51 protein-coding genes and 3 rRNA genes (2 of these 54 only partly in view) are annotated in these 56,596 nt (G+C 68.2%); 39 read left to right on the top strand and 15 right to left on the bottom strand.

Translation table 11 applies throughout. The features are described from left to right. From ABXJ52_RS20625 to proC, 3 genes are all read left to right on the top strand, one after another. Window positions 1-375 carry the 3' end of an ABC transporter ATP-binding protein gene (locus tag ABXJ52_RS20625; RefSeq protein WP_367044089.1) on the top strand. Its footprint begins 462 nt before the window's first position, so the window shows 375 of its 837 coding nt (coding positions 463-837); its start codon lies off the left edge, out of view; the stop codon is at window positions 373-375. Then, window positions 372-1,109: an ABC transporter permease gene (locus tag ABXJ52_RS20630; protein ID WP_367044090.1), complete on the top strand. Its 738-nt coding sequence runs from the start codon at window positions 372-374 to the stop codon at window positions 1,107-1,109. The genes ABXJ52_RS20625 and ABXJ52_RS20630 overlap by 4 nt, the downstream gene beginning before the upstream one ends. Before the next feature lie 66 nt (window positions 1,110-1,175). Continuing rightward, entirely contained in the window at window positions 1,176-1,988 is an 813-nt protein-coding gene (proC, locus tag ABXJ52_RS20635; protein WP_367044091.1) for a pyrroline-5-carboxylate reductase, read from the top strand. A 67-nt stretch (window positions 1,989-2,055) separates the two neighbouring features. On the opposite strand, the gene trpS is transcribed toward proC, so the two are convergent. After that, on the bottom strand, window positions 2,056-3,066 hold the full coding sequence (gene trpS, locus ABXJ52_RS20640) for a tryptophan--tRNA ligase (protein WP_367044092.1): 1,011 nt from the start codon (window positions 3,064-3,066) through the stop codon (window positions 2,056-2,058). Window positions 3,067-3,961: 895 nt separating this feature from the next. Between trpS and ABXJ52_RS20645 the strand changes: the two genes are divergently transcribed. The 11 genes from ABXJ52_RS20645 to ABXJ52_RS20695 all read left to right on the top strand — a co-directional run bounded on the left by ABXJ52_RS20645 (window position 3,962) and on the right by ABXJ52_RS20695 (window position 16,296). Then, window positions 3,962-5,487, top strand: a 16S ribosomal RNA gene (locus tag ABXJ52_RS20645). A 296-nt stretch (window positions 5,488-5,783) separates the two neighbouring features. Next, window positions 5,784-8,907: ribosomal RNA gene (locus tag ABXJ52_RS20650) — 23S ribosomal RNA — on the top strand. Window positions 8,908-8,998: 91 nt separating this feature from the next. Next, window positions 8,999-9,115, top strand: a 5S ribosomal RNA gene (rrf, locus tag ABXJ52_RS20655). Together the 16S, 23S and 5S rRNA genes form the textbook arrangement of a ribosomal RNA operon. A 95-nt stretch (window positions 9,116-9,210) precedes the next feature. Continuing rightward, complete coding sequence (locus ABXJ52_RS20660; protein WP_367044093.1) at window positions 9,211-9,864, top strand: HAD family hydrolase; 654 nt, start codon at window positions 9,211-9,213, stop codon at window positions 9,862-9,864. Window positions 9,865-9,911: 47 nt separating this feature from the next. Further along, window positions 9,912-11,129 (top strand): MFS transporter, encoded by a 1,218-nt coding sequence (locus tag ABXJ52_RS20665; RefSeq protein ID WP_367044094.1) that lies wholly within the window; start codon window positions 9,912-9,914, stop codon window positions 11,127-11,129. After that, the gene (locus tag ABXJ52_RS20670) at window positions 11,080-12,255 is read left to right on the top strand and encodes an acetoin utilization protein AcuC (RefSeq protein WP_367044095.1); all 1,176 of its coding nucleotides are present in this window, start codon (window positions 11,080-11,082) and stop codon (window positions 12,253-12,255) included. The genes ABXJ52_RS20665 and ABXJ52_RS20670 overlap by 50 nt, the downstream gene beginning before the upstream one ends. Before the next feature lie 219 nt (window positions 12,256-12,474). Then, window positions 12,475-13,290: a phosphatase gene (locus ABXJ52_RS20675; protein ID WP_367044096.1), complete on the top strand. Its 816-nt coding sequence runs from the start codon at window positions 12,475-12,477 to the stop codon at window positions 13,288-13,290. A 132-nt stretch (window positions 13,291-13,422) separates the two neighbouring features. Further along, window positions 13,423-13,632, top strand: a complete 210-nt coding sequence (locus ABXJ52_RS20680; RefSeq protein ID WP_157869005.1) for a helix-turn-helix domain-containing protein — start codon at window positions 13,423-13,425, stop codon at window positions 13,630-13,632. Between the two features lie 126 nt (window positions 13,633-13,758). After that, entirely contained in the window at window positions 13,759-13,857 is a 99-nt protein-coding gene (locus tag ABXJ52_RS20685; RefSeq protein WP_003948845.1) for an AURKAIP1/COX24 domain-containing protein, read from the top strand. 286 nt (window positions 13,858-14,143) lie between these two features. Then, on the top strand, window positions 14,144-15,190 hold the full coding sequence (locus tag ABXJ52_RS20690) for an NAD-dependent epimerase/dehydratase family protein (protein ID WP_367044098.1): 1,047 nt from the start codon (window positions 14,144-14,146) through the stop codon (window positions 15,188-15,190). A 14-nt stretch (window positions 15,191-15,204) separates the two neighbouring features. Further along, on the top strand, window positions 15,205-16,296 hold the full coding sequence (locus tag ABXJ52_RS20695) for a lysophospholipid acyltransferase family protein (RefSeq protein WP_367044099.1): 1,092 nt from the start codon (window positions 15,205-15,207) through the stop codon (window positions 16,294-16,296). A gap of 62 nt (window positions 16,297-16,358) precedes the next feature. Here the strand turns inward: ABXJ52_RS20695 and ABXJ52_RS20700 are convergent, their stop codons facing one another. The 3 genes from ABXJ52_RS20700 to ABXJ52_RS20710 form a co-directional block, all read right to left on the bottom strand. After that, window positions 16,359-17,600: a DUF5667 domain-containing protein gene (locus ABXJ52_RS20700; RefSeq protein ID WP_367044100.1), complete on the bottom strand. Its 1,242-nt coding sequence runs from the start codon at window positions 17,598-17,600 to the stop codon at window positions 16,359-16,361. A gap of 278 nt (window positions 17,601-17,878) precedes the next feature. After that, on the bottom strand, window positions 17,879-18,670 hold the full coding sequence (locus tag ABXJ52_RS20705; protein WP_367044101.1) for an ECF subfamily RNA polymerase sigma factor, BldN family: 792 nt from the start codon (window positions 18,668-18,670) through the stop codon (window positions 17,879-17,881). A gap of 301 nt (window positions 18,671-18,971) precedes the next feature. Then, on the bottom strand, window positions 18,972-19,925 hold the full coding sequence (locus ABXJ52_RS20710) for an HAD-IB family hydrolase (protein ID WP_367044102.1): 954 nt from the start codon (window positions 19,923-19,925) through the stop codon (window positions 18,972-18,974). Window positions 19,926-20,050: 125 nt separating this feature from the next. On the opposite strand from ABXJ52_RS20710, the gene ABXJ52_RS20715 reads away from it, so the two are divergent. From ABXJ52_RS20715 to ABXJ52_RS20745, 7 genes are all read left to right on the top strand, one after another. Next, on the top strand, window positions 20,051-20,329 hold the full coding sequence (locus ABXJ52_RS20715) for a glutaredoxin family protein (RefSeq protein ID WP_367044103.1): 279 nt from the start codon (window positions 20,051-20,053) through the stop codon (window positions 20,327-20,329). Window positions 20,330-20,634: 305 nt separating this feature from the next. Continuing rightward, the gene (locus ABXJ52_RS20720; RefSeq protein WP_367044104.1) at window positions 20,635-21,390 is read left to right on the top strand and encodes a redox-sensing transcriptional repressor Rex; all 756 of its coding nucleotides are present in this window, start codon (window positions 20,635-20,637) and stop codon (window positions 21,388-21,390) included. Continuing rightward, the gene (locus ABXJ52_RS20725) at window positions 21,387-23,123 is read left to right on the top strand and encodes a glutamyl-tRNA reductase (protein ID WP_367044105.1); all 1,737 of its coding nucleotides are present in this window, start codon (window positions 21,387-21,389) and stop codon (window positions 23,121-23,123) included. Before ABXJ52_RS20720 ends, ABXJ52_RS20725 begins: the two co-directional genes overlap by 4 nt. Continuing rightward, window positions 23,120-24,079, top strand: a complete 960-nt coding sequence (gene hemC, locus ABXJ52_RS20730; protein ID WP_367044106.1) for a hydroxymethylbilane synthase — start codon at window positions 23,120-23,122, stop codon at window positions 24,077-24,079. Before ABXJ52_RS20725 ends, hemC begins: the two co-directional genes overlap by 4 nt. Further along, complete coding sequence (locus ABXJ52_RS20735) at window positions 24,076-25,734, top strand: bifunctional uroporphyrinogen-III C-methyltransferase/uroporphyrinogen-III synthase (RefSeq protein ID WP_367044107.1); 1,659 nt, start codon at window positions 24,076-24,078, stop codon at window positions 25,732-25,734. The genes hemC and ABXJ52_RS20735 overlap by 4 nt, the downstream gene beginning before the upstream one ends. A gap of 145 nt (window positions 25,735-25,879) precedes the next feature. Beyond that, a complete protein-coding gene (hemB, locus tag ABXJ52_RS20740) occupies window positions 25,880-26,869 on the top strand; it encodes a porphobilinogen synthase (protein WP_367044108.1) in 990 nt (329 codons plus the stop codon). A gap of 121 nt (window positions 26,870-26,990) precedes the next feature. After that, window positions 26,991-27,968 carry a zinc-binding dehydrogenase gene (locus ABXJ52_RS20745; RefSeq protein ID WP_367044110.1) on the top strand — a complete coding sequence of 326 codons (978 nt, stop codon included), beginning with the start codon at window positions 26,991-26,993 and terminating at the stop codon, window positions 27,966-27,968. Here ABXJ52_RS20745 and ABXJ52_RS20750 read toward each other — a convergent pair. After that, entirely contained in the window at window positions 27,965-28,099 is a 135-nt protein-coding gene (locus ABXJ52_RS20750; RefSeq protein ID WP_367044111.1) for a hypothetical protein, read from the bottom strand. The genes ABXJ52_RS20745 and ABXJ52_RS20750 overlap by 4 nt on opposite strands. Before the next feature lie 74 nt (window positions 28,100-28,173). Beyond that, window positions 28,174-28,704: a DUF4232 domain-containing protein gene (locus tag ABXJ52_RS20755; protein WP_367044112.1), complete on the bottom strand. Its 531-nt coding sequence runs from the start codon at window positions 28,702-28,704 to the stop codon at window positions 28,174-28,176. A gap of 203 nt (window positions 28,705-28,907) precedes the next feature. On the opposite strand from ABXJ52_RS20755, the gene ABXJ52_RS20760 reads away from it, so the two are divergent. Further along, window positions 28,908-30,320, top strand: coding sequence for a helix-turn-helix transcriptional regulator (locus tag ABXJ52_RS20760; RefSeq protein WP_367044113.1), 1,413 nt, complete (start codon window positions 28,908-28,910; stop codon window positions 30,318-30,320). 126 nt (window positions 30,321-30,446) lie between these two features. Continuing rightward, on the top strand, window positions 30,447-31,655 hold the full coding sequence (locus tag ABXJ52_RS20765; protein ID WP_367044114.1) for a PLP-dependent aminotransferase family protein: 1,209 nt from the start codon (window positions 30,447-30,449) through the stop codon (window positions 31,653-31,655). Here the strand turns inward: ABXJ52_RS20765 and argS are convergent. Beyond that, the gene (gene argS / locus ABXJ52_RS20770) at window positions 31,652-33,421 is read right to left on the bottom strand and encodes an arginine--tRNA ligase (protein ID WP_367044115.1); all 1,770 of its coding nucleotides are present in this window, start codon (window positions 33,419-33,421) and stop codon (window positions 31,652-31,654) included. The two genes, ABXJ52_RS20765 and argS, sit on opposite strands and share 4 nt — an antisense overlap. A gap of 146 nt (window positions 33,422-33,567) precedes the next feature. On the opposite strand from argS, the gene lysS reads away from it, so the two are divergent. Continuing rightward, window positions 33,568-35,322 (top strand): lysine--tRNA ligase, encoded by a 1,755-nt coding sequence (gene lysS / locus ABXJ52_RS20775; protein ID WP_367044116.1) that lies wholly within the window; start codon window positions 33,568-33,570, stop codon window positions 35,320-35,322. 373 nt (window positions 35,323-35,695) lie between these two features. After that, complete coding sequence (locus ABXJ52_RS20780; protein WP_367044117.1) at window positions 35,696-35,905, top strand: hypothetical protein; 210 nt, start codon at window positions 35,696-35,698, stop codon at window positions 35,903-35,905. Here the strand turns inward: ABXJ52_RS20780 and ABXJ52_RS20785 are convergent. The 3 genes from ABXJ52_RS20785 to ABXJ52_RS20795 all read right to left on the bottom strand — a co-directional run bounded on the left by ABXJ52_RS20785 (window position 35,902) and on the right by ABXJ52_RS20795 (window position 39,426). Beyond that, entirely contained in the window at window positions 35,902-37,365 is a 1,464-nt protein-coding gene (locus ABXJ52_RS20785; RefSeq protein ID WP_367044118.1) for a DUF2637 domain-containing protein, read from the bottom strand. The genes ABXJ52_RS20780 and ABXJ52_RS20785 overlap by 4 nt on opposite strands. A 172-nt stretch (window positions 37,366-37,537) precedes the next feature. After that, window positions 37,538-38,419, bottom strand: a complete 882-nt coding sequence (locus tag ABXJ52_RS20790) for a DUF3558 domain-containing protein (protein WP_367044119.1) — start codon at window positions 38,417-38,419, stop codon at window positions 37,538-37,540. Between the two features lie 116 nt (window positions 38,420-38,535). Further along, complete coding sequence (locus tag ABXJ52_RS20795) at window positions 38,536-39,426, bottom strand: DUF3558 domain-containing protein (protein WP_367044120.1); 891 nt, start codon at window positions 39,424-39,426, stop codon at window positions 38,536-38,538. A 181-nt stretch (window positions 39,427-39,607) separates the two neighbouring features. On the opposite strand from ABXJ52_RS20795, the gene ABXJ52_RS20800 reads away from it, so the two are divergent. Further along, window positions 39,608-40,801 carry an RtcB family protein gene (locus ABXJ52_RS20800; protein WP_367044121.1) on the top strand — a complete coding sequence of 398 codons (1,194 nt, stop codon included), beginning with the start codon at window positions 39,608-39,610 and terminating at the stop codon, window positions 40,799-40,801. 47 nt (window positions 40,802-40,848) lie between these two features. On the opposite strand, the gene ABXJ52_RS20805 is transcribed toward ABXJ52_RS20800, so the two are convergent. From ABXJ52_RS20805 to ABXJ52_RS20815, 3 genes are all read right to left on the bottom strand, one after another. Further along, window positions 40,849-41,691: a hypothetical protein gene (locus tag ABXJ52_RS20805; RefSeq protein WP_367044122.1), complete on the bottom strand. Its 843-nt coding sequence runs from the start codon at window positions 41,689-41,691 to the stop codon at window positions 40,849-40,851. A 184-nt stretch (window positions 41,692-41,875) separates the two neighbouring features. Next, a complete protein-coding gene (locus ABXJ52_RS20810) occupies window positions 41,876-42,667 on the bottom strand; it encodes an SDR family NAD(P)-dependent oxidoreductase (protein ID WP_367044123.1) in 792 nt (263 codons plus the stop codon). A gap of 59 nt (window positions 42,668-42,726) precedes the next feature. Next, window positions 42,727-43,062: a YnfA family protein gene (locus ABXJ52_RS20815; protein WP_160506481.1), complete on the bottom strand. Its 336-nt coding sequence runs from the start codon at window positions 43,060-43,062 to the stop codon at window positions 42,727-42,729. 90 nt (window positions 43,063-43,152) lie between these two features. Here ABXJ52_RS20815 and ABXJ52_RS20820 point away from each other — a divergent pair, with 90 nt between their 5' ends. Continuing rightward, on the top strand, window positions 43,153-43,659 hold the full coding sequence (locus tag ABXJ52_RS20820; protein ID WP_367044124.1) for a GNAT family N-acetyltransferase: 507 nt from the start codon (window positions 43,153-43,155) through the stop codon (window positions 43,657-43,659). 87 nt (window positions 43,660-43,746) lie between these two features. On the opposite strand, the gene ABXJ52_RS20825 is transcribed toward ABXJ52_RS20820, so the two are convergent. Further along, window positions 43,747-44,622, bottom strand: coding sequence for a helix-turn-helix domain-containing protein (locus ABXJ52_RS20825; RefSeq protein ID WP_367044125.1), 876 nt, complete (start codon window positions 44,620-44,622; stop codon window positions 43,747-43,749). Between the two features lie 81 nt (window positions 44,623-44,703). Here ABXJ52_RS20825 and ABXJ52_RS20830 point away from each other — a divergent pair, with 81 nt between their 5' ends. Further along, complete coding sequence (locus ABXJ52_RS20830; RefSeq protein ID WP_367044126.1) at window positions 44,704-45,378, top strand: TIGR03086 family metal-binding protein; 675 nt, start codon at window positions 44,704-44,706, stop codon at window positions 45,376-45,378. Window positions 45,379-45,441: 63 nt separating this feature from the next. Here ABXJ52_RS20830 and ABXJ52_RS20835 read toward each other — a convergent pair whose 3' ends face one another. Beyond that, entirely contained in the window at window positions 45,442-45,882 is a 441-nt protein-coding gene (locus tag ABXJ52_RS20835) for a hypothetical protein (RefSeq protein ID WP_367049147.1), read from the bottom strand. A gap of 324 nt (window positions 45,883-46,206) precedes the next feature. Between ABXJ52_RS20835 and hemL the strand changes: the two genes are divergently transcribed. The 11 genes from hemL to ABXJ52_RS20890 form a co-directional block, all read left to right on the top strand. After that, on the top strand, window positions 46,207-47,544 hold the full coding sequence (gene hemL / locus ABXJ52_RS20840; RefSeq protein ID WP_367044127.1) for a glutamate-1-semialdehyde 2,1-aminomutase: 1,338 nt from the start codon (window positions 46,207-46,209) through the stop codon (window positions 47,542-47,544). Then, entirely contained in the window at window positions 47,541-48,224 is a 684-nt protein-coding gene (locus ABXJ52_RS20845) for a histidine phosphatase family protein (RefSeq protein WP_367044129.1), read from the top strand. Before hemL ends, ABXJ52_RS20845 begins: the two co-directional genes overlap by 4 nt. A 238-nt stretch (window positions 48,225-48,462) precedes the next feature. Beyond that, entirely contained in the window at window positions 48,463-49,692 is a 1,230-nt protein-coding gene (locus ABXJ52_RS20850; RefSeq protein ID WP_367044130.1) for a hypothetical protein, read from the top strand. A gap of 66 nt (window positions 49,693-49,758) precedes the next feature. Beyond that, a complete protein-coding gene (locus tag ABXJ52_RS20855; protein ID WP_367044132.1) occupies window positions 49,759-50,388 on the top strand; it encodes a TlpA disulfide reductase family protein in 630 nt (209 codons plus the stop codon). Between the two features lie 10 nt (window positions 50,389-50,398). Next, complete coding sequence (locus tag ABXJ52_RS20860) at window positions 50,399-51,163, top strand: cytochrome c biogenesis protein CcdA (RefSeq protein WP_367049148.1); 765 nt, start codon at window positions 50,399-50,401, stop codon at window positions 51,161-51,163. Between the two features lie 3 nt (window positions 51,164-51,166). After that, window positions 51,167-52,978 (top strand): cytochrome c biogenesis protein ResB, encoded by a 1,812-nt coding sequence (locus ABXJ52_RS20865; protein WP_367044133.1) that lies wholly within the window; start codon window positions 51,167-51,169, stop codon window positions 52,976-52,978. Beyond that, window positions 52,975-54,084 carry a c-type cytochrome biogenesis protein CcsB gene (gene ccsB, locus ABXJ52_RS20870; RefSeq protein ID WP_367044135.1) on the top strand — a complete coding sequence of 370 codons (1,110 nt, stop codon included), beginning with the start codon at window positions 52,975-52,977 and terminating at the stop codon, window positions 54,082-54,084. Before ABXJ52_RS20865 ends, ccsB begins: the two co-directional genes overlap by 4 nt. 89 nt (window positions 54,085-54,173) lie before the next feature. Then, on the top strand, window positions 54,174-54,809 hold the full coding sequence (locus tag ABXJ52_RS20875; RefSeq protein WP_367044137.1) for an RNA polymerase sigma factor: 636 nt from the start codon (window positions 54,174-54,176) through the stop codon (window positions 54,807-54,809). After that, window positions 54,806-55,759, top strand: a complete 954-nt coding sequence (locus ABXJ52_RS20880; protein WP_367044138.1) for a CU044_5270 family protein — start codon at window positions 54,806-54,808, stop codon at window positions 55,757-55,759. The genes ABXJ52_RS20875 and ABXJ52_RS20880 overlap by 4 nt, the downstream gene beginning before the upstream one ends. Window positions 55,760-55,808: 49 nt before the next feature. Continuing rightward, window positions 55,809-56,336: an SRPBCC domain-containing protein gene (locus ABXJ52_RS20885; RefSeq protein ID WP_367044139.1), complete on the top strand. Its 528-nt coding sequence runs from the start codon at window positions 55,809-55,811 to the stop codon at window positions 56,334-56,336. A gap of 144 nt (window positions 56,337-56,480) precedes the next feature. Beyond that, on the top strand, window positions 56,481-56,596 hold the 5' end (the start) of the coding sequence (locus tag ABXJ52_RS20890; protein WP_367044140.1) for a DMT family transporter. Its footprint extends 802 nt past the window's final position; the window shows 116 of its 918 coding nt (coding positions 1-116); the start codon lies at window positions 56,481-56,483; its stop codon lies beyond the right edge, outside the window.

The raw sequence follows: 56,596 nt of genomic DNA on the forward strand, positions 1-56,596 counted from the left end.
GTGGCACTCCTCGGCACCCCCGAACTCCTCGTGCTCGACGAACCCACCGTCGGCCTCGACCCCGTACTCCGCCGCGACCTGTGGAACCTCTTCCACGCCATCGCCGCCGACCGGGGCACCACGATCCTCGTCTCCTCACACGTCATGGACGAGGCCGAACGCTGCCACCGCCTCCTCCTGATGCGCGAAGGCGAACTCCTCGCCGACGACACCCCTCAGGCCCTGCGCACCCGCACCGCCTCCGACACCGTCGAAGCAGCCTTCCTCCACCTGGTCGACGAGGCAGCCGGCACCCAGAAAACCCCCCACACCATCACCCCCACCGGAGGCACCGCCCCCGCCGGAAGCACCGCCCCCACCAGGAGCAGCCGATGAACACCTACCGCACCCTCGCCACCGCGGCCCGTGTCCTGCGACAGCTCCGCCACGACCCCCGCTCCATCGCGCTGATGCTGATCGTCCCCTGCGTGATGCTGCTCCTCCTGCGCTACGTGTTCGACGGCAGCCCGCAGACCTTCGACTCCATCGGCGCCTCACTCCTCGGCATCTTCCCCCTCATCACGATGTTCCTGGTGACCTCCATCGCCACCCTCCGCGAACGCACCTCAGGCACCCTCGAACGCCTCCTCGCCATGCCCCTGGCCAAGGGCGACCTCATCGCGGGCTACGCCCTGGCCTTCGGTTTCCTCGCCGTCATCCAGTCCCTCCTCGCCACCGGCCTCGCCCTGTGGGCCCTCGGTCTCGACGTCACCGGCTCCGCCTGGCTGCTGCTCCTCGTCGCCCTCCTCGACGCCCTCCTCGGCACGGCGCTCGGCCTGTTCGTCTCCGCCTTCGCGGCATCCGAGTTCCAGGCCGTCCAGTTCATGCCGGCCGTGATCTTCCCCCAGCTCATCCTCTGCGGCCTGTTCACCCCGCGCGCCACAATGCAGCCGGTCCTCGAAGCGATCTCGAACGTCCTCCCCATGTCGTACGCCGTGGACGGCATGAACGAAGTCCTCCGCCACCCCTCCGTCACCGGCGACTTCGTGCGCGACGCCGTCGTCGTCGCGGGCTGCGCCGTACTCGTCCTCGCCCTGGGCGCCGCCACCCTCCGTCGCCGCACGGCCTGACCCACCAATGCGAGGATGACCGGGAGAGAACGACCCGCTGTCCCGCACCTGGAGGGTGACCCACACATGCCCCAGCCCGTCGCAGTCCTCGGCACCGGCAAGATCGGCGAAGCCCTCCTCAGCGGAATGATCAGGGCCGGCTGGGCCCCCGCCGACCTCCTGGTCACCACCCGCCGCTCCGAACGCGCCGCCGAACTCCGCACCCGCTACGGCGTCGACCCCGTGAGCAACGCCGAGGCCGCGAAGCAGGCCGACACCCTCATCCTCGCCGTCAAGCCGCAGGACATGGGCCGCCTTCTCGAAGAACTCGCACCGCACATCACCCCCGATCGCCTGGTCATCAGCGCCGCCGCCGGCATCACCACCTCCTTCATCGAGGAGCACCTAGCCGAAGGCACCCCCGTCGTCCGCGTCATGCCCAACACCCCGGTCCTCGTGGACGAGGGCATGTCCGTCATCTCCGCCGGCAGTCGGGCCACCGCCGCCCACCTCACCCACGCCGAGGAGATCTTCGGCGCCGTCGGCAAGACCCTGCGCGTCCCCGAGACCCAGCAGGACGCCTGCACGGCCCTCTCCGGCTCAGGCCCGGCGTACTTCTTCTACCTGGTCGAAGCCATGACCGACGCCGGCATCCTCCTCGGCCTGCCCCGCGACAAGGCCCACGACCTCATCGTCCAGGCCGCGATCGGCGCAGCAGTGATGCTCCGCGACAGCGGCGAACACCCGGTCAAGCTCCGCGAGAACGTCACCTCCCCTGCCGGCACCACCATCAACGCCATCCGCGAGCTCGAGAACCACGGCGTACGCGCAGCCCTCATCGCCGCTCTCGAAGCCGCCCGCGACCGCAGCCGCGAACTGGCCTCCGGCAGCACCAACTGACCACCGATGACGGGGGCCCGGGGCCGCGCCCGGACACGGCCCCACACACCCCGACAGCGACACGCCCCTACAGCGCCTCGCCCACCGGCGGCAGCAGACCGATCGCGCGATAGGCGGTGTCCACCGTCGGCCTGGCCATCGCCCGCGCCCGCTCGGCCCCCCGTCGCAACACCTCCTCCACATACGCGGGATCCGCAACCAGCTCCTTGTGCTTCTCCTGCAGGGGCCTCAAGAGCTCCACCACGGCCTCAGCGGTGTCCTTCTTCAAAGCCCCGTACGTTTCATATACACCGCTCAAGCCCTCTGGGTTCCCACCCTCACAGGCCGCAAGGATCTCCAGCAGGTTCGCGATCCCGGGCTTGGCCTCGCGGTCGTACTCGACCTCGCTCCCGCTGTCCGTGACAGCGCGCATGATCTTCTTGCGCACGACGTCCGGCTCGTCAAGGAGATAGACGATCCCGGCCCCCGCATCGCCGGACTTCCCCATCTTCGACGCCGGGTCCTGCAGATCCATGACCCTCGCCCCCACCTGGGGATACGTGGCCCGAGGCACCACAAACGTGTGTCCGTACCGCTGGTTGAACCGCACCGCCAGATCCCGGGTGAGCTCGACATGCTGCACCTGGTCGTCCCCGACCGGCACCTCGTCCGCCCCGTACGCCAGGATGTCCGCCGCCATCAGCACGGGATAGGTGAGCAACGACAGCCGCACACTCCCGCCCCGCGCCCGCTCAAGCACGGATTTCTCCTTGTACTGGATCATCCGCCGCATCTCGCCGTCAGTGGCGACGCACTCGAGCAGATACGAGAGCCTGGCGTGCTCATCCACATGACTCTGTACGAACACGGTCGCTCGCCCGGGATCGATCCCCGACGCGAGCAACAGCGTCGCGGCCTGCCGACTGAGCCTGCGCACCCGACCGGGATCGTGGTCCACGGTCAGGGCGTGCAGGTCGACGACGCTGAACAGCGACTCGGCACGGTGCTGATCGACTTCTGCCCACTGGCGCACGGCGCCCAGGTAGTTCCCCAGGGTCAGGTGCCCCGTCGGCTTGATCCCGCTGAAGATCCTCGTCATCTCTCCGCCTCCTGGTCAGGCCCGCCGGCCCGCCGGCCCGCCGACCGGGCTCCGGGTCCTCCAGGGGGAGAAACAAGAAACGGCCGCCAGGTCGGCAGCCGTTGAGTACATGCGCGTGTACGGCCGCCGTCAGGCGGCCCACCACAGCTGGGTATGCGCATGTGTAGTCACGGCCCCAACGGTAGCCCTCGCGGGGGGCCGCGTACCAGGGTTGACACGCCCAGACCGCGTACGTAGTGTTCTCCGAGTTGTCCGGCGTGAGCGCCGACCCCTGGTCGGTCCCCGAACAACCATTCCGCACAACCATTCAAACGATCGATGCCGTGTCATCTCCGATGCCCCGTCGTCTGCTCGTTTTCATGCGCTTTTGCGAAATGAGGAATCCGCGTTCGAAAGGGCGCCCCCGATTAGGTCGGGAGCCAGGATTCCGCTAAAGTCTCACTCGTCGGAACGGCCCAACAGCCGCGAAGACAAGCCCCGCTGACTGGGAATCAGGCCCGAAAGGATCTGGTAGAGTCGGAGTCGCCGGAAAGGAAAACGCGAAAGCCGAAAGGCCGGAGCGGGAACCGGAAAGGCACCGAGGAAATCGGACACGAAAGAGTCTGATAGAGTCGGAAACGCAAGACAGCAAGAACAGCAAGACAAAATAAGAAACACCGAAGGGAAGCGCCCGGAGGAAAGCCCGAGAGGGTGAGTACAAAGGAAGCGTCCGTTCCTTGAGAACTCAACAGCGTGCCAAAAGTCAACGCCAGATATGTTGATACCCCGTCTTCGGCCGTCATGGTCGGGACGAGGTTCCTTTGAAGAAAACATCAGCGAGGACGCTGTGAACCGGAAGATTATTCCTCTTCCTGGTTCCGCTCAACGCGGATGTGCACCCGATTACGGGTAAACATTCACGGAGAGTTTGATCCTGGCTCAGGACGAACGCTGGCGGCGTGCTTAACACATGCAAGTCGAACGATGAAGCCCTTCGGGGTGGATTAGTGGCGAACGGGTGAGTAACACGTGGGCAATCTGCCCTGCACTCTGGGACAAGCCCTGGAAACGGGGTCTAATACCGGATGATATCCCCTCTCGCATGGGAGGGGGTTGAAAGCTCCGGCGGTGCAGGATGAGCCCGCGGCCTATCAGCTAGTTGGTGAGGTAGAAGCTCACCAAGGCGACGACGGGTAGCCGGCCTGAGAGGGCGACCGGCCACACTGGGACTGAGACACGGCCCAGACTCCTACGGGAGGCAGCAGTGGGGAATATTGCACAATGGGCGAAAGCCTGATGCAGCGACGCCGCGTGAGGGATGACGGCCTTCGGGTTGTAAACCTCTTTCAGCAGGGAAGAAGCGAAAGTGACGGTACCTGCAGAAGAAGCGCCGGCTAACTACGTGCCAGCAGCCGCGGTAATACGTAGGGCGCAAGCGTTGTCCGGAATTATTGGGCGTAAAGAGCTCGTAGGCGGCTTGTCACGTCGGTTGTGAAAGCCCGGGGCTTAACCCCGGGTCTGCAGTCGATACGGGCAGGCTAGAGTGTGGTAGGGGAGATCGGAATTCCTGGTGTAGCGGTGAAATGCGCAGATATCAGGAGGAACACCGGTGGCGAAGGCGGATCTCTGGGCCATTACTGACGCTGAGGAGCGAAAGCGTGGGGAGCGAACAGGATTAGATACCCTGGTAGTCCACGCCGTAAACGGTGGGAACTAGGTGTTGGCGACATTCCACGTCGTCGGTGCCGCAGCTAACGCATTAAGTTCCCCGCCTGGGGAGTACGGCCGCAAGGCTAAAACTCAAAGGAATTGACGGGGGCCCGCACAAGCAGCGGAGCATGTGGCTTAATTCGACGCAACGCGAAGAACCTTACCAAGGCTTGACATATACCGGAAAGCATCAGAGATGGTGCCCCCCTTGTGGTCGGTATACAGGTGGTGCATGGCTGTCGTCAGCTCGTGTCGTGAGATGTTGGGTTAAGTCCCGCAACGAGCGCAACCCTTGTTCTGTGTTGCCAGCATGCCCTTCGGGGTGATGGGGACTCACAGGAGACTGCCGGGGTCAACTCGGAGGAAGGTGGGGACGACGTCAAGTCATCATGCCCCTTATGTCTTGGGCTGCACACGTGCTACAATGGCAGGTACAATGAGCTGCGAAGCCGCAAGGCGGAGCGAATCTCAAAAAGCCTGTCTCAGTTCGGATTGGGGTCTGCAACTCGACCCCATGAAGTCGGAGTTGCTAGTAATCGCAGATCAGCATTGCTGCGGTGAATACGTTCCCGGGCCTTGTACACACCGCCCGTCACGTCACGAAAGTCGGTAACACCCGAAGCCGGTGGCCCAACCCCTTGTGGGAGGGAGCTGTCGAAGGTGGGACTGGCGATTGGGACGAAGTCGTAACAAGGTAGCCGTACCGGAAGGTGCGGCTGGATCACCTCCTTTCTAAGGAGCACTTCTTACCAACTCCGGTTGGTCAGAGGCCAGTTCATCAGCGAACGTCTGATGCTGGTTGCTCATGGGTGGAACGTTGACTATTCGGCACGATCGTTTGGCTTCACTAGTACTGCTTCGGCGTGGAACGTGAAAGTCAGGGGATCGGGCCGGGCACGCTGTTGGGTATCTGAAGGTATGGCCGTCAGGCTGCCTTCAATGCCGACCCCAGTGCACTTCGCCGCTTGGCGGGGGTGATGGGTGGTTGGTCGTTGTTTGAGAACTGCACAGTGGACGCGAGCATCTGTGGCCAAGTTTTTAAGGGCGCACGGTGGATGCCTTGGCACCAGGAACCGATGAAGGACGTGGGAGGCCACGATAGTCCCCGGGGAGTCGTCAACCAGGCTTTGATCCGGGGGTTTCCGAATGGGGAAACCCGGCAGTCGTCATGGGCTGTCACCCGCTGCTGAACACATAGGCAGTGTGGAGGGAACGCGGGGAAGTGAAACATCTCAGTACCCGCAGGAAGAGAAAACAACCGTGATTCCGGGAGTAGTGGCGAGCGAAACCGGATGAGGCCAAACCGTATACGTGTGAGACCCGGCAGGGGTTGCGTGTGCGGGGTTGTGGGATCTCTCTTTCACAGTCTGCCGGCTGTGAGGCGAGTCAGAAACCGTTGATGTAGGCGAAGGACATGCGAAAGGTCCGGCGTAGAGGGTAAGACCCCCGTAGTCGAAACATCAGCGGCTCGTTTGAGAGACACCCAAGTAGCACGGGGCCCGAGAAATCCCGTGTGAATCTGGCGGGACCACCCGTTAAGCCTAAATATTCCCTGGTGACCGATAGCGGATAGTACCGTGAGGGAATGGTGAAAAGTACCGCGGGAGCGGAGTGAAATAGTACCTGAAACCGTGTGCCTACAAGCCGTGGGAGCGTCGCGTGCAGCACTTGTGCTGTACGTCGTGACTGCGTGCCTTTTGAAGAATGAGCCTGCGAGTTTGCGGTGCGTTGCGAGGTTAACCCGTGTGGGGAAGCCGTAGCGAAAGCGAGTCCGAATAGGGCGATTCAGTAGCGCGCTCAAGACCCGAAGCGGAGTGATCTAGCCATGGGCAGGTTGAAGCGGCTGTAAGAGGTCGTGGAGGACCGAACCCACCAGGGTTGAAAACCTGGGGGATGACCTGTGGTTAGGGGTGAAAGGCCAATCAAACTCCGTGATAGCTGGTTCTCCCCGAAATGCATTTAGGTGCAGCGTCGTGTGTTTCTTGCCGGAGGTAGAGCACTGGATAGGCGATGGGCCCTACCGGGTTACTGACCTTAGCCAAACTCCGAATGCCGGTAAGTGAGAGCACGGCAGTGAGACTGTGGGGGATAAGCTCCATGGTCGAGAGGGAAACAGCCCAGAGCATCGACTAAGGCCCCTAAGCGTACGCTAAGTGGGAAAGGATGTGGAGTCGCAGAGACAACCAGGAGGTTGGCTTAGAAGCAGCCACCCTTGAAAGAGTGCGTAATAGCTCACTGGTCAAGTGATTCCGCGCCGACAATGTAGCGGGGCTCAAGCGTACCGCCGAAGTCGTGTCATTCCAGCATATAGGGCCAACGCCTGCTGGGATGGGTAGGGGAGCGTCGTGTGCCGGGTGAAGCTGCCGCGGAAGCGAGTGGTGGACGGTTCACGAGTGAGAATGCAGGCATGAGTAGCGATACATACGTGAGAAACGTGTGCGCCGATTGACTAAGGGTTCCTGGGTCAAGCTGATCTGCCCAGGGTAAGTCGGGACCTAAGGCGAGGCCGACAGGCGTAGTCGATGGATAACCGGTTGATATTCCGGTACCCGCTGTGAAGCGTCAAACATCGAGCCCATTAATGCTAAGGCCGTGAAGCCGTCCTGGAGCCTTCGGGCAAAGGGAAGTGGTGGAGCCGCCGACCCAAGGTGGTAGTAGGTGAGTGATGGGGTGACGCAGGAAGGTAGTCCAGCCCGGGCGGTGGTTGTCCCGGGGTAAGGGTGTAGGGCGTGTGATAGGTAAATCCGTCACACTTGTGCCTGAGACCTGATGCCGAGCCGATTGTGGTGAAGTGGATGATCCTATGCTGTCGAGAAAAGCCTCTAGCGAGTTTCATGGCGGCCCGTACCCTAAACCGACTCAGGTGGTCAGGTAGAGAATACCGAGGCGTTCGGGTGAACTATGGTTAAGGAACTCGGCAAAATGCCCCCGTAACTTCGGGAGAAGGGGGGCCATCACTGGTGATTGGATTTACTCCATGAGCTGGGGGTGGCCGCAGAGACCAGCGAGAAGCGACTGTTTACTAAAAACACAGGTCCGTGCGAAGCCGTAAGGCGATGTATACGGACTGACGCCTGCCCGGTGCTGGAACGTTAAGGGGACCGGTTAGTCAACTTTCGGGTTGGCGAAGCTGAGAACTTAAGCGCCAGTAAACGGCGGTGGTAACTATAACCATCCTAAGGTAGCGAAATTCCTTGTCGGGTAAGTTCCGACCTGCACGAATGGCGTAACGACTTCTCGACTGTCTCAACCATAGGCCCGGTGAAATTGCACTACGAGTAAAGATGCTCGTTTCGCGCAGCAGGACGGAAAGACCCCGGGACCTTTACTACAGTTTGATATTGGTGTTCGGTTCGGCTTGTGTAGGATAGGTGGGAGACTTTGAAGCGGGCACGCCAGTGTTCGTGGAGTCAACGTTGAAATACCACTCTGGTCGTGCTGGATGTCTAACCTGGGTCCGTGATCCGGATCAGGGACAGTGTCTGATGGGTAGTTTAACTGGGGCGGTTGCCTCCCAAAGAGTAACGGAGGCGCCCAAAGGTTCCCTCAGCCTGGTTGGTAATCAGGTGTTGAGTGTAAGTGCACAAGGGAGCTTGACTGTGAGACCGACGGGTCGAGCAGGGACGAAAGTCGGGACTAGTGATCCGGCGGTGGCTTGTGGAAGCGCCGTCGCTCAACGGATAAAAGGTACCCCGGGGATAACAGGCTGATCTTCCCCAAGAGTCCATATCGACGGGATGGTTTGGCACCTCGATGTCGGCTCGTCGCATCCTGGGGCTGGAGTCGGTCCCAAGGGTTGGGCTGTTCGCCCATTAAAGCGGTACGCGAGCTGGGTTTAGAACGTCGTGAGACAGTTCGGTCCCTATCCGCTGTGCGCGTAGGAATATTGAGAAGGGCTGTCCCTAGTACGAGAGGACCGGGACGGACGAACCTCTGGTGTGCCAGTTGTCCTGCCAAGGGCATGGCTGGTTGGCTACGTTCGGAAAGGATAACCGCTGAAAGCATCTAAGCGGGAAGCCTGCTTCGAGATGAGTATTCCCACCCCCTTTGAGGGGTTAAGGCTCCCAGTAGACGACTGGGTTGATAGGCCAGATCTGGAAGCCCGGTAACGGGTGGAGGTGACTGGTACTAATAGGCCGAGGGCTTGTCCTCAGTTGCTCGCGTCCACTGTGTTGGTTCTGAAACCACGAACAACCCCGTATGTCGGGCCACGACTACGGTGCGGTTGACAGTTTCATAGTGTTTCGGTGGTCATAGCGTGAGGGAAACGCCCGGTTACATTCCGAACCCGGAAGCTAAGCCTCACAGCGCCGATGGTACTGCAGGGGGGACCCTGTGGGAGAGTAGGACGCCGCCGAACTATTATTAACGGGAAACCCCCGCACCCTCTGGGTGCGGGGGTTTTCTGCGTTCCAGGGCCCGCCGAGGGCCCTTTTCTGCGTTTAGGGTCGAGTTATGCGATACGACCTGGTCATCTTCGACAATGATGGCGTTCTCGTGGACAGCGAGCCGCTCTCCAACTCCATCCTCGCCGCCTATCTGACCGAGCTCGGGCACCCCACCACGTACGAGGACTCCCTGCGTGACTACATGGGGGCCGCCGTCCATCGCGTACACGATCTTGTTCTTGAGCGCAGTGGGCAGCGGCTGCCCGAGGACTTTGACGTGACCTTTCATGGCCGGGTCTTTTCCGCCTTCGAGCGGGAATTGCAGCCCGTGCCGGGGGTCGTCGAGGTACTGGAGAAGCTGGTGGCTGACGGAGTGCCGTACTGCCTTGCTTCCTCCGGTAGTCACGAGCGGATTCGCGTCGGGCATCGGCGGACCGGGCTCGACCAGTGGTTCGACGACGAGCGGATCTTCAGCTCCGAGGACGTGGGGCGGGGGAAGCCGGCGCCGGATCTCTTCCTGTACGCCGCCGAGCGCATGGGAGTGGCGCCCGAGCGGTGTGTCGTGGTGGAGGACAGTCCGTTGGGGGTGAGGGCCGCTGTGGCGGCAGGGATGGACGTGTACGGGTTCACGGCCATGACTCCGGCCGAGCGGCTCTCGGGTGCCACTGAACTCTTCGGCGACATGGGGGAGTTGCGCGCTATGTGGCCGGGAATTGGTTGAGTGATCTATCTACCCACTGGTAGTCAGGGGTCCTACGCTCAGCAGCCATGACAGATGAGCTGCGGCGCGGCAGGGCCTCTTTGGCGTTCAGCTTCATGGTCCAGGGCGTCACCTTCGCGCTCCTTGTGACGCGGATCCCCGCCATTCAGGATCGGTACGGGATATCCGACGGCCTGCTGCCGGTGTTTCTGGCCGCTGTGCCGATCCTCGCCGGCGTCGGGAGCGTCGGCACGGAATGGCTGGTCAAGAGGGTGCCGCCGAGCCGTGTGCTGCGTTGGTCGCAGCCTGTGGTGCTCCTCGCGCTGCTCGGGGCCGGCGCGGGCGACGCCCTGTGGCAAGCGGCCGTGGCGCTGGGGGCGTTCGGGCTCGCGGTGGGGGCGCTCGACGCGTCCATGAACATGCTCGGGGTGAGTCTGCAGCGGGCGTACGGGCGCAGCATCATGCTGGGGTTTCACGCGGCGTACAGCCTGGGCGGGATCGCGGGGGCGTCGATCGCGTGGGCCGGGGCGCACTGGGATCTTTCGCTCTTCGTGTCGTATCTGCCGGTGGTCGTGGTGTTGTTGCCGGGGGCGCTCGTGGGGAGCCGGTGGTACGTCGACGCCAAGGCCACGGGGGCCGCGGATGGCGTAGGGGAAGGGAAGGGCGGCCCGGTCGTCTTCAAGCTGCTGCTGCCGCTCTGCCTGGTGATGACCTTCGCGTACATCGGGGATTCGACCGTCTCCAACTGGAGCGCGAAGTATCTCCAGGACGTCCTGGGGAGTTCGGAGGAGGTCTCGACCGTCCCCTACAACGTCTACATGGTCATGACCCTGCTCGGGCGGGCGCTCGGGGACCTTGGCGTTCGGCGGTTCGGGGCCGTGGCGGTGGTGCGGGCCGGGTCGGTGGTGGGCGCCGTGGGGTTCGCCGTCGTGGCGGTGGCTCCGGGTGCGTGGACCGGGATTCTGGGATTCACCGTGCTCGGGCTCGGCCTGTGTGTGATCGTTCCGCAGACCTTCGCCGCGGCGGGGCGGCTCTTCCCGGGGGCCTCGGATGCCGCCGTCGCGCGGCTCAATGTCTTCAACTACGTCGGGTTCCTGATCGGTTCACCGCTGGTGGGCGCGCTCGGGGATGCCTGGAACTACCGCGGGGCGATGCTCGTTCCCATGGTGTTGGTGCTCGTGACCTTGTTGTACGCCCGTTCTTTCGCCCCCGGAGCGGACCGATACGGTGACGGGCATGAGCGGCCACGCACAGCTGATGTGGGACGAGGCAGTAACGGGCTATGACTTCGGTCCTGAGCACCCCATGGACCCGGTCCGGCTCGCGCTGACCAGAAGCCTGGTCGGTGCCTTCGGGCTCGACCGCGAGCTGGAGGTGGTCGCGGCCAAGCGTGCCGGCGACTCGACGCTGCGGCTCGTGCATCGCGAGGACTATGTGGAGGCGGTCAAGGCCGCATCCGTCGATCCGTCGTCGGCGGACGGCAGTTACGGCCTCGGCACCCCGGACGATCCCGCCTTCGCGGGGATGCACGACGCGTCGGCGCTGATCGCCGGGCAGTCGGTGGGCGCGGCCGAGGCGGTCTGGCGTGGGGAAGCGTTGCACGCGGTGAACTTCGCGGGCGGGCTGCATCATGCGATGCCCGGGTCCGCCTCGGGTTTCTGTATCTACAACGACGCCTCGTTGGCCATCGCGCGGCTCCTCGAACTGGGCGCCGAGCGGGTCGCGTACGTGGATGTGGACGTGCACCACGGGGACGGGGTGCAGGCGTCCTTCTGGGACGATCCGCGGGTCCTGACGATCTCGATGCACGAGCACCCCCGGACGCTGTTTCCGCAGACCGGGTGGCCCGAGGAGACGGGTGCGGCCTCCGTGGCGGAGGGGTCGGCCGTCAATGTCGCGCTGCCCGCGGGGACGGGGGACGCGGGGTGGGTGCGGGCCTTTCATGCGGTGGTGCCCGAGCTGCTTGCGGAGTTTCGGCCGCAGGTGCTCGTCACTCAGCACGGTGCCGACACTCATTTTGAGGATCCGCTCGCGCACCTTGCCGTGTCGCTCGATGCGCAGCGGGCGGTGCAGGTCGCCTGCCATGAGTTGGCGCATGCGTACGCCGATGGGCGGTGGGTCGCGCTCGGTGGGGGCGGGTACGCAGTGGTGGATGTGGTGCCTCGGTCCTGGACGCATCTGACCGCGATCGCCGCGGGGCGGGAGATCTCGCCCTCCACGGAGATTCCCGAGGCCTGGCGGCAGGAAGTCTTCGCTCGCACGCGGCAGTTGGCGCCTGCGCGGATGACTGATGGGCGGTGGCCCGTCTCCTGGGCGGAGTGGGAGGACGGGTACGACCCTGCGGATCGGCTCGACCAGGCGGTGCTTGCTGCTCGCCGCTCGGCGTTTCCGCTGCGGGGGTTGTTGCCGTAGGGCCCCTCCCGAAACTGGGGCTCCGCCCCAGGCCCCGGCCCCAGGCCCTGTCTGTCGGTGCCCAGTAGCTTCGGTGTTGTGCCCACCCGTTCCGCCTTGCGGAACGCCTGCCCACAAGGGAGGACGGGGGGCGCCGAGAATACGTCTTGTTAGCCCAACTGTGGGGGGTTTCCGGGGTTTTGGGAGCAGGGGTCCGACCTATGCGTCAGCATCAAGCCCGTGTTGAGCACCGGAGCGTTGCGTGCGCATCTGTTGGCTGCCCGGCTGGCCGGGCCCGTGGCCACCACGCGGGAAGTGAGCCTGCGGAGCTATCGGCTCTTCGCGGCCCGGGATCCGCGGATACTGCTCGGGCTCGATCCCGAGTGGAATTGGGGACCCGGTGACCTGCTGGGGCTCATGGCCGACAAGTGCGGGGTGTCCGCCGACCCGCGGCACACCTCGGGGGTCGATGTCATCGACCCGGAGCGGACGTTGGTCGCGCTCGACGCCTTCGCCGAGCGGCTCGCGGAAGCGGCACGAAGGCGGCATCCCGTGCTCTTCGGGACGGGACATCCGCACCGTCTCCTCGGTTTCTACGCCGCCCTGGCGGACGCTTTGTCGGCGGCCGGATGCACCGTCCTCACCCCCGCGGAGGGCAACAGTGTCGACATAACGACCCGGTTCGGTCTACGCACGTACAACCTTGACTACGTACAAGGAGTCGCGCTGGTGCGGGAACCCGGCGCGCGTCCCACCGGGAGTGAGACCGGCGCACATACCCACTCCCCGCTCCCGGTTCGAGCCGCTCTGGCAGCCGCCGCGGAGGCTGAGGGGCCGCTTCCCGAGCTCGTCATCGGGGACCACGGATGGGTCTGCGGGGCAGGTCAGCTGGGGTTTGAGGCGATCGGTCTGGCGGATACGGATGATCCCGCGCTGTTCGTCGGAGAGGCCGAGGGACAGGTGTCCGTCGTCGTTCCGCTTGATGACGCTGTGCGGTCTGATTACTACCGACCGCTTACTCGCTATGTACTCAATCGAGCGTGTCTGTCACAGTAGGCGGCCGATCGCTACTCCTCTTCCCCACTCGCATCATCCGCCCCTAGTCTGGGGAGTGAGCGCGCAGCGACGAAGCGTCACCGGAAGGGGAAGCCGGTGCCCGTCATGTGCGGAAGGTTCAGGTGGGGTGTCATGGCTGCAGACCAGAGGCCGCTGAACGAGGTTCAGTTCTTGACCGTGGCGGAAGTCGCCTCGGTGATGCGAGTGTCCAAGATGACCGTGTACCGCTTGGTGCACAGCGGTCATCTGCCCGCCATCCGGGTCGGAAGGTCCTTCCGGGTCCCGGAGCAGGCGGTTCACGAGTACCTCCGCGAATCCTATGTAGGAGTCGAGGCGGGCTGACCGGAGCCGGTCGATCGCCCTCGATTACGTCCCTCACCCGGGGGCGGGTAGGCTAGGGCCGACGTAGGTCGTGTGGGCCCAGTCAGCTGCCCCGCACCGAGTGATGAGAAGTGAGCGAGGGTAGTCGTGGGCTCTGTTATCAAGAAGCGGCGTAAGCGGATGGCCAAGAAGAAGCACCGCAAGCTGCTGAAGCGCACCCGCGTTCAGCGTCGTAACAAGAAGTAAGCGACAGCTGTTCAGCGTGTACCGAAGCCCTCCCGTCATCCGGCGGGAGGGCTTCGGCGTTTTCGGGGTACGCGTACGCGTCGGGATGTCCTCGGCGTACTCGCAGGGTTGTCCTGATTGTCCTGGGCGTCTTCCGTAGGGTCTGGTCCGTGCGCTTGGATGTGCAGGTCGTCACTTCCTGCAGCAGGCGGTCATCACAGCGCAACAACCACCCGCTAGCGTGTGCCAGGAGAGAGATGATGGGGCGCGGCAGGACTTCGAGGGCTGGGGAAGGCAGGCGCTGAACTTGGGCAAGGTCGTGCTCGTGACCGGGGTGGCCCGACCACTGGGCGGACGGTTCGTCCGACGTGTGCTCCGGGACCCTGAGGTGGACCGGGTGGTCGCCGTGGACGCGGTCCCTCCCGAGCACCATCTGGGCGGCGCCGACTTCGTCCAGGCCGACATCCGGCAGCCCGCGATCGCCAAGGTGCTCGCCGAGTTCTCCGTCGACACGGTCGTGCACATGGACGTCACGGGCACCGCGCTGGCCGGCGGGAACCGCGGTTCGCTCAAGGAAACCAACGTCATCGGCACCATGCAGCTGCTCGGCGCCTGCCAGAAGTCGCCGACGGTCAAGCGGCTCGTGGTGAAGTCGAGCACCAACGTGTACGGCTCCGCGCCGCGCGACCCTGCGGTCTTCACCGAGACGACGCCGCCGAAGTCGCTGCCGAGCGGCGGCTTCGCCAAGGACACGGTCGAGGTCGAGGGTTACGTACGCGGCTTCGCCCGCCGTCGCCCCGATGTCGCGGTCTGCGTGCTGCGGTTCGCGAACATCCTGGGGCCCGCGGCGGATTTCCCGCTCGCCGAGTACTTTTCGCTGCCGGTCCTTCCGACCGTCTTCGGCTATGACCCGCGGCTGCAGTTCGTGCACGAGGACGACGCGATCGAGGTCCTGCGCATCGGGGCGCGCGAACCGGAGCGCGGGACGCTCAACAGCGGCACGTTCAACATCGCCGGTGACGGCCTGCTGCTCCTGTCGCAGTGCGCACGGCGCCTCGGGCGTCCGACGCTGCCGGTGTTCATGCCCGCGATCACCTGGGTCGGCCAGGCACTGCGCACCCTGGGCGCCACCGACTTCTCGCCCGAGCAGATCAGGCTGCTCACCCACGGCCGGGTCGTCGCCACCCGGCAGATGCGCGAGACACTGGGCTTCAGCCCCAAGTACACGACCGCGGAGACCTTCGCGGATTTCGTACGCAGTCGGGGTCCGGGACTTCTGCCGCCGCAGGCCGTCGCGGGGGCCATCGACCGGATCGCCACACTGCCCTTCGCGGGCAACCAGAGCGCCAACTGAGGAGAGCGTCAACGATGGCGGACGCCAAGGTCATTCCGTTCGACGACGACCGGTCGCGCGCGGGTGCGCAGCGCCCGACGCGACGCAGGGGCGCGGGCACGGCCCGGCGCAAGAACGATCCGGCAGCCGTGCGTGAGGTCACGGCCATGCCCGGCCAGCAGGACGGAGAGCCGCAGGTGGAGCGGGCCGAGCCGCAGCCTTCGCGACAGGAGGCCCTCGGGGCGGAGACCGGCGCCGGCGCCGGGCCCGAGCAGCGGGGCGGTGGCGGTGGCCTGGAGCGGCGTATCGCGGGCGGCCTCGCGTTTCTGCGCCGACGGCTCACGGGCGATTACGAGGTCGACGACTTCGGTTACGACGAGGAGCTGACCGACCAGGTCCTGATGTCCCTGGTGCGGCCGCTGTACGAGAAGTACTTCCGCGTCGAGGTGAAGGGCATCGAGAACATCCCGTCGGACGGCGGGGCGCTGATCGTCGCGAACCACTCGGGGACGCTGCCGCTCGACGGCCTGATGATGCAGGTTGCCGTGCACGACAACCACCCCGACGGGCGGCATCTGCGGCTGCTCGCGGCGGACCTCGTCTTCATGCTGCCGGTGGTCAACGAACTGGCGCGCAAGGCGGGGCACACGCTGGCGTGCGCCGAGGACGCGGAGCGGCTGCTCGAGCGGGGTGAGCTGGTCGGGGTGATGCCGGAGGGCTTCAAGGGCATCGGGAAGCCGTTCAGCGAGCGCTACAAGCTGCAGCGGTTCGGGCGGGGCGGTTTCGTTTCCACCGCGCTGCGGGCCGGTACGCCGATCGTCCCCTGCTCGATCGTGGGAGCCGAGGAGATCTACCCGATGATCGGCAACGCGAAGACGCTGGCGCGGGTGCTCGGCTTCCCCTACTTCCCGATCACGCCCACGTTCCCCTGGCTCGGTCCGCTGGGCGCCGTGCCGTTGCCGACGAAGTGGACGATCCAGTTCGGGGAGCCGATCCCCACGGACGGGTATCCGCCGGAGGCGGCGGAGGACCCGATGCTGATGTTCAACCTGACCGACCAGGTCAGGGAGCAGATTCAGCACACGCTGTACAAGCTGCTCGTGCAGCGGCGGTCGGTCTTCTTCTGACGACATGCGTGAGGGGCCGGACCTCGTAGGTCCGGCCCCTCACCCATGTCGCGTCGCCGCTGCTACTTCACGTCCTCTTCGTCGATCCCCAGGCCCGGCAGCAGCCCGGGCAGGATCGGCGGGACCGTGACGTCCGGCTTGGCCGACGGGGGCTCCTTGGCGGACGACTTGCCGTCCGCCGGGCTGCTCGGAGTCGTGTCGGACTTCGGCGGGTCGAGGAGACCGCCCGTGTTGCCGCCGAGGAGGCCGTCGTCCTTGCCGCCGCCGTCCGATGTGGACGGGCGGGGCCTGCTGTTGTCGGCGCTCGAACCCTCCCGCGGGGACGAGTCCGGGGCCGAGGGGCTGTCCGGGGTCGTGGAGCCGGACGAGTCGCCCTGGCTCGGCTGTCCGGGGGCGTCGCTCTTGTCCGGTGTACGCGGGAGGAGCGAGCGGAGGGGCTCCACCTCCTGGTCCATCGCGTCGAAGACCGAACTCACCTGCTCGCCCACGTCACCGAGCTGGACGGGCAGCCTGCTCTGCAGGTCGCTCCAGCTCCTGCGGTGCGACTCGGTGAAGGCGGACAGGGTCTGGATGTGGCCGATCGAGCCGTCCCTCTCGTACGCCTGGTGGAGCAGGCGGTGGCCTTCCGTGGCGTCGTGCCGCATGCCGGAGAGGGCTCGCCTGATCTCACCGAGCGATTCGTGGTCGAGGTCGCCGCTGCGGCCTCGCTCCATCAGCCGGCGGGCTTCGTTCAGGCGCGTCGACGCGTGGTCGAGATAGACCCCGCCCTTGTCGCTGTCGCCGTCGGCCATACCGAGCTTGAGGTCTTCCATGCCGCGCTTCAGGCCGTACAGCGAATCGCCCGGGAGTGCGTCGGAGCTGGCCGCGGCCACCCCGCTGAACGCGCCGGCGGCCACGCCGACGGTGAGCCCGCCCGCGGCGATGCCTTGCGAAAGCCGGGAGCGCGGCTTCAGTTTGCGCAGCCCCGTGGCCCGGTGGGCACCCTTGCGGGACCGCTGTTCGGGCACCGAGGTGCCGATCGTCCCACCGCCCGCGGCCGTGCCCTCAAGGAGCATGGCCTCCATGGCAGCTACGAGCTGGGCCCGCTGGACCACTTTCACCTCGGGATCCAGCTCCGGCTTCGGCAGCTCGCCGAGGCCGGTCGCCAGGGTCAACATCCTGTCCGGGGCCGTCTGTTCGGACGGCACGGGATCGGGCGTGACGGAACCTTCGGACTGCTCGGCCGCCGGGCCCTGGTCGGATTGCTCCTCCAGGGCCTGGGCGAAGGCGTTCGCCCGCCGGTGTGCCGATACGTTCGCGATCACTGGCGGCACCTCCTCTCGTCATGACGGTCGACTCCCCAGGGGGTCCTGAGGGTTGCCCGACCTGAACACTTCCACACGAAAGAGTGAGCGGAGGCAGTCAGGGGGCGACCACAGGGAGCCTGCATCCCGCACAACGAGCGTCGCGGCACTTGGGTTACGGACGGAGGATGATCGGACCGCCCTAATTCCGGGACGGCCATCTGGCCGCCACGGAGCGTGAGTTGGGCGCTCCGCACGGTCACGGAGGGGTCGCGGACGGCTACGGACGGCGTGCGGCGCTAGCGCACGTCGTCGGGCAGCAGCCGGGCCAGCGTACGGACGGCGCGGTACTGGAGGGTCTTGATCGCGCCCTCGTTCTTGCCCATGACCCGGGCGGTCTCGGCGACCGAGAGGCCTTGCAGGAAGCGCAGGGTCACGCACTCCTGCTGCTGGGGGTTGAGGCGGCGCACGGCGTCGAGCAGTGCGGCGTTGGAGAGGGACTCCAGGACGGAGTCCTCGGGGCTGCGCTCGACCTCGTTGGCGTCGAGCATTTCGCCCGTGGTCACTTCGAGGCGGAAACGGCTCGATTTGAAGTGGTCGGCGACCAGGTTGCGAGCGATGGTGACGAGCCAGGCGCCGAAGTCGCGGCCCTGCCAGGTGAACGTGCTGATGCGGCGCAGGGCGCGCAGAAAGGTCTCGCTGGTGAGATCCTCGGCGGTCGCCTTGCCGCCGACGCGGTAGTAGATGTAGCGGTAGACCGTGTCGCTGTACTGGTCGTAGAGACGGCCGAAGGCGTCGGACTCGCCCGCCTGGGCGCGTTCGACGAGGTCCATCATGCGGGCGCTGTCGCTGTCCGCGGCGGGACGGCGGTGGGTGGGGGTTGAGGTGGCGGCAGCGGAGGACCGAGATCGTCTGCTGACCGCCGCGCCGCTGTCCGCCAGGGCATAGACGGGCCCGGCGGGTGTGGGGACGGCAAATGCGGGGACGGCGGGGCCGGCGTACGCGGTGGGGACGAAGCCGCGCAAGCGGTCGGCGACCGTTGCGCGCAGCGTAGCCAGGCCCGAGGCGTCAACCCCGACGTGTGGGTACACGGGACTCCCAGAGGCAGAGCTTCCATCACGTGCAGTGCGGAACCGTTCACCCGTCGTAGCGACGTGTGGGGTCCGTAATGCGTCTGAGGAGAATAACGCTTCGTACAGGCGGCGCTACACCCAGTTGCTCAAATCACCGATTACGTCGCTTCTGTAACCGGTCTATGTCCGTTCAAGTAGCGCACAGTGACCGCTTGTTGATCGATTTGGGTCACATTCCGTCTAAGCACGGGGCGTGTTGTGGCCGAGTGCTACCAACGTGACTGGCGAGGGCCCGGGCGGGGTAGGACCGAGAGAATGTTCAGTGGCGGCGGCGGTGCAGGGCGATGGCCGCTGCCGTGCCGCCCGCGAGGGCGCCGACGCCCGCGGCGGCCGGGATGCCGACCTTGGCGGCCTTGCGTCCGGTGCGGTAGTCCCGCAGCCGCCAGTCCCGCTCACGCGCGTGCTTGCGCAGCTTGGCGTCGGGATTGATCGCGTACGGATGCCCGACGAGCGAGAGCATCGGGATGTCGTTGTGCGAATCGCTGTACGCGGCGCAGCGGGACAGGTCCAGGCCCTCCGCCGACGCCAGCGCGCGCACCGCCTCGGCCTTCGCCGGGCCGTGCAGGGGCTCACCGACGAGCTTTCCCGTATAGACACCGTCCACGGACTCGGCGACCGTGCCGAGCGCGCCGGTCAGGCCGAGGCGGCGGGCGATGATCGTCGCCGTCTCCACCGGGGCGGCCGTGACCAGCCAGACCTTCTGGCCCGCGTCCAGGTGGGCCTGGGCCAGGGCGCGGGTGCCGGGCCAGATGCGCTCGGCCATGTACTCGTCGTAGATCTCCTCGCCGATGGACATCAGCTCGGCGACGCGGTGGCCCTTGACGATGGACAGGGCGCTGTCGCGGGCGTCCTGCATGTGCTCGGGGTCCTCGACGCCCGCGAGCCTGAACCACGCCTGCTGCCAGGCGAATCGGGCCAGCTCCTGGCGCTCGAAGAACTTCCGCTTGTAGAGGCCGCGGCCGAAGTGGAAGATCGCGGCGCCCTGCATCACGGTGTTGTCGAGGTCGAAGAAGGCGGCGGCCTTGTCGTCGCCGAAGACCGGGAACTCCGGCTCCTCGGGCTCCTGGGGCGCCGCGTCGAGGACCGCGGCCTCGTCGAGGGCCTCCAGCTCCTGGGACGTCTTGCGCGCTGCCTCAGCCGAGGCCTCGCCTGCCAGCACGCTTCGCGCAGTGGCGGAGCGCCTACGGGGGGTGAGCCATCCGAGAGCGGCCATGTCGTGAGCATAGCTAGTTCGTTCGGTCGTGCCGGAGTCGGCAGGATGCGGCGCTGTGAACTCTGCGCGACCGCACCGTTAAAGAGGCGGCCCGCGCGGCGCGTCGGCGGGGCGAGAATGGTGTCATGAGCCCGATTTTTCGCCGCACGGAGAAGAAGAAGCCCCAGGACCGGACGGTCACCTTGATCGGAAAGCCCGGTTGTCATCTGTGCGATGAAGCACAGCTGGTGATCGAGAAGGTCTGCGGCGATCTTGGAGTCGTATGGGAGAAGAAGGACATCACGCAGGACGAAGAGCTCAACCGGGCCTACTGGGAGCAGATCCCGGTGGTTCTGGTCGACGGGGAGCAGCACACTTTCTGGCGCGTGAACGAAGAGCGACTGCGGCGCGAGCTCGCTCCGTAGTCCGAATCGTCACTGACCGACGAGTCCAAACGGCCGGAATGGTCCCTTAGGATCGTGGGCGGTTTTGGTCTCGGGGGCGATGATCGTGAGGAGAGTGTGCGGTTTTGCCCCCATCAATTGAGCACCGCGGCCTCATGTGCGCCGGTTCCCGGAACACGCGCCCGGGGCGCGTGACCCCGGTCACGTTGGCCGGGCAAATCGGACACCATCTTTGTGCACGCGTTCACAAAGACATAGCCTGCATTCGACGGGGCGGTCTGGGGACGTGTGACCGCCTGCAGCCCCGCTCTACCCGCAGGAGCACCGTGGCAACTGGCCGAACTCACCGACCGGCGACCCGCAGCCGAGGGATTCCCGAGGCCACCGTCGCCAGGCTTCCGCTGTACCTCCGAGCCCTCACCGCTCTGTCGGAGCGCTCGGTGCCCACGGTCTCCTCCGAGGAGCTCGCGGCCGCCGCGGGGGTCAACTCCGCGAAGCTGCGCAAGGACTTCTCCTACCTCGGCTCCTACGGGACGCGCGGTGTGGGCTACGACGTCGAGTACCTCGTCTACCAGATCTCACGCGAGCTCGGCCTGACCCAGGACTGGCCCGTCGTCATCGTCGGCATCGGTAACCTCGGTGCGGCCCTTGCCAATTACGGCGGGTTCGCCTCTCGTGGCTTCCGTGTCGCCGCGCTGATCGACGCCGACCCGGCCATGGCGGGCACGCCCGTCGCGGGCATGCCGGTGCAGCACACGGACGAGCTCGAGAAGATCATCAGCGACAACGGCGTCTCCATCGGCGTCATCTCCACCCCGGCGGGCGCCGCCCAGCAGGTCTGCGAGCGGCTCGTCGCCGCCGGTGTGACCTCGATCCTGAACTTCGCGCCCACCGTTCTCTCCGTGCCCGAGGGCGTCGACGTACGCAAGGTGGACCTCTCCATCGAGCTGCAGATCCTCGCCTTCCACGAGCAGCGCAAGGCCGGCGAGGAAGCGGCTGCCGACGGCGTCGTGCCGCCCGCCGCCGCCAAGCAGCAGCGCAAAGGACCCGACGGGGACGTCCCCGCCGTGATGCCGGCATGAGTCTCCTCGTCGTGGGCCTGAGCCACCGCAGCGCTCCGGTGAGCGTCCTGGAGCGGGCCGCGCTCACCGTGGACGCGCAGGCCAAGCTCCTGCAGGACACGCTCGCCGCCGAGCCCGCCGCCGAAGCGGCCGTGCTCGCCACCTGCAACCGCATCGAGCTCTACGCCGACGTGGACAAGTTCCACGCGGGCGTCGCCGAGCTGTCGACCCTGCTCGCGCAGCACAGTGGCGTGGGCCTCGAAGAGCTCACCCCTTATCTCTACGTCCACTACGAGGACCGAGCCGTCCACCACCTGTTCTCGGTGGCCTGCGGCCTGGACTCGATGGTCGTCGGCGAAGGCCAGATCCTCGGCCAGATCAAGGACGCCCTCGCGCGCTCCCAGGAGCTGCACACCGCGGGGCGCCTCCTCAACGATCTCTTCCAGCAGGCCCTGCGGGTCGGCAAGCGCGCGCACTCGGAGACCGGCATCGACCGGGCCGGGCAGTCGCTCGTGACCTTCGGCCTCGAACAGCTCGCCGGGCGCGAGCCGGTCGAGACCTGGGCCAAGGGCAAGCGCGCCCTCGTCATCGGCGCCGGGTCCATGTCCTCGCTGGCCGCTGCCACGCTCGCGCGGGCCGGGGTCCACGAGGTGGTCGTCGCCAACCGCACGCTCGACCGGGCACACCGCCTGGCAGAGATCCTCGCGGAGGGCGGCACGGGCACCGTCGCGCGTGCCGTTCCGATGGACCAGGTGGCGGCCGAACTGACACGTGCCGATGTCGCGGTCTCCTGCACCGGGGCCACAGGCCTCGTACTGACCGCGGAGGCCGTCGCCGCCGGGGTCGCCGACCGCACCGGCACGCCCGCCGTCGTCGGTGCGCCGCGCGCGTCCGGCGGGGCGAGCACGGCCACCCCCGCCCCGCGCGCCTCCGCCGAGGTCCCCGCCGACCCCGACGAGGCCTGCCCGCTCGGGCTCTCCGGTGACGGAACCGTCGGCCGCGGCGTCGGCTTCTCCGTCATGGGCGAGGAAGCCGTCGCCGGGATGGACGCCGCGACCCTGGAGCAGCACGCGGCCTGGGTGGACAACGCACCCGCCGAGCGCCGCGACGACCCGCAGCGCGAGGCCGACACCATCACCGCCCTCGCCGCGGCCGTCACCGCCACCGGGCGCGTGCCCGAGAACCGGCGCCGCCCCTCGATCGTCGAGACCGGCAACGTCCTGCTCGCCCTGCTCGACCTGGCCATGCCCCGCGACATCGACGGCGCCGTGCACCGCATCGACGGCGTACGCCTCGTCGACATCGAGTCGCTCGCCGAGGCATCCGCCGACGCCCCCATGGCCGACGACGTGGAGCGCGTGCGCGCGATCGTCTCCGACGAGGTCGCCGCCTTCGGCGCCGCGCAGCGGGCCGCGCACATCACGCCGACCGTGGTCGCCCTGCGCACCATGGCCGCCGACGTCGTCGCGAACGAGATCGCGCGGCTCGACGGACGGCTCCCCGGACTTCCGGAGAAGGAGCGCGCGGAGATCACCCAGACCGTCCGCCGCGTCGTCGACAAGCTGCTCCACGCGCCCACCGTGCGCGTCAAGCAGTTGGCGAGCGAGCCCGGCGGCGCCGGGTACGCCGACGCGCTGCGCACCCTCTTCGACCTCGACCCGCAGACGGTCGCCGCCGTCAGCAGGGCCGACAAGGTCAACGAACCCACCGAACAGAACGCAACGCAAACAGATCCGAATCGAGGCCGGGCATGACCGAGAGGGCACTGAGGCTCGGGACACGGCGCAGCAAGCTGGCCATGGCCCAGTCCGGGCAAGTGGCCGAAACAGTGAGCCAGTTGACCGGCCGCCCCGTAGAGCTCGTGGAGATCACGACGTACGGCGATACGTCCCGTGAGCAGCTCGCGCAGATCGGCGGCACCGGCGTCTTCGTGACCGCCCTGCGCGACGCGCTGCTCGCCGGCGAGGTCGACTTCGCCGTCCACTCGCTGAAGGACCTGCCGACCACGCAGCCCGACGACCTGGTCCTGGCCGCGGTCCCGCTGCGCGAGGACCCCCGCGACGTGCTCATCGCACGCGACGGGATGACCTTCCCCGAGCTGCCGAGCGGCGCGCGCGTCGGCACCGGCTCGCCCCGCCGCATGGCGCAGCTCAACGCCTACGCTCGCAGCCACGGACTCGCCATAGAGACCGTGCCGATCCGCGGCAACATCGACACCCGCATCGGGTTCGTGCACAAGGGCGAGCTCGACGCCGTCGTCCTCGCCGCCGCCGGGCTCCACCGCGTCGGCAGGATCGACGAGGTGACCGACTTCCTGTCGGTCGACACAGTTCTGCCCGCCCCCGGCCAGGGGGCACTGGCGATCGAATGTGCCGCGTCCAACGCGTCACTGACCGCCGCGCTCGCCGAGCTCGACGACCCGTACACCCGGGCCGCCGTGACCGCCGAGCGATCCCTGCTCGCCGCCCTGGAAGCCGGTTGCAGCGCACCTGTGGGTGCGTTGGCCGACTTGCTGGCCGACGGGCAGATTGTCAAGGAAATGCGCCTGCGCGGCGTCGTCGGGGCAACCGACGGCTCGACGCTGGTGCAGCTGTCCACCACCGGTCCCGTGCCTGAGACGCATGACCAAGCCATGGCGCTCGGCCGCGAACTCGCTGCCGAGATGCTTGCCAAGGGCGCGGCCGGTCTGATGGGGGAGCGAGCACTTTGAGCCCCACCTCGAACCTTCCCGGCCTTCCCGCACACGGGCACGTCACCTTCCTGGGTGCCGGACCCGGAGATCCGGGACTACTTACGCTGCGCGCCGTCGAGGCGCTGGCCCGAGCGGACGTACTGATCGCCGAGCCGGATGTGCTCGACGTCGTATCCGCGCATGCCAGGGGAGGTGTGGACACACCTCAGCCAGGGGCAGTTGACGACGCGTCAGCGATCGCCGAAGCCTCGTCATTGCGAGCCGCCACCAATCTTGTCATGGAGGCAGCGAGGGGCGGCAAGCGGGTCGTGCGTGCCGTCAGCGGCGACGTCGGCCTCGACACCTACGCCGCCGAGGAGATGCTCGCCTGCGCCGCCGAGGGCATCTCCTTCGAAGTCGTGCCCGGCATCGCGGCGGCGGTCGGTGTACCCGCCTACGCGGGTGTTCCGCTGCGCGACGCCCAGGGCACGGACGTGCGTTTCGTCGACGCGCGCACCGCGTCCGACCGCTGCTGGAGCGAGGTGGGGGCATCCGACGGGACCTTGGTCGTGTCGACGTCCCTGGACTCCGTGGCGGCGGCCGCCGGTGAACTCGTCTCGGCCGGCCGCAAGCCGGACACCCCGATGACCGTCACCGTCGCCGGCACGACGACGCGGCAGCGCACCTGGCAGGCGACCCTGGGCACCATCGCCCAGGTGCTCAAGCAGGCGAAGGTGCTGCCCTCGCCCGACGGAGGACAGCCCGTCATAGCCGTGGTCGGTGAGCGGTCCGCCGCTGCCCAGCGCGACCAGCTGTCGTGGTTCGAGTCGAAGCCGCTCTTCGGGTGGCGTGTGCTCGTACCGCGTACGAAGGAGCAGGCGGCCTCGCTCTCCGACCAGCTGAGCTCCTATGGCGCGGTGCCGCACGAGGTGCCGACCATCGCCGTCGAGCCGCCGCGTACGCCCCAGCAGATGGAGCGCGCGGTCAAGGGCCTGGTCACGGGCCGCTACGAGTGGATCGCCTTCACCTCGGTCAACGCAGTCAAGGCGGTGCGCGAGAAGTTCGAGGAGTACGGGCTCGACGCGCGCGCCTTCGCCGGGATCAAGGTCGCGGCGGTCGGCGAGCAGACCGCGGCGGCGCTGATCGCCTTCGGCGTGAAGCCCGACCTGGTGCCCAGCGGTGAGCAGTCGGCCGCCGGCCTCCTGGAGGACTGGCCGCCGTACGACCCGGTCTTCGACCCGATCGACCGTGTCTTCCTGCCGCGGGCCGACATCGCCACGGAGACGCTGGTCGCCGGGCTCATCGACCTCGGGTGGGAGGTCGATGACGTGACCGCCTACCGGACGGTTCGCGCGTCGCCGCCCCCGGCGGACACGCGTGAGGCGATCAAGGGCGGCGGCTTCGACGCCGTGCTCTTCACGTCCTCGTCGACCGTGCGGAACCTCGTCGGCATCGCGGGCAAGCCGCACAACGTGACCGTCATCGCGTGTATCGGCCCCGCCACCGCCAAGACCGCGGAGGAGCACGGGCTCCGGGTGGACGTGATGGCCCCGGAGCCTTCGGTGCACAAACTGGCGGCGGCACTCGCCGAGTTCGGGACGCGGCGCCGGATGGCCGCGCTCGACGCGGGGGACCCCGTCACCCGGCCCAGCGAGCGGCGGCCCGGGTCCCGTAGGCGGCGTGCGGCACCGTAGCCTTCGGCGCGGGGCGGGATACGGCGTACCGTAACCACCGGCTTCGCCGAGTTCGTCCTCAATCGCCGGACGGGCTAGTTGCTTCCCTGGCCCCGGCTGAGATCCTCAGCCGGGGCCGCAGTCTTTTCGTGAGGTGAAGAGAACAGTGACCAAGTACGGATCCTTCCCCGGGGCCAGGCCCCGCCGCCTTCGGACGACCTCCGCCATGCGGCGCATGGTCGCCCAGACGCGGCTGCACCCGGCCGACCTGATCCTGCCCGCGTTCGTGCGCGAGGGGATCAGCTCCCCCGTGGAGATCGGCGCCATGCCCGGCGTCGTCCAGCACACCCGCGACAGCCTCAAGAAGGCCGCCGTCGAGGCGATGGAGGCCGGGGTCTCCGGGATCATGCTCTTCGGGGTGCCGGAGGAGGAGAAGAAGGACGCCGCGGGAACGGTCGGTACCGACCCGGACGGGATTCTCCAGGTCGCCCTGCGTGACGTGCGCGCCGAGGTCGGCGACGACTTCATCGTCATGTCCGACCTGTGCCTCGACGAGTTCACCGACCACGGTCACTGTGGTGTGCTCGACGCCGAGGGCCGCGTGGACAACGACGCCACCCTTGAGCGGTACGCGGAGATGGCGCAGGTCCAGGCCGACGCGGGAGCCCACGTCGTGGGGCCCAGCGGCATGATGGACGGTCAGGTCGGCGTCATCCGCGACGCGTTGGACCAGGTCGGGCACGAGGACGTCTCCATCCTGGCCTACACCGTCAAGTACTCGTCGGCCTTCTTCGGCCCCTTCCGCGAGGCCGTCGGCTCGTCCCTGAAGGGCGACCGCAAGACCTACCAGCAGGACCCGGCCAACGCCCGCGAGTCCCTGCGTGAGCTTGCGCTCGACCTCGACGAGGGCGCCGACATGGTGATGGTGAAGCCCGCGGGCCCCTACCTGGACATCCTCTCCAAGGTCGCCGACGCGGTCGACGTGCCGGTGGCGGCGTACCAGATCAGCGGCGAGTACGCGATGATCGAGGCTGCCGCCGAGCGCGGCTGGATCGACCGCGACCAGGCGATCATGGAGTCGCTCACCGGCATCAAGCGCGCGGGCGCGAACATGATCCTCACGTACTGGGCGACCGAGGTGGCGCGGAAGCTCTGAGGGTGCCGGCATGGGCGGGGCTTGACCTCCTCGACCTCCTTGACCTCAAGTTTGATTGAGGTTGCAGGGTGGTGTGCATCGGCGTTCCGAACGACGGGCGTCGACGTTCTGAGGAGGACGTATGCGCGCCGTGGTGCTGCACGAGTTCGGACCCGCCGAGAACCTGACGTACGAGACCTGGCCCGACCCCGTCGCGGGGCCGGGCCAGGTGCGTATCGCCGTACGGGCGGCGGGAGTTCACTTCGTCGAGACCGTCCTGCGGCAGGGTGCGGCGGGTGACATGGCGCCGCCGGAGCCCGAGCTGCCAGCCGTCTTCGGCGGAGAGGTCGCCGGGATCGTCGACGCGGTGGGCCCCGGCGTGGACCCCGAGTGGCTGGGGCGAGCCGTCGTGACCCCGCGCAGCGAACCCGGCGGATACGCCGAACTGTCGGTGGCCGACCTCGCGCAGCTGCACGAGGTGCCGGACGGGCTCGGGTTCGAGGCCGCCGTGGCCATGGTGATGACCGGGGCGACGGCCATCGGACTCCTGGACATCGCTCAACTCGCCGCCGACGACGTCGTGTTGGTGACATCCGCCGCGGGTGGTGTCGGTCGGCTCGTGGTGCAGTACGCGCTGTCCGTGGGCGCGGTCGTGATCGGCGCCGCGGGCGGGGCCGACAAGGTGGAGGCCGTCTGGGAACTCGGCGCCGACCTCGCCGTCGACTACAACCGGCCCGGCTGGGCGGACACCGTGCGCGAGCGCCTCGACGGGCGTGAGGTGAGTGTCGTACTCGACGGGGTGGGAGGCGAGAAGTCCGCCGCCGCGTTCGGGCTCATCGGCAGGGGCGGGCGGTACGTGGTCATCGGCTGGTCCTCACAGGAAGGGTTCGAGCCGGACGCGGGTGTCGTGGAGGAGCGGGGGATCGCGGTCACCAACGCGCTGATGCGGCTGCTGGCCAGGCCCGAGGACGGACCCGATCAGGAGCGGCGCGCCCTGGAGGCCGCGGCCAAGGGGCAGTTGGTGCCTGCGGTGCAGACGTACCCGCTCGCGGAGGCGGCTCGGGCCCACGCGGCCATGGAGCGGCGGGAGACCACGGGGAAGGTCGTGCTGATTCCCTAGGCCTGGGTGGGTACCTGGTCCTGCTTGAGCAGGGTGACCAGGCGGGAGAAGCCGTCGGCGCCGTAGCCCTCGTCGACCGCGCGGTCGAGCAGGCCGTGACCGGGGTTGGAGGTGGGGGCGGCGTTGGGCATGCGGTACTTATCCGTGGGTGAGGGTGGGTGGCTGATGGAGGGACCATCAGCCACCCACCCGCGTACGAGGGTCGTCACCACATCAGGGCGTCCGAAGCCGTCGTCTGCCAGTACGTGACGTAGGCCGAGCTGTCCACGTACACGCCGCCTTCCGGGAGCTTCGGCGCCGCCGGGTTGCCTACGCTGCCGTTCATCGTGCGGTTGGAGAAGTAGGCCTCCAGGTTCTGGGCCTGGGAGCCTTCCGAACCCTCCGGGGATGACGTGCCGATGGCCGCGTACGCCGTCTGGCCCGGCTTCAGCGTGACGACTGCCTGAGGCTTGCTCGCCTCCACCCACGGTGTGGCCGACTGGCCCTCGTCGAAGCGGAGGAACGGGGCGCCGTACGCGTAACACGTCTTCGTGCCCGTGTTCTTGGCCTTCAGGAGCAGGTGGTTGATGGGGCGGTCGACCTCGGCGATGGTGACCTTGGTGGTGGCGGCGGTGCAGGTGACCGGAGCCGACTTCGCGGCGGGGGTCGCGGCCGACGCGGCGCTGCCGAGTGCGGTGAGCGAGAGGGCGGCGGTGAGAGCTGCGGCGGTGGCGGCGGCCTTGGTGGTGAGTCGCATGGCTGGTCTCTTTCGGTGTGACGGGAGTGACGTGCGCCGCGCCGAGGTGTCCCCGGATGCGGCGTGCTTGTATGGCCACAGCTTGTGCGGGGTTTTGTCCCAGGAACCAGTGTGGGACGGCAGTTGGGGACGTTGGGACAGTCTTACGGCTGTGAACTGCGGAAACTCCGTTCCTTGGAACGGCTGGATGGAATGGAGAGAGCGTGGGGGCGGGCGATCTCGCGGAGTTGCTGCGGGAGCTGAAGGAGCGGTCGGGGCTCAGCTACGGGGCGCTGGCCAAGCGGTTGCATGTGTCGACGTCGACGCTGCACCGGTATGTGAACGGGTCCGCCGTACCCACGGAGTTCGCTCCGCTGGAGCGGCTGGCCCGGGTGTGCGGGGCCTCCCGGGAGGAGATGGTCGAGGTCCATCGGCGGTGGATCCTGGCCGATGCGGCGCGCGGTGATCGTAAGGAGGAGGCGTCTGCTGTTCCTGCGTCTCCGTCTCCGTCTCCGTCTCCGGTTCCGGTTCCTGCTCCTGTCGCTGACCCTGACGCTGCCTCTGACACTCCTGACGCCGTGGCCGACGACGAGAGGGGCGAGGGCGAGGGCGCGGACGCGGATGAGGGCCCCGGCAGTGGTGCGCCCGGCATCGTCATCGGGCGTGCCCCCGTGGCGGCCGGGCGGCGTCTGCCCAGGGCGCGTGTTCTTGTCGCCGCCGGTCTCGTACTCGCGCTCGGCGCCACCGCCTTCGCCGTACAGGCCGCTACTGGTGGCGGTGACCGTGACCACGTGGCCACCGACTCCCCGAGCGAGGTGGGCGGGGAGTTGGACAAGAGCCCCGACGCCGCGTCCGCGTCACCCTCCGAGAAGGAGCCCGGGAAGAGCAAGGGCGGCGGCAAGGAGACGGCCGGTTCCGAGAAGCCGTCCGGCGGGGGCGAGCAGGGTGATGGCAGGACCCGGGCGCCCAAGGGCGGCGGCAGCGGTGGCACCGGCAACGGGTACGCCCCGGTGACCGTCTCCACCCAGCCCCAGTACTGGGACGCCCCCTGCGGCCACCCCTATCTCGTCGACAAGGCCCCCGGCACCCTCTCCCCGCCCCCCAACGAACAGGACGCCGCCGGCTGGGTGTCCGCGAACGGGGCGGTCTCCGCCCGGGACCAGACCGTGAAGCTGACCGTCCAGGGCACGGGCGAGGACACCGTCGTCCTGGAGTCCCTGAACGTCCGCGTCGCCGGAACCAGCGCGCCCCTCGCGTGGAACAACTACAAGATGGGATACATCGGCGTCGGCTGCGGCGGCAGCGTGCCGCAGCACTCCTTCGACGTCGACCTGGACGCGTCGGTGCCGCGCCCGGCCCCGCAGGCGGGGGAGAGCGGCTTCCCGTTCAAGGTGAGCGCGAGCGACCCGGAGGCGTTCTACGTCAACGCGACCGCCAACACCCGCTTCGTACGGTGGTACTTGGAGCTGGAGTGGTCGAGCGGCACCCGGCACGGAACCGTCCGCATCGACGACACGGGCAAGCCGTTCGCCACGAGCGGCGACCGGAGCCGTCCCGTCTACGGGTACTCGCTCGACAGCAAGAAGTGGATGAAGACGAATCGTGACGACGACCAAGGGGTGGACGCCGGCGAGTAGTCGCCGGAGGCGGGGCGGCAGCGGTCCGAACGGCCCGGTCCGCATCCCGGAATGGCGTGTGTAGGCGGCACTTGCGTGCCTAGGGTGCGAATCGAGCCGTCCGTCCGTGCCGAAGGAGCCGTCGCCGTGACCGTCACCGAGCCCGCCCCCACCGCCGCACCCACCCCGCCGCTCGCCGCGCGTGCCGCCTCGGTCGGGGGCTCGCCGGTACGGGACATCCTGGCTGTGACCGCGCGGCCCGAGGTCATCAACTTCGCGGGCGGGCTCCCCGCCCCCGGCCTGTTCGACAAGCGCGGCATCGCGGCCGCCTTCCAGGCCGCGCTCACCGAACAGCCCGAGCGCGCGCTCCAGTACGCCACCACCGAGGGCGAACCCGCCCTGCGTACCGCCATCGCCCAGCGGTTCTCCGCGCGGGGGCTCGCGACCTCGGCCGACGACCTCATCGTCACCACCGGCTCCCAGCAGGCGCTGTCCCTGCTCGCCACCGCCCTCATCGAGCCCGGCGAGACCATCCTCGTCGAGAACCCCTGCTACCTCGCCGCCCTCCAGGCCTTCGGCTTCGCGGGCGCGCACGTCGTGCCCGTGCCGTGCGACGAGGCCGGGATCGACCCGGACGCCCTCGACGATCTCGTCGCCCTCCACCGGCCCAAGCTGCTCTACACCGTCCCCACCTTCCAGAACCCCACCGGCCGCACCCTGCCCGCCGGGCGCCGCGCCGCCATCGCCGACGTCGCCGCGCGGCGCGGGCTGTGGATCGTGGAGGACGACCCGTACGGGGAGCTGCGGTTCGAGGGGGAGCGGGTGCCGTGGATCGCCTCGTACCCCGGCGCGGAGGACCGCACCGTACTGCTCGGCAGCTTCTCCAAGGTCATGGCGCCCGGTATGCGCCTGGGCTGGCTGCGGGGGCCCGCGGCGCTCCTGAGGGCCTGTGTCGTCGCCAAGCAGGCCGCCGACCTGCACACCCCGACCGTCAACCAGCTCGCCGCGGCACGGTACTTGGCGGACAACGACCTGGACGCGCACGTCGCGCACGTGGCCGGGAAGTACCGCGAGAACCGTGACGCGATGCTCGCCGGACTCGGGGACGCGCTGCCCGAGGGGTCCACCTGGCTCCGCCCGGAGGGCGGCACGTTCGTCTGGGCCAAGCTGCCCGACGGCTACGACACCGCTGCCCTGCTGCCCGAGGTCGTCAGGCACGACGTGGCGTACGTGCCCGGGACGCCGTTCTACGCGGGGGAGCCGGACGTCGCCACCCTGCGGATGTGCTTCGTCACGCAGTCCCCCGACGAGATCGCCGAGGGACTGCGCAGGCTCCGAAGCGCGCTTCGGGGCTAGAGGCGCTCAGGCGTCCTGATGCCGAGGAGCGCCATGCCCTGGTGCAGGGTGCGGGCGGTGATGTCGCACAGGAACAGGCGGTTCTCGACCTGGGCCGGGGTGTCCGCCTTCAGGACCGGGCACTTGTCGTAGAACGTCGTGTACAGCGACGCCAGTTGGTAGAGGTATGCGGCGAGCTTGTGCGGGGCGTACTCCCCGGCGACCTCGGCGACCGTCTCCGCGAACTGGTCGACGTGCAGACCGAGCGCCCGCTCCGCGGCGGCCAGTTCGAGCTCCGGGTGCGCCTTCGGCCGGACGTCGCCCGCCTTGCGCAGGATCGACTGGATACGGGCGTACGCGTACTGGAGGTACACCGAGGTGTCGCCGTTCAGGGACACCATCTGGTCCAGGTCGAACTTGTAGTCCCGCACCGCCGACGTCGACAGGTCCGCGTACTTCACCGCGCCGATGCCCACCTGGGCGCCGCGCTCGGCCATCTCCTCCTCGGAGAGGTCCTGCGCCTTCTCGCGGACGATGGCCGACGCCCGGTCGATCGCCTCGTCGAGGAGGTCGATGAGGCGCACGGTCTCGCCCTCACGGGTCTTGAACGGCTTGCCGTCCTTGCCGAGGACCGTACCGAAGCCGAGCTGCACCGCCTTGACGTTTTCGGTCAGCCAGCCCGCCCTGCGGGCCGTCTCGAAGACCATCTTGAAGTGCAGGGACTGCCGCGCGTCCACCACGTAGAGGAGCGTGTCGGCCTTGAGGTTGAAGACGCGGTCGCGGATCGCGGAGAGGTCGGTGGCCGCGTAACCGAAACCGCCGTCGGACTTCTGGACGATCAGCGGGGACGGGTTGCCGTCCGGGCCCTTCACGTCGTCGAAGAAGACACACAGCGCGCCGTTCGACCGGACGGCGACGCCGGACTCCTCCAGCATGCGGCAGGTCTCGGCCAGCATGTCGTTGTAGCCGGACTCGCCGACGATGTCCGCGTCCTCGATCTCCACGTCCAGCTTGTTGAAGACCGAGTAGAAGTAGACCTTCGACTCGTCCACGAACCGCTGCCAGATCGCGAGGGTCTCGGGGTCGCCTGCCTGGAGGTCCACCACCCGGCGCCGGGCCCGCGTCTTGAAGTCCTCGTCGGAGTCGAAGAGCACCTTCGACTCCTTGTAGACGCGGTTCAGGCCGGACATGGCCTCCTCGCCCGCCCGCTCGGTGCCGTCGGCGGCCTGGTGGCCCAGCGCGTCCGGGTGCTCGATCAGATACTGCACGAGCATGCCGAACTGGGTGCCCCAGTCGCCGATGTGGTGGCGGCTGACCACCTTCTCGCCGGTGAACTCCAGGATCCTGACGACGGAGTTGCCGATGACCGAGTTGCGCAGGTGCCCTACGTGCATCTCCTTGGCCACGTTCGGCTGCGCCCAGTCGACGACGGTCGTGCCCGCCTGCTCGGCGTACGGCACGCCGAGGCGCTCGCCGTCGGCGGCGCGCGCGGCGAGGTTCTCGGTGATCGCCTTGTCGGTGACCGTCACGTTCAGGAAGCCGGGGCCGGACACCTCGACGTCCTTCAGCAGGTCAGGGGCGTCGATGGCGTCCACGACCTTCGCCGCCAGCTCCCGCGGATTCGCCTTCGCCTTCTTGGCGAGGGCCAGGATCCCGTTGGCCTGGTAGTCGGCCCGGTCGCTTCGTCGCAGCAGCGGGTCGGCGGCGCCGGCCTCCGGCAGGGCAGCCGAGAGGGCGTCCGCGATGCGCTGGTGGACGGAGGCGGTGAGGGACGTGACCGAGGCCATGGAGTGGATGCCGTTCTCCTCGAGGTGCAGATAGACCCGGCCAGTATCCCATGCAGGGAAAAGCGGTTTTCGCGGTTGCGGGTCGAGCTGGGAGAATGGCCGCGACAAGCGGTACTCACGTAGAAGATGAGTTGAAGCAGAAAGGCGTGCCGATCGTGGCTCAGAGCACCGATACCACCGACTGGGTCTCCCGCTACGCGGACGAGGTCATCGCCGAGTCGGAGCGTCGTGCCCCGGGCAAACCGGTCGTCGTCGCCTCCGGGCTCTCGCCCTCGGGCCCCATCCACCTGGGCAATCTCCGCGAGGTCATGACCCCGCACCTGGTCGCGGACGAGATCCGGCGGCGCGGGCACGAGGTCCGCCACCTCATCTCCTGGGACGACTACGACCGGTATCGCAAGGTCCCGGCCGGCGTCCCCGGCATCGACGAGACCTGGGCCCAGCACATCGGCAAGCCCCTCACCTCCGTGCCCGCCCCGGCCGGTTCCGCGTACCCGAACTGGGCCGAGCACTTCAAGGCGGCCATGACCGAGGCGCTCGCCGATCTTGGCGTGGAGTACGACGGGATCAGCCAGACCGAGCAGTACACCTCGGGCGTCTACCGCGAGCAGATCCTGCACGCGATGAAGCACCGCGGTGACATCGACGCGATCCTCGACCAGTACCGCACCAAGAAGGCCCCCGGGAAGGGCGGCCAGAAGCAGTCGCAGAAGCCGGTCGACGAGGCCGAGCTGGAGGCCGCCGAGGGGTCCGGCGCCGCGAGCGAGGACGACGGCAGCGGCGGCCAGAGCGGGTACTTCCCGTACAAGCCGTACTGCGGCGCGTGCGAGAAGGACCTGACGACCGTCACGTCGTACGACGACGAGAGCACGGAGCTTTCGTACGTGTGCGCGGACTGCGGGCACACCGAGACGGTGCTGCTCAGCGAGTTCAACCGCGGCAAGCTGGTCTGGAAGGTCGACTGGCCCATGCGCTGGGCGTACGAGGGCGTCATCTTCGAGCCGAGCGGCGTGGACCACTCGTCTCCCGGGTCGTCGTTCGTGGTCGGCGGGCAGATCGTGCGCGAGATCTTCGCGGGCGTGCAGCCGATCGGCCCGATGTACGCGTTCGTCGGCATTTCCGGGATGGCGAAGATGTCGTCGTCGAAGGGTGGCGTGCCGACTCCGGCCGACGCGCTGAAGATCATGGAGGCGCCGCTGCTTCGCTGGCTCTACGCCCGGCGCAGGCCGAACCAGTCCTTCAAGATCGCCTTCGACCAGGAGATCCAGCGGCTCTACGACGAGTGGGACAAGCTCGACGCGAAGGTCGCGGACGGCTCCGTGCTGCCCGCGGACGCCGCGGCGCACTCGCGTGCGGTGCGGACTGCTGCGGGGCCGCTGCCCGCGACCCCGCGTCCGCTGCCGTACCGCACGCTCGCGTCCGTCGCGGACGTGACGGCGGGCGCCGAGGACCAGACGCTCCGCATCCTGCGGGACCTGGACCCGACGGACCCGATCTCGTCCCTGGACGAGGCGCGGCCGCGGCTGGACCGTGCCGAGAACTGGATCACCACCCAGGTCCCGGCGGACGCGCGCACGATCGTGCGGGCTGAGCCGGACGTGGAGCTGCTGTCCTCGCTGGACGACGAGGGGCGTGAGTCGCTGCGGCTGCTCCTGGAAGGCCTCGACTCGCACTGGTCCCTCGACGGTCTTACGCACCTGGTGTACGGGGTGCCGAAGGTGCGGGCCGGGTTCTCCGCAGACGCCACGGCGAAGGAACTCCCCCCGGAGATCAAGGTCGCGCAGCGGTCCTTCTTCGCCCTCCTGTACCGCCTCCTGGTGACCCGGGAGACAGGCCCGCGCCTGCCCACGCTGTTGCTCGCCGTGGGGGCGGAGAGGGTGCGGAAGCTGCTCGGTGCGTGACGCTTGGCGCTCGGCCTAACGGTACGAGCACGGGGGCGCCGCCCAGCTTCGCCTGGGCGGCGCCCCCTTCGCGTGCCGCGGACTGGACCGCCGCTTCGCGGCGGAGTTTTCCCGCCCACCCACCCGATTGCCCCGGGGTAATCGGGTGGGTGGGCGGGAGAGTTTGTTCGGTCAGGGTGTATGCGGGTGCTGGGTGGGCGGGTGGGGGACCTCCGCCGCGGAGCGGCGGGTTTTTGTGCAGCCGCGGTCGGGCTCGGGCCCACCCGCGGGCGTGGCCAGCGCAGCGGGAGGCGGAGCCCTGCACCCTTTGGACTACCGGGAGATCACTCCGGGGCAGGACGCTCGAGGCCCCGGGGCCAGCGATCCTGGTCGTATGAAGGAAATCATCGCCATCGTCGGGTGGGTCCTCGGGATCCAGGGAGCCCTCGGCGCCGCCGGGCGCATTTTCGGGGACGAGCCCTGGGGGCTCCTCCAGAAGTGGTGGGACGTACCCACCCCCGCGTACCTCGCCCTGTTCGCGCTCGGCGCCGCCCTCGCCATCTGGGGCGAGACCAGCAAGAAGCGCGCCCGCAGCAGCGCCTAGGCGCTGTACTCCGAGTCCAGTTCCTCCTGGTAGCGGCCCCGGAAGTCACGCAGGTACGGCCGCAGTGTGCTCTCCGCGGGAGGGCCGCCCGCCTGGCCCGTGACGCCGTACAGGTCCATCAAGTACAGGCCGAACTGCCGGGCGTTGGGGTAGTCCCCGCGCTCGTTCACGTACTTGCGGAACGCCGCGAAGTACGCGTCCTCGCGCGAGACGTCCTCCGGGAGACCGGATGCCTCGGATACCTCGGGCAGCGGCTCCAGCTCCTCCGCGGCTTCTGCGGGCTCCGCCGCCTCCGCCACACCCACGGACTCCTCGCGCGGGCCCGGAATCAGATGCTGTCCGCCCAGGGGGCGCGTGCGGCCTGGACCCGCGGGGACCGGGAACGCCGGCTCGGGAGCAGCCGCGCCGCCGCCCTCGCCGCCCTGCTCGTCGAAGTACGCCTGCTGCTGCTCCAGGTACTCCTGCTGCTCGACGTAGGCCTGCTGCTCGGCGTACGCCTGCTGGTCCGCGTACCACTGGTCATGCGGCTCTTCAGGAACGTACGAAGGCTGCTGAGCGGCGAACCACGGGCTCACGTGCGCTCCTTGAGGGGCACCCTGAGCCTCCGGCCCCTGCTGCTCCTGCTGCTCCGGCTGGGGCTGAGCGCGCGGCTCGCGCTGCGGCTGCTGCTCCGGCTCGGGCCGGGGCTCGGCCTCCAGCTGCGGCGCGGGCACCGACGGCTTGGTCAACTCCGCCCGCTGCTGCACCTCCGGCGCCGGCGGCAACAGCGCGGGCTCGATGCCCGCCGCCGCGAGCCCCGCCGGGGCCGTCTCCGCCAGCGGCACACCGAACCGCGCGAGCCGCAACGGCATCAACGACTCCACCGGAGCCTTGCGCCGCCACGAGCGGCCGAAACGGGCCTGAAGGCGCGCCTGGTAGATGAGACGGTCCTGCTCCAGCTTGATGACCTGCTCGTAGGAGCGCAGCTCCCACAGCTTCATCCGCCGCCACAGCTTGAACGTCGGGACGGGGGACAGGAGCCAGCGCGTGAGACGTACGCCCTCCATGTGCTTGTCGGCCGTGATGTCCGCGATCCGGCCCACCGCGTGCCGAGCCGCCTCCACGGCCACCACGAAAAGGACCGGGATGACGGCGTGCATGCCTACACCCAGCGGGTCCGGCCAGGCCGCGGCGCCGTTGAAGGCGATCGTCGCGGCCGTCAGGAGCCACGCCGTCTGGCGCAGGAGCGGGAAGGGAATGCGGATCCACGTGAGGAGCAGATCCAGCGCCAGCAGGACGCAGATACCCGCGTCGATGCCGATCGGGAAGACCACCGAGAAGCTGCCGAAGCCCTTCTTCTCGGCAAGCTCGCGCACGGCCGCGTACGACCCCGCGAAACCGATGCCGGCGATGACGACCGCACCGGCGACGACCACGCCGATGAGTATTCGGTGCGTGCGTGTCAGCTGCATCGCGGCCACCCGCGAACCCCTCCCTGTTCGGTTTGTTGCGAGCGACAGCCTGGCACACGCATACGGAAGACAGTGTGCCGGTACGGCAGGAGCCCGGCCACCAGCGGGCCGGGCTCCACAACTTCCGTGCAATCGCCGCGAGTTGTGCGCGGGACGCGCACGCGGGCTCTACCGCCCGGCGTCAGCTCTTGGGCTTGGAGCTGGACTTGGACTTCGACTTGGAGTCCGAGCCCGAGCCCGAGTCCGAGCCCGAGTCCGAGGAGCCGGAGCCCTTGGAGTCCTTGGAGCTCTCGGAAGCCTTCGGGTCCTTGGAGCCGCTGTCCGTGCCACCCGCCTTGTTCGCGGAGGCGACCGCCTCGGCGGCCTCCTTAGCGGCCTTCTCGGCGTCCTTGGACAGGTCCTTCGAGCTCGGCGCCTTGTCGCCCGCCAGGCCCGCGCCGTTGTAGTCGATCGTCACGACCGCGTTCTCCACGCGCGTCACGACCGTCTGCTGCTTGAAGTCTTCCTTGTCCTTCTTCAGGTCGTAGTGCACGACCGTCGTCTGGTCGCCGAGCCCCGGTACCGGCTCCGTCTTGACGCTCTTCGCGCCGTCCGTCGCCTGCGCGTCGGCGACCTGCTTCGCGAAGCTGTTCTGCGCGCGCTTGGCACCACTGCCGAGCGACGCGTCCGAGTCGAAGCGCATCAGCGACACGCGCAGCCAGCGGAACTGCGAGCCGTCGACGCCGTTGTTGTCGAGGCTGTCCCACGAGCAGGTGCCACGCGCCGACGTGTCATCGGACGTGCCCGCCTTGCCCGACTTGTCCTTCGCCTTCGGGACAAGGTCGTCGAGCGTCTTCTTCGACAGGACCTCGCAGGGCTCGGGCAGCTTGCTGAACGCCGCCTTCTCCACGCTCGCGGCCTTGTCCTTGCCCGAGGCGGAAGCCGAGGACTTCGAGCCCGAGTCCTTCTCCGCCCCGTCCGAACCCGAGCCGGAGTCGGAGGAGCAGCCGGAGGCAATGAGGATCACCGGTACGGCGGCTGCGCAGGTGAGTATGCGGGTGAGTCGCTGTGCTGGTCGGTGCATGGTTCCTTCACTCAAGTCACTCAGGACGGCTGTCGTCGGTTCGATGGGCCACGGTACGCCGTGCCCGACGCGGACGACTCCGCTTCCGAAGACCCGGGCACCTCTCCGGACCGCCGCTAATCGTCGAACCTGTCGGCAAGCGTTCCGGCCAGTTCCTGCGCCTTGTCCTGCATTTCCTTGCTGTCGGGGATCTCCGTACGACGCCCCGGCTGCTCGTCGTACTCGACGGTCACGATCACGTTCGACGTGCGGAACACCACAGTCACCGTGCGGTGCCGGGTCGCGGATGCGGCCGTCGTGAGCGCGTCGTCGAGGAAGGACTCGTCGCCCAGGTCTTCGAGGATGCGGGGCTCGAGGCCGGGAGGCGTGACGGGCGCTTCCGCGTCGCTGGACGCGCTGTCGCCGGAGTCCCCCCCGCCTTCACCCTCACCCTTGTCCTTGCCCTCGTCGGATTCGCCGTTGCCCGCCCCGGCGCCGTCGGACGCCTCAGGGTCGGCCCCGTCACTCCCGTCCGCGCTCCCGTCCCCGTCGTCGGCGGAGGACGGAGGGCCGGAGGGCTCGGGCAGGTCGGCCTTCTGCACCTTCGACGAGTAGACCTCCGTGGCACGGGTGTCATCGCTCACGGCAGCGTCGTACGAGACGACCCGCTCGAAGTCGACCAGCAGATGGTGAGTGGCATCCGAGGACTCCACCTTCCAGCGGCAGCCCACACGCCGGTCGGTGTCGTACGTGACGGTCGGCGCACCCTCGTACGCCTTCTCCCGCTGCTCCTCGTCCGGGTTCTCCTTGATGCCGGGCAGCATGGAGTCGAGCGTGCCGGTGTCGACCTCGCCGCAGGCCTCGGGGAGCGTGCGGTACTTGCCGGGCTCGGCGGCCGCGGTCGTCCCGCCGGTGTCGCCGGGCTTCGAGTCGTCCGGCTCCCCGCCGAGCGCGCCTCCACCCGTGCAGCCGGCGAGCAGCGCCGCGATGAGAGCTGCGACGCCTGGTACGTAAGCCTTCCGCTGCACCGTGTGGGCTCCTTCTCGCGGGGATATTGGGTTGCCGCTGATGGGCGGCCGGTGGACACAATGTGTATCGCACGCAATGCCGTGGACGCCGGTCCGTGATCCCTTTCGTTGACCTTGGCTCCGGTATTTGCGCTTGGAGACTTTCGGCACTTTCATGCAACTACGGGGGAATGAGGACGTTATGTCGTACGTGGAGGTTCCGGGGGCAAAGGTACCGATCCGGATGTGGACGGACCCGGCCTCGGTGGAGGACGTGGCACTCCAGCAGCTCCGGAACGTGGCAACGCTGCCCTGGATCAAGGGCCTGGCCGTCATGCCGGACGTCCACTACGGCAAGGGCGCGACGGTCGGCTCGGTGATCGCCATGCAGGGCGCGGTATGCCCCGCGGCGGTGGGCGTCGACATCGGCTGCGGAATGTCCGCGGTCAAGACGTCCCTGACGGCGAATGACCTGCCGGGGGACCTGTCACGGCTGCGGTCGAAGATCGAGGCTGCCATTCCGGTGGGGCGGGGGATGCATGCGGAGGCGGTGGATCCGGGGCGGTTGCATGGGTTCGGGACGTCGGGGTGGGAGGGCTTCTGGGGGCGGTTCGACGGGATCGCTGATGCGGTCAAGTTCCGCCGGGAGCGGGCTGCCAAGCAGATGGGGACGCTTGGAGCGGGAAACCATCATATTGAAGCTTCAACTGACTCTTCCGGTTCTGTGTGGCTCACGCTGCACTCGGGCTCCCGCAACATCGGCAAGGAGCTCGCCGAGCACCACATAGGCATTGCCCAGAAGCTCCCGCACAACCAGGGCTTGGTGGACCGTGACCTGGCAGTCTTCGTATCGGACACCCCGCAGATGGCGGCGTACCGAAACGACCTCTACTGGGCTCAGGAGTACGCCAAGTACAACCGCGCGATCATGATGGGCCTCCTGAAGGATGTCATTCGCCGGGAGTTCAAGAAGGCCAAGCCGACCTTCGAAGCGGAGGTCAGCTGTCACCACAACTACGTGGCCGAGGAGCGGTACGAGGGGATGGACCTGCTGGTCACGCGTAAGGGCGCGATCCGGGCAGGCTCCGGTGACCTCGGCATCATCCCGGGGTCGATGGGCACGGCAACGTACATCGTGAAGGGCCTCGGCAACGAGAAGGCCTTCAACTCGGCGTCGCACGGCGCGGGTCGGCGGATGAGCCGGAACGCGGCGAAGAAGCGCTTCTCCGCGCGTGACCTGGAGGAGCAGACGCAGGGCGTCGAGTGCCGCAAGGACTCGGGTGTCGTGGACGAGATCCCGGGGGCCTACAAGCCGATCGAGCAGGTCATGGAGCATCAGCGTGACCTGGTCGAGGTCGTGGCGAAGCTGAAGCAGTTCATCTGCGTGAAGGGGTGAAGCGAGAGTGCCCCGACCGTGGACGGTCGGGGCACTCGATCAGTGCCTCACTGGTCGTTCGCGGGCGTGGGTACCTTGCCGTTGCGTAGACGCCAGAGGCGGAGGTTGCAGCTTCGTGCGGTCCGCCCCAGCGCTTCGGCGGCGGCAGCGGGGGTGCCGTGCTCCAGCAGGACGCGGTCTTCCCACTCCTTCCAGCGACGCCGTTCGGGTCCGACCTTCATGTCGATCGGCCGCACCCATGTGGCGAGGGCTGCCGCAGCGGTCTGTTTGCGTCCCAGAGCCAGGCACTTCGGGTAGTAGAGGTCCGCGGCCAGCCTCAGGGCTGCTTCCTTCGTGTAGACGATGTTGTAGATCCCGTCGCGGGCATTGCGCTTGATGAGCCGTTCGGCACCTGTGAGCATCCGCGCATAGCGGCAGAGGTAGACCCCCACAGCCGTGCTGACAGTGGTCAGTGAGACGAACGGGAGGCCTTGGCTTGTGTAGCCGACCGAGCCGTCCGCGTCGATGACGCCCCGCAGGTAGTCGCGCCGTGAGAACTCGACGCGTGGTGGGGTGATCCTCTTGGACTTGCGCCCGTAGGGCAGGCCGAGTTGGTGCAGTGTGGTCCGCGCTTCGAGGGAGTAAAGGCTCCACGTCGCCGAGTGGTGTTCCTCGGAGAAGTTCGTGGAGCGGGTGCGCTCGCTGATGCTGCTGTTGTACGGGGTCAGTCGCTGGAACTCGCGCAGGATCTCGATGTCCCGCACATTGATCTCGGCGGTCAGTTTCCCCTTCTGGCCCGCCCCTTGCTGCAGATGCCCGTCGGCCTGCAAGAAGCCGAACATGTAGGCGGACTCGGGGACTTCGAGGTTCATGAACTGCGATGTGGGACCGCTAGGCTCGCGTTCAGCCATGAGGAAGCTCTAGGCCTTCCTGTGTGGTCAGGCCCCCGGCCGGGATTGCAGTCCCGGCCGGGGGCCGTTCTGTGTGCTGTTGTCGACCTGAGCCTAGGCAGGCCGTACGCCAACAGGCGTGGCGATACGACGCGTTCACTGGTGTGGGTGACTCGCGTCCTGGGGTGGGGCGCGGCGGAACGCCCTACAGCTCCCGGTGGATCTTCGTGTTGGAGGCCTGGGCTCGGGGGCGGACCACCAAGAGGTCGATGTTCACGTGGGGTGGGCGGGTTACCGCCCAGGTGATCGTGTCCGCCACGTCGTCCGCCGTGAGGGGGGCCGTCACGCCTGCGTAGACCTTCGCGGCCTTCTCCGTGTCGCCGCCGAAGCGGGTCGTGGCGAACTCCTCCGTCTTGACCATGCCGGGGGCCACCTCGATGACGCGGACCGGGGTGCCGACGATCTCCAGGCGGAGGGTCTCGGCGAGTACGTGCTCGGCGTGCTTCGCGGCCACGTAGCCGCCGCCGCCCTCGTACGTGCCGTGGCCGGCGGTGGAGGAGAGGACGACGACCGTGCCGTCGCCGCTCGCGGTGAGCGCGGGGAGCAGGGCCTGGGTGATGTTCAGGGTGCCGATGACGTTCGTCTCGTACATCTGGCGCCAGTCGGCGGGGTCGCCGGTGGCGATGGTGTCGGCGCCGAGCGCGCCGCCCGCGTTGTTGACGAGGACCGCGACCTTGCGGAAGGCGGTGGCGAACTCGTCCACGGCAACGCGGTCGGTGATGTCGAGCGCGTACGCCATCGCGTCGTGCCCCGCGGCCGTGATCTCGGCGGCGAGGGCCTCGATGCGGTCCTTGCGGCGGGCGGTGAGGACGACGCGGTAGCCGGCGGCCGCGAGGCCGCGCGCGGTGGCGGCGCCGATGCCGCTGCTCGCGCCGGTGACGATCGCGATGCGGGTGGCGGCGGGCGCGGCGGGCGCTGCGTTCGCGGCGGCGGTCATGGCTGCTCCTATGGCGTACGTGTGTTCCTGTCCTGTCCCGCCAGGATAGGTCGCCGGGCCTAGCGGCCCCGTGGCGCGTACATGATCACCGCCATGCCCGCGAGGCAGATCAGCGCCCCGGTCACGTCCCAGCGGTCGGGCCGGTAGCCGTCGGCGACCATGCCCCAGGCGATGGATCCGGCGACGAAGACACCGCCGTACGCGGCGAGGATGCGGCCGAACTCGGCGTCGGGCTGGAGCGTGGCGACGAAGCCGTAGACGCCGAGTGCGATGACGCCCGCACCGATCCACGCCCACCCCTTGTGTTCGCGCACTCCTTGCCAGACGAGCCAGGCGCCGCCGATCTCGAAGAGTGCGGCAAGGGCGAAGAGGGCGGCGGAGCGGGCGATGAGCATGGGGAGATCGTGGCACGGGGGGGGTGCCCGGAGGCTTTGCACGCGCTTCCCCGGAGCCTGTTGTCCGACCCTCCCCCTACCGTGGCCGGTATGGAGAGATCGCCGTTGTCAGAGCCGTGCCTGGTCCCCTGGTCCGAGGGTGACTTCGCGTTGCTGGTCGCCTGTAACTCCGCTGGGATGACCGCGCATTTGGGCGGTCCCGAGACGCGTGAGCAGTTGGTGTCCCGGCATCGGCGTTACCTCGCGTTGGAGCGGGGGCAGATGTTCCGGATCGCGCTCGATGGTGACGCCGTCGGTTCGATCGGGTACTGGGAGACGTCCTGGCAGGGAGAGTCCGTCTGGGAGACCGGGTGGGGTGTGCTGCCCGGGTTCCAGGGGCGGGGTATCGCGGCGACGGCCGCGCGGCTGGTCGTCGAGGAGGCCCGGGCCACCGGTCGGCACGCGCGGCTGCACGCGTTTCCCGCCGTGGATCACGCCGCTTCCAACGGGGTTTGCCGGAAGGCCGGTTTCACGATGCGGGGCGAACACGACTTCGAGTACCCGAAGGGGCACTGGATGCGCTGCAACGACTGGAGCGTCGACCTGAGCGGCTGCTGAGGCGCCGTACAGCGGTATGCGGTATGCGGTATGTGGGTTGCGGGTTGCGGGCTTACCGTCTCGCCGTCTCGCTGAGGTGCCGCTGAATCACCGCGGCGGCGGTGCGTATGCCGTCGGTGGTACGCCCACTGTCGCTGTGAAGTCCCTGATCAGGTGGGCCTGGTCGGCGTAGCCGAGTGTGGCGGCCACGTCCGCCCAGTCCACCTTCTCGTCCGCCTCCGCGTGCTCCAGCGCCTCGTGGATCCGGTGGCGCAGGATCAGCCACTTCGGGCCGACCCCCACGTATGCCGAGAAGAGCCGCTGGAGCGCTCGTACCGACATGTCCTCCGCTCGCGCGAACGCGCTGACCCGGCGGATGCCGCGGTCCGTACGGATGCGTTCAGCCAGGGCCATGGCGAGGTCGGCCTGGGGGTCGGGCGTGGGGCCGAGGCTCAGCAGGAAGGCGTCGAGGGCCGCCACGCGCGCCTGCTCGTCCGCCGGAGTCAGGACCGCGTCCAGCGCGCCCGCGGGTACCTGCTCGAACACCTCCTCCAGCGGAACCAGCCGTCGCCCCGTCCACGCGGACACCGGCGCCGACGGTGCGAACGGCCGGAAGCCGCCGGGGCGGAACTTCACCCCGCACACCCGCCCCCGCCCCCGCCCCTCCAGCTTCTGTGTGAAGAGGTCGAGCCCGATCCCCGCCACCTCCGCGAAGGGCTCCTGCGCGGCGAACCTCTGGAAGACGACGTTCACGGAAGGGTGCGGCACGATGTGCGAGGCGTACGGCTCGGCCAGGTCCCAGTCGATCAGCCAGTACTGCTCCACGTAGGGACGCAGTACGGCCGCGCCCGGTGCGACGCGGCGGAAATGTACGTGGGCGAAGAGCCCGGCGGCATCGACGATCCCACGGCTGTCGGTCCGCGGCCCCGGTGGTGGCCCCGGAGGCGGTCCCGGAGGCGGCCCGGAAGCGGAAGCGTCGGCCATGGCTTGATCGTATGCCGGGGCCTCTCGCCCGTGTCGTGTTTCTTCAAGCCACGGCAGCGGCCGCCGCCTTAGCGTCACGTCATGAGTGAGAACAGCAGCGTGAGCGAGAACAGCAGCGTGAGCGAGAACGGCAGCGTGAGCGAGAACAGCGTCGTGAGTGAGAACAGCATCGTGGGTGGGAACCGCATCGCCGACCTCCTGAAGGCGGCCACCGCCCACGCCGTCCCCGTGGTCCGCGCGATCCCCGACGACCGCCTCGCCGACCCCACCCCCTGCGCCGAGTACGACGTAAAGGACCTGGTCAACCACCTCCTCCAGGTGATCGTCCAGTTCCAGGCGCTGGCCGCCAAGCAGAACGCCGACTTCAGCGAGACCCCTGACTACGTCGCCGAGAGCTCCGGCTGGCGCGAGCGTTTCGCCGACGAGGCGGGGAAGCTGGTCGCCGCCTGGGGCGCGCCCGGCGCCGATGAAGGCACCACGGGGGCCATGAACATGCCCGCGAAGACCGTCGGTTGCATGGCGCTGCTCGACCTGACGGTGCACGCCTGGGACCTGGCCCGCGCCACGGGGCAGGAGTACGAGCCCGCCCCGGAGAGCAGTGGCGTCGTCGCCGCGCTACGGGAAGCGGTCGCGGGACTGGCCCCGACGGCCCGGAAGATGGGCGTCTTCGGTGAGCCGCTGCCGGTACCCGAAGGGGCCTCCGAGCTGGAGCGGCTCCTGGCCGAGACGGGCCGGAACCCTCGCTGGACCCTGTAGGCCTGTAGGCCTGTAGGCCGTGACTCTCTCGGACGGTGTGGACCCCGAGGACGAGATCAGCGCTCAGGGCCACACCAAGCAGTAGGCCTGATGCCCCGCGTCATGCAGCCGGTGGCTGAAGTCCTGCCACTCGTGCAGGAGTTGGTAGACGTTGAAGGCGTCGCGCGGGCCGCCGCGGTCGGGGACCGTGGACCAGATGAACGCCGCGGCGCCGACCGACTCCTCGCCGATGCCGCGCAGCGGGTCGACAACCGTCATGGGGAGTTTCACCACGGCGTAGTCGGGGTGCAGGACGACCAGTTCGAGTGGGGGCACCTTGTGCAGGGGTATGCCCTCGATGCCGGTGAGGACCATCGCGGCGACCGTCTCCGGCTTGATCTTCGTGAACATGCCGTTCATGCCCAGCTCGTCACCGCCGAGCTCCTCGGGACGCATCGAGATGGGCACGCGGGCGGCGGTCGCGCCGTCCGGAGCTCCGAAGTACTTGTAGGTCACCCCACCCACCCGGCCACTCCTGCTTCCCGCCCGGTCCTGCTCCGTCTCGCCGTCCCGTGCCAGGGCCTTGGCCTCGGTCGCTTCCGCCTCGCGCCGGTGCTTGCCGATCCGCCGGGCACGCCGCGGGCCCAGGCCGTCGGTCCCCTCGCCCAGTCCGCCACCGCGATGCATATCTCCACCCGACTGCTTTTCCAGGGCGCCCGCCCCTGCTTTTCTAGGCCTCGCGGCCCCCGCCGCGCAACCCGATCATCGTGTCAGTGACCTCCCCCACGGTCACTGGCTAAAACGTCGAGTGAAACACCTGTCCGCAGGATGTCCGAAGCCTCTGACACCATGGTTCATGTGAGCTTCCCGTATAGCGCCCCAGTTTCGCAGACTCTCTTCGACCGTGCGGCGGCCGTGACGCCCGGCGGTGTGAACTCTCCCGTGCGCGCTTTCCGCGCTGTGGGCGGTACGCCCCGTTTCATGGTGTCCGGTACCGGTCCGTACCTGACGGACGCCGACGGCCGTGAGTACGTCGACCTCGTCTGTTCGTGGGGGCCGATGATCCTCGGCCACTCCCACCCCGACGTGATCGCCGCCGTCCAGGAGGCCGTCGCCCGCGGCACGTCCTTCGGCACGCCCGGCGAGGGTGAGGTCGCGCTCGCCGAGGAGATCGTCGCGCGCATCGAGCCCGTCGAGCAGGTGCGGCTGGTCTCCAGCGGCACCGAGGCGACGATGTCCGCGATCCGCCTCGCGCGCGGGTTCACCGGCCGCGCCAAGATCATCAAGTTCGCCGGCTGTTACCACGGCCATGTGGACGCGCTGCTCGCCGCGGCGGGCTCCGGGCTTGCCACCTTCGGCCTGCCGGACACCCCGGGCGTCACCGGCGCCCAGGCGGGCGACACCATCGTCGTTCCGTACAACGACCTGGACGCCGTGCGTGCCGCGTTCGCCGCGAACGCCGGTGAGATCGCCTGCGTCATCACCGAGGCGTCGCCGGGCAACATGGGCGTCGTACCGCCGGGTGAGGGGTTCAACCAGGGCCTCGCGGACCTGTGCAGGGAGAACGGCGCGCTGTTCATCTCGGACGAGGTCATGACCGGCTTCCGTACGTCGAAGGCGGGCTGGTTCGGCGTCGACGGGGTGCGCCCCGATCTGATGACCTTCGGCAAGGTCATGGGCGGCGGCTTCCCGGCCGCCGCTTTCGGTGGCCGCGCCGACGTCATGGAGCACCTCGCCCCGGTCGGCCCCGTCTACCAGGCGGGCACCCTGTCGGGGAACCCGATCGCGACGGCCGCGGGCCTCGCGCAGCTGCGGCTCCTGGACGACGAGGCGTACGACAGGGTCGATGTCGTCTCCGGGCAGTTGCGCGGCCTCGTCACCGACGCGCTCTCCAAGGAGGGCGTCGCGCACCGGCTGCAGAACGCGTCGAACATGTTCTCCGTCTTCTTCACCGAGCGCGAGGTGCGGAACTACGACGACGCCAAGACCCAGGAGTCGTTCCGCTTCACCGCGTTCTTCCACTCGATGCTGTCGCAGGGCGTGTATCTCCCGCCGTCGGCCTTCGAGTCCTGGTTCGTCTCCACCGCCCACGACGAGCGGGCGATCGAGAAGATCGCCGCGGCCCTGCCTTCGGCGGCGCGCGCGGCTGCCGAAGCCACTGACCCCACCACGGAGGCCACCGCATGAGCGCGGGCAGCGAGATCACTGTCGTCCACGTGATGCGCCACGGGGAGGTGGAGAACCCGGACGGGATCCTGTACGGGCGCCTCCCCGACTACCACCTCTCGGAACTTGGGCGGCAGATGGCCGACCGGGTCGCCGAGCATCTCGCTCCGCGTGACATCACGCACGTCGTGGCGTCGCCGCTGGACCGCGCGCAGGAGACGGCGACGCCGATTGCCAAGGAGCACGGTCTGGAGCTGGCGACGGACGGACGGCTCATCGAGGCGGGCAACGTCTTCGAGGGCAAGACGTTCGGGGTCGGCGACGGCGCTCTGAAGAACCCGGAGAACTGGAAGCACCTGGTCAATCCCTTCAAGCCGTCCTGGGGCGAGTCGTACGTCGAGCAGGTCGTGCGGATGATGGGCGCCCTGGACGCGGCGCGGGACGCCGCCCGCGGGCATGAAGCGGTGTGCGTCAGCCATCAGTTGCCGATCTGGATCGTGCGGAGCTTCGTGGAGAAGCGGCGCCTGTGGCACGACCCGCGCAAGCGGCAGTGCACGCTGGCCTCGCTGACGACGTTCACGTACCGCGGCGACAAGATCGTCTCCGTGGGTTACACGGAGCCTGCGCGCGATCTCGTCCCCGCGCATCTCCTCGCGGGCGCCAAGCCGGTGAAGGGTAAGGCGAAGGCGTTCGGCGCATAAGCGCTCCGCTGGTATTGCCGTCGACCGTCTGCGGCGTCGTCGTGGCTGGGCGCAGTTCCCCGCGCCCCTTCGGGGCGCCCACGCCAGGTAATTGACTGGCGACTGTATGTCCGTTCTCGATAAAAGCCAGTCAATTTGTGCTTGTTGTCGGAACCCCATTGTTCGTCGCGCCCTCTAACGGGGCGTCCCTCACGCATGGATGCGTGCAGGGCTGCAGGGCGCGACGAATGGGGATGGAATGCGCGACATCAGTCGCAGGGGAATACTCGGCCTCGGAGTCGGGACCGCGGCCGCTTTGGGACTCGCCGGCTGTGGCACGGGCGGCGACAGTCGTTCGGCCGGTTCCGCGGAGCGGGCGAAGGACGGCCAGGGCGGCGACAAGCACCCGGCGAAGCCGATCGGCGACGGTTCGACCTCGTACACGGGCAAGCAGCCGCACCAGCCGGGCAAGCCCGTTCCCCTGCAGCCGGGTGAGACGCCACCCCAGTTCGTGATCTTCTCCTGGGACGGTGCGGGCGAGGTCGGCAACGGCCTCTTCCCGCGTTTCCTGAAGCTGGCCGAGGAACACGAAGCGCACATGACGTTCTTCCTCTCCGGTCTTTATCTCCTGCCCGAGTCGAAGAAGCGGCTCTACAAGCCGCCGAACAACGCGGTCGGCGCCTCCGACATCGGCTATCTCACCGACGGTCACATCAAGGAGACGCTGAAGTACGTCCGGCAGGCCTGGCTCGACGGCCACGAGATCGGCACGCACTTCAACGGGCACTTCTGCGCGGGCACGGGAAGCGTCGCCAACTGGACGTCCGCGCAATGGCAGAGCGAAATCGACCAGGCCACCTCCTTCGTCAAGGAATGGCGCACGAATACCGGCTGGAGCGACCTGCCGTCGCTGCCTTTCGACTACGACAAGGAACTCGTCGGCGGCCGTACGCCCTGCCTCCTCGGCCAGGAGAACCTGCTGCCGACGGCGAAGAAGCTCGGCTGGCGCTACGACGCCTCCTCGCCCGGCGGCCGTCAGCGCTGGCCCCAGAAGAAGATGGGCGTCTGGGATCTGCCGCTGCAGGCGATGCCGTTCCCCGGGCACTCCTTCGAGGTGCTGTCCATGGACTACAACATCCTGGCCAACCAGTCGAACAACTCCACGAAGGCGCCGCCGGCCAACTACCCGGGCTGGCGCAAGCAGGCCACCGAGTCCTACATCGCCGGATTCAAGCGCGCCTACGAGACCAACCGCGCGCCGTTCTTCATCGGCAACCACTTCGAGGAGTGGAACGGCGGCATCTACATGGACGCCGTCGAGGAAGCCCTTAAGCACATCGCGGGCAAGAAGGACGTACGCCTGGTCTCCTTCCGCCAGTTCGTCGACTGGCTCGACGTCCAGGACCCCAAGGTCCTCGCGGAGCTGCAGGGCCTCGATGTCGGCCAGGAGCCCGCCGGTGGCTGGAAGGGACTCGGGAAGGCCGTCTGAAATGGGACTTTCCGCAACCCCGGGGGGTGCGGAAGATCCCCGAAACAGACATGCGAAACTTTTCACATGAGTGCCGCCTGCCGCGCCCCCCACAGCACGAACCGCAGCCGTAGCCGCAGCCGCGCCGCCCTGCTGGGCGCTGGGGCCGCGGTCGCCGCGCTGACCCTTTCGGCGTGCGGTTCCGGCGGCGCTTCGGGCGGCTCGGGGAACACCAACTTCATCACCGGGACCGACGGCATCGCCACCGTCGACAAGGGCGACCGCAAGGACGGGCCCGACATCCACGGCGAGACCCTCGAAGGCAAGGACCTCAGCCTCGACGACTACAAGGGCAAGGTCGTCGTCCTGAACGTCTGGGGCTCCTGGTGCCCGCCCTGCCGGGCCGAGGCGCCGAACTTCGTGAAGGTCGCGAACGACACCAAGGACAAGGGTGTGCAGTTCGTCGGGATCAACACCCGCGACACGGACAAGGGTCCCGCGCTCGCCTTCGAGAAGGCCAAGAAGGTCCCCTACCCGAGCCTGCACGACCCGATGGGCAAGCTGATGCTGCGCTTCCCCAAGGGCACGCTGAACCCGAACTACATCCCGTCGACGATCGTCCTCGACCGGGACGGGAAGGTCGCGGCCCGCTCGCAGCAGCCACTGAACGAGACGAAGCTGCGCAAGATGATCGACCCGCTGATCGCGGAGAAGTGATTTCCCCGTGATGTCCACTCTCGCCGCCGTCGGCGAACCGAACCAGACCGTCATGAACGGAGCGCTTCTCATCGCGCTCCCCGTCGCCCTGCTCGGCGGACTCGTCTCCTTCTTCTCGCCGTGCGTGCTGCCGCTCGTGCCGGGCTATCTGTCGTACGTCACCGGGGTCGGCGGCACGGATCTGGCGGAGGCCAAGCGGGGGCGGATGGCCGCGGGGGCCGGGCTCTTCGTGCTCGGCTTCACCGCCGTGTTCGTCTCCACCGGCGCCCTGTTCGGGTACGCCGGACAGAATCTGCAGGACTACCAGAGCGTCATCACCAGGGTGCTCGGCGCGCTGATGATCGTCCTCGGCGTCTTCTTCATGGGGCTCATGCCCTGGCTCTCCCAGCGGGAGTTCCGCTTCCACAAGAAGCCCGCCGCCGGGCTCGCGGGCGCTCCCGTTCTCGGCGCGCTGTTCGCCGTCGGGTGGGCGCCCTGCGTCGGTCCGACGCTCACGTCCGTCAACACTCTGGCCCTGGACCAGGCGAGCGCGGGGCGCGGGGCCATACTGAGCGTCGCGTACTGCCTGGGGCTCGGTGTTCCGTTCATCCTCGCGGCGATCGCCTTCCGCAAGGCGCTCGGCGCGTTCAGCTGGGTCAAGAAGCACTACGTCTGGGTGATGCGCATCGGCGGCATCATGATGATCGCGACCGGACTGCTGCTCGTCACCGGCGTCTGGGACAGCATCGTGCAGCAGATGCAGGTCTGGTCCAACGGCTACACGGTGGGGATCTGATCCATGAGCAAGACCGAAGCCCCTGACACGAGCAAGGCCGAAGCCTCCGGCGCGGGCAGGTCCGAGAGCCCCGAAGAGCAGAATGACCTGGGCGCCGCGGGCTCCCAGCTCTCCACCGCCCCCGTCGAGCGGGCGATGCCCGGCTCCTTCGGCGGCAAGCGCGCTCCCGGCGCGGTCGGCTGGCTCGTCTGGTCCGGCCGTGAGGTCGTCGGCTGGGTCCGGTGGATGTGGCGGCAGCTGACCTCGATGCGGGTCGCGCTCCTCCTGCTGCTCCTCCTCTCGCTCGGCGCGATCCCCGGATCGCTGATCCCGCAGACCAGCATCGACGAGCTGAAGGTCCAGGACTTCAAGAAGGCTCACACCACGCTCGGGCCGCTCTACGAGAAGCTCCAGCTGTTCGACGTCTACAGCTCCGTGTGGTTCTCGGCGATCTACATCCTTCTCTTCATCTCGCTCATCGGCTGCATCGTGCCCCGCACCTGGCAGTTCGTCGGCCAGCTGCGCGGCCGGCCGCCGGGCGCGCCCAAGCGGCTCGACCGGCTGCCCGCGTACACCACGTGGCGCACCGAGGCCGAGCCAGACGAGGTCCACGAGGCCGCGCTCGGGCTGTTCAAGGGGCGGCGCTTTCGCGCGGACCTCACGGCGGGCAAGGGTGGCGCGGGCGCGTCCGTCGCCGCGGAGAAGGGCTACCTGCGTGAGGCGGGCAACCTCTTCTTCCACATCTCCCTGATCGTGCTCCTGGTGGCGTTCGCCGCCGGGGCCCTGTTCAAGTCCGAGGGCGGCAAGCTCGTCGTACAGGGAGACGGGTTCTCCAACACCCTCACTCAGTACGACAACTTCAAGTCCGGCAGCCTCTTCGACACCGCCGATCTGGCGCCGTTCAGCTTCAAGCTGGACAGCTTCGAGTCCTCCTTCGAGCGGAAGGGGCCCGAGAAGGGGACCGCCCGCACCTACCGGGCGAACGTCTCCTACAGCGAGGGCACCGACGGCAAGGAGAAGAAGCAGGCGATCGAGGTCAACAAGCCGCTCGAGGTCGACGGCTCGAAGGTCTACCTCATCGGCCAGGGCTACGCGCCGACCGTCACCGTCCGCGACGGCAAGGGCAAGGTCGTCTACAAGGCGTCCGTGCCGCTGCTTCCGATCGACTCCAACGGCACGGCCACCGGCGCCGTCAAGGTCCTGGACGGCTACCGCGACAAGAACGGCAAGGAGGAGCAGCTCGGCTTCAACGCCTTCTTCGTGCCGACGTTCGCCGGCGAGGGCCAGGGCCAGATGTTCTCCCAGTTCCCCGCACTGGACTACCCCGTGCTCGCGCTGTCCGCGTACCACGGAAGCCTCGGTGTGGACTCCGGTCTGCCGCAGAACGTCTATCAGCTGGACACCAGCAAGATGGACAAGTTCAAGGACTCCAAGGGCGAACTCCTCAAGCAGCGGATGCGGCCGGGGGAGACGATGAAGCTGCCGAACGGTGCCGGCTCGATCACCTTCGAGAAGGACATCAAGCGCTGGGCGACCTTCCAGATCTCCCAGCAGCCCGGCAGCATGTGGGCGCTCGTCGGGGCGATCTCCGCCATCGTCGGACTCGCCGGGTCGCTGTTCATCCAGCGCCGCCGCGTGTGGGTGCGGGCCGTGCGGGGCGCCGACGGCTTCACCGTCGTCGAGATGGCCGGGCTCGGCCGCAGCGAGTCCGCCAAGCTGCCCGAGGAGCTGGGCGACCTCGCCGCGCACCTGCACGAGAAGGCGCCGAGCGCGCCTGACCAAGACCATGCCGACTCCACCCCCGATGTTGTTCCTGCCGAAGGGGCTGAGAAGTGAATCTCGCCGCCACCCTGGCCGCCGAACCGAACGAGAACCTCGCGAGCATCAGCAATGTGCTGATCTACTCCGCGATGGCCGTCTATCTCCTTGCCTTCTTCGCGCACATGGCGGAGTGGATCCTCGGCAGCCGCAGCAAGGTCGGCCGCACGGCCGCCGCGCTGACTCCCCAGGCCGAGGCCGCCGCCAAGGCGCCCGGCGTCACCGTCAAGGCGGCCAAGGGCGGCACCGCCGTCCTCGACCGGCCGAAGTCGGCCCCCAAGGTCGTGACCCGCTCCGTCACCGGAACCCGCGATGTGCCGGACGGTCCCGGCGCGGCGGCAGGTGACGAGAAGGGGGACCTCTACGGCCGTATCGCCGTGTCCCTCACCGTGCTCGCGTTCCTTGTCGAGTTCGGTGGTGTGCTGACCCGCGCGCTCTCGGTGCAGCGGGCGCCGTGGGGCAATATGTACGAGTTCAACATCACCTTCTCCACCATGGCCGTGGGTGTGTACCTCGTGCTCCTGGCGCTGAAGAAGAACGTCAGGTGGCTGGGCCTTCCGCTGATCACCACGGTCCTCCTCGATCTCGGTCTCGCCGTCACTGTCTTGTACACCGCCAGCGACCAGTTGGTTCCCGCCCTTCACTCGTACTGGTTGTGGATCCACGTCTCGACGGCGATCTTCTGCGGTGCGACGTTCTATCTGGCCGGCGTCGCGACGATCCTCTACCTCTTCCGCGACTCCTACGAGAACAAGCTGGCCGCGGGCGGGCAGCCGGGCCGCTTCGCGACCTCCGTCCTGGAGCGGCTGCCTGCCGCGTCCACGCTCGACAAGTTCTCGTACCGCGTGAACGCCGCGGTCTTCCCGCTGTGGACGTTCACGATCATCGCGGGCGCGATCTGGGCGGGCGACGCGTGGGGCCGCTACTGGGGCTGGGACCCCAAGGAGGTCTGGTCCTTCATCACCTGGGTCGCCTACGCCTGCTACCTCCACGCCCGCGCGACAGCGGGCTGGAAGGGCCGCAAGGCCGCCTACCTGGCCCTGATCGCCTTCGGTTGCTGGCTGTTCAACTACTACGGCGTGAACATCTTCGTCACCGGCAAGCACTCGTACGCCGGGGTCTGAACCCCCGTACCGCCGTTGGCTCTTGAAGGCCGGTTCCCGTGACCCAGGTCACGGGAACCGGCCTTCGCCGTTCGGACAGGTAAGAGGGCGTGGAGACGAATCTGGGGGAACTTCAGGATCACCGGAGAGTGCTGCGCGTCCGCATCAGGGACGGGGACGCCGACGCCTTCGGTGAACTCTTCGACGCGTACGCACGCTCCGTCTACAACCACGTCTACCGCCTGACCGGTGACTGGTCGGCGGCGGAGGACATGGTGTCGCTCACCTTCCTGGAGGCGTGGCGGCTCCGGGGCAGGGTCGAGGAGGAGGGCGGGTCGCTCCGGCCGTGGCTGCTCGGCGTCGCCACGAACGTGACCCGCAACGCGCGGCGGGCCGCCCGGCGCCACGCGGCCGCTGTCGCACGGCTGCCGCGCGAGCAGGCCGTGGCGGACTTCGCCGACGAGGTCGCCGAGCGCGTGGACGACAAGGAACAGCTCGCCGTCGTGACGGCGGCATTGGCGACGTTGCGCCGTGCCGAGCGTGAGGTCCTCGCGCTGTGCGTGTGGTCGGGGCTCAGTTACGCGGCGGCTGCCGAGGCGCTCGGGGTGCCGGTCGGGACCGTACGCTCACGGCTGTCGCGAGCCCGCACAAAACTCGCGAAACATATGGAACCGCCTTCCGGGCGCGGACAGATGAGAGATGACCGCAACACCGCGGTCAGGCCCGTAAGGGAGGGAAACCGATGAGTGAATTTCCCGAGCGCGACCTTCCGGAGAGCGAGTTCCCGGAGCGCGACCTTCCGCCGGGCCGTCATCACCTGCTCAGGGAGCACCTGTTGACCGAGATCCGGCAGAACGAGAAGAAGCCCGAAACGACCCCGACGACCCAGAAGCGCTGGCTCCGACCCGCGCTGATCGCGGGGGCGGTGGCCGCGTCCATCGCGGCGGGCGTGCTGGTCGCCTCGCCGTTCGGCGGCCGGTCCGCGCAGGCGGCGCCCTCCGCGGAGACCGTGCGGATGCTGGAGGAGATCGCCGCGGCGGCCGAGCGGCAGCCTGCCCCGAAGGGCCTGCGTGACGACCAGTTCGTGTACGTCAAGAGCAAGGTCGGCTACATGTCGTCGAACGTCGGCAAGCCCGGCAAGCTCGACCCCGTGCACCTGCGGGAAATGTGGCTCTCCGTGGACGGTCTGCACACCGAGATGCTGCACGAGCCCGCGAACGACCAGGACATGGAGCGCCTAGAGCCGGAGCTGCCGCTTCCGAAGTCGGACAGCAATTACCGCAACCTGCAGAAGCTGCCGACCGACCCGGTCAACATGCTGGACTGGCTGCACAAGGAGAGCGAGGGCGGGAAGAGCCCGGACCAGAACGCCTTCGTGCTCGTGGGGGACCTCTCGTACGAGTCCCTCATGCCGCCGAAGCAGGCCGCTGCCCTCTACCTGGCCGCGGCGAAGATCCCCGGAGTCGAACTGATCGAGGACGCGGTCGACGCCGAGGGGCGGCACGGGGTGGCGATCGCCCGTGAGAACGACGGGGAGCGCCAGGAACTGATCTTCGACAAGGAGACCAAGCAGTTCCTCGGTGAGCGGCAGGTCGCGGTCGAGGACCTGCCGACCGGCTTCGAGAAGGGCGACGTCACCGGCCGCAGCGCCATCCTCGAGCGCACCGTCGTCGACAAGGCCGGTCAGCGCCCGTAGGGAGTCGCCGGGGGTGCGGAGCGGTCCGTGCCGGGTGAGGCTTGGCCTCATGAGCGTGACGATCGGGCAGGGCGAAAGCAGGACCCAGACCTCAGGTGGTGCTGGTGGGCCGGTCCAGCATCTCCACTACGAGTTCCACCTTCCCCACCCTGTGGAAAAGGTCTGGGCGGCGGTGGCCACTCCGGAGGGCCTGCCGGGGTGGCTGGCCGCCGCTGATGTGTTCGAGCCGCGGCTCGGTGGTGCGGTTTCGCTGCGCTGGCTCAACGGGGGAGAGGCGGCCACCCACTCCGGGCACGTCACCGCGTGGGAGCCGGAGCGGGTCGCCGAGTACACGATCGACCTGCACGGGCGCTGCCGTTTCCACCTGGAGGCGGCCGACGGGGACGCCGGCACCGGTACGGCCCTGCGCTTCACCAACGAGTTCGACGGCGACGACGAGCTGCGCCGGGACTGCCTCGCCGGCTGGCACAACCACTTCGAGTTCCTCGCCGACGCGCTCGACGGGCGGCCGAAGGACTGGTCGACGTGGAGCCTGGCCCGCTGGCGCGAGCTACGCGAGGAGTACCAGGAGGCGTGATCCACCCACGGCGGGAGCGGGGACCGCACCGGCTGCTGTGCGCGCTGTGCGGCAGGGGCCCATCGCCCCCGCCGATGCCCCCATCGGCAGGACGCCCCACTGGCTCGTGGACCGGGGAGTACGGCCGCTCGTAGCTTCATGGGCATGACCTCAGAGAACAAGGGCACGGCCCAGCTCACCGCCGCGATGGTGCTTTCCGGCACTCTCGGGATCTTCGTCGTCGAGTCGGGTGCGTCCGCCTTCAACGTCGTGTTCTTCCG

Source organism: Streptomyces sp. Je 1-332, from assembly GCF_040730185.1.
Taxonomy (GTDB): Bacteria; Actinomycetota; Actinomycetes; order Streptomycetales; family Streptomycetaceae; genus Streptomyces.

What these genes read in the sequence shown, in the direction of transcription:
- ABXJ52_RS20755 (WP_367044112.1), bottom strand. Translation starts at nt 28,704, where the DNA reads ATGCGACTCACCACCAAGGCCGCCGCCACCGCCGCAGCTCTCACCGCC.
- ABXJ52_RS20850 (WP_367044130.1), top strand. Translation starts at nt 48,463, where the DNA reads ATGCGCGACATCAGTCGCAGGGGAATACTCGGCCTCGGAGTCGGGACC.
- ABXJ52_RS20880 (WP_367044138.1), top strand. Translation starts at nt 54,806, where the DNA reads ATGAGTGAATTTCCCGAGCGCGACCTTCCGGAGAGCGAGTTCCCGGAG.
- ABXJ52_RS20800 (WP_367044121.1), top strand. Translation starts at nt 39,608, where the DNA reads ATGTCGTACGTGGAGGTTCCGGGGGCAAAGGTACCGATCCGGATGTGG.
- hemC (WP_367044106.1), top strand. Translation starts at nt 23,120, where the DNA reads ATGACCGAGAGGGCACTGAGGCTCGGGACACGGCGCAGCAAGCTGGCC.
- ABXJ52_RS20725 (WP_367044105.1), top strand. Translation starts at nt 21,387, where the DNA reads ATGAGTCTCCTCGTCGTGGGCCTGAGCCACCGCAGCGCTCCGGTGAGC.
- ABXJ52_RS20750 (WP_367044111.1), bottom strand. Translation starts at nt 28,099, where the DNA reads ATGCCCAACGCCGCCCCCACCTCCAACCCCGGTCACGGCCTGCTCGAC.
- trpS (WP_367044092.1), bottom strand. Translation starts at nt 3,066, where the DNA reads ATGACGAGGATCTTCAGCGGGATCAAGCCGACGGGGCACCTGACCCTG.
- ABXJ52_RS20790 (WP_367044119.1), bottom strand. Translation starts at nt 38,419, where the DNA reads ATGCACCGACCAGCACAGCGACTCACCCGCATACTCACCTGCGCAGCC.
- hemL (WP_367044127.1), top strand. Translation starts at nt 46,207, where the DNA reads ATGGTTCATGTGAGCTTCCCGTATAGCGCCCCAGTTTCGCAGACTCTC.
- ABXJ52_RS20660 (WP_367044093.1), top strand. Translation starts at nt 9,211, where the DNA reads ATGCGATACGACCTGGTCATCTTCGACAATGATGGCGTTCTCGTGGAC.
- ABXJ52_RS20715 (WP_367044103.1), top strand. Translation starts at nt 20,051, where the DNA reads ATGAGCCCGATTTTTCGCCGCACGGAGAAGAAGAAGCCCCAGGACCGG.
- ABXJ52_RS20810 (WP_367044123.1), bottom strand. Translation starts at nt 42,667, where the DNA reads ATGACCGCCGCCGCGAACGCAGCGCCCGCCGCGCCCGCCGCCACCCGC.
- ABXJ52_RS20710 (WP_367044102.1), bottom strand. Translation starts at nt 19,925, where the DNA reads ATGGCCGCTCTCGGATGGCTCACCCCCCGTAGGCGCTCCGCCACTGCG.
- argS (WP_367044115.1), bottom strand. Translation starts at nt 33,421, where the DNA reads ATGGCCTCGGTCACGTCCCTCACCGCCTCCGTCCACCAGCGCATCGCG.
- ABXJ52_RS20745 (WP_367044110.1), top strand. Translation starts at nt 26,991, where the DNA reads ATGCGCGCCGTGGTGCTGCACGAGTTCGGACCCGCCGAGAACCTGACG.
- proC (WP_367044091.1), top strand. Translation starts at nt 1,176, where the DNA reads ATGCCCCAGCCCGTCGCAGTCCTCGGCACCGGCAAGATCGGCGAAGCC.
- ABXJ52_RS20695 (WP_367044099.1), top strand. Translation starts at nt 15,205, where the DNA reads ATGGCGGACGCCAAGGTCATTCCGTTCGACGACGACCGGTCGCGCGCG.
- ABXJ52_RS20825 (WP_367044125.1), bottom strand. Translation starts at nt 44,622, where the DNA reads ATGGCCGACGCTTCCGCTTCCGGGCCGCCTCCGGGACCGCCTCCGGGG.
- ABXJ52_RS20855 (WP_367044132.1), top strand. Translation starts at nt 49,759, where the DNA reads ATGAGTGCCGCCTGCCGCGCCCCCCACAGCACGAACCGCAGCCGTAGC.
- ABXJ52_RS20630 (WP_367044090.1), top strand. Translation starts at nt 372, where the DNA reads ATGAACACCTACCGCACCCTCGCCACCGCGGCCCGTGTCCTGCGACAG.
- ABXJ52_RS20670 (WP_367044095.1), top strand. Translation starts at nt 11,080, where the DNA reads ATGAGCGGCCACGCACAGCTGATGTGGGACGAGGCAGTAACGGGCTAT.
- ABXJ52_RS20830 (WP_367044126.1), top strand. Translation starts at nt 44,704, where the DNA reads ATGAGTGAGAACAGCAGCGTGAGCGAGAACAGCAGCGTGAGCGAGAAC.
- ABXJ52_RS20665 (WP_367044094.1), top strand. Translation starts at nt 9,912, where the DNA reads ATGACAGATGAGCTGCGGCGCGGCAGGGCCTCTTTGGCGTTCAGCTTC.
- ABXJ52_RS20845 (WP_367044129.1), top strand. Translation starts at nt 47,541, where the DNA reads ATGAGCGCGGGCAGCGAGATCACTGTCGTCCACGTGATGCGCCACGGG.
- ABXJ52_RS20885 (WP_367044139.1), top strand. Translation starts at nt 55,809, where the DNA reads ATGAGCGTGACGATCGGGCAGGGCGAAAGCAGGACCCAGACCTCAGGT.
- ABXJ52_RS20860 (WP_367049148.1), top strand. Translation starts at nt 50,399, where the DNA reads ATGTCCACTCTCGCCGCCGTCGGCGAACCGAACCAGACCGTCATGAAC.
- ABXJ52_RS20780 (WP_367044117.1), top strand. Translation starts at nt 35,696, where the DNA reads ATGAAGGAAATCATCGCCATCGTCGGGTGGGTCCTCGGGATCCAGGGA.
- ABXJ52_RS20865 (WP_367044133.1), top strand. Translation starts at nt 51,167, where the DNA reads ATGAGCAAGACCGAAGCCCCTGACACGAGCAAGGCCGAAGCCTCCGGC.
- ABXJ52_RS20805 (WP_367044122.1), bottom strand. Translation starts at nt 41,691, where the DNA reads ATGGCTGAACGCGAGCCTAGCGGTCCCACATCGCAGTTCATGAACCTC.
- ABXJ52_RS20820 (WP_367044124.1), top strand. Translation starts at nt 43,153, where the DNA reads ATGGAGAGATCGCCGTTGTCAGAGCCGTGCCTGGTCCCCTGGTCCGAG.
- ABXJ52_RS20680 (WP_157869005.1), top strand. Translation starts at nt 13,423, where the DNA reads ATGGCTGCAGACCAGAGGCCGCTGAACGAGGTTCAGTTCTTGACCGTG.
- ABXJ52_RS20815 (WP_160506481.1), bottom strand. Translation starts at nt 43,062, where the DNA reads ATGCTCATCGCCCGCTCCGCCGCCCTCTTCGCCCTTGCCGCACTCTTC.